Raw genomic sequence first — 57,671 nt, forward strand, 5'->3', positions numbered from 1 at the left:
CGCTTACGATCTCTCGTTAGCGGGAGGCGAATTCTACAGCGTTACACGCTGCTGTCAACACCTCTTTTTCAACTTCCTTTTGGCTTCGATGAACTGAAGCAACTTGCTGCCGAAAACTTCGTAACTCGTTGTTTACCAAGGAGTTTTCCGTTTCGACTGCGCCGGAAGTGGGGCGAATTATAGACAGATATAAAACGCCGTCAATCCCTCATTTCAGTTTTATTCGGCTTTGAGCGTAATACGCGCAAATGCCTTCTTTCCAGCCTGACAAACGTGGGTAGCGCCCAGCTCGTAGATAAAGGTGCGATCGACAACCTCACCATCTATACGCACACCACCGGAACCCAACAGGTCGCGCGCGACCGCGGAGTTCTTAACCAGGCCCGCCTTATTAAGTACAGCAGCAATCGGCATCGCCTCAGACGCAGCCAATTCGATCTCTGGCAGATCATCCGGCAGCTCGCCATCCTTCATGCGGTTACCGGCCGCGCGGTGAGCACTGGCCGCAGCCTCTTCACCATGGAAGCGCGCGACGATTTCTTCCGCCAACTTGATCTTCACGTCACGAGGGTTCGCACCCGCCTCGACTTCAGCGCGCAACGCATTGATCTCATCCATCGAGCGGAAGCTCAACAGCTCGAAATAACGCCACATCAGCGCATCAGGAATCGACACAAGCTTGCCGTACATCACACCCGGCGCCTCCTGGATACCGACGTAGTTACCCAGGGACTTGGACATCTTCTTGACGCCATCCAACCCTTCCAGCAACGGCATGGTCAGAATGCACTGAGCTTCTTGCCCATACGCACGCTGCAGCTCGCGCCCCATCAGCAGGTTGAACTTCTGGTCAGTGCCGCCCAGCTCGACGTCCGCGCGCAATGCCACCGAGTCATAGCCCTGCACCAGCGGGTAGAGGAACTCGTGAATCGCGATCGGCTGATTGGTGGAATAACGCTTATCGAAGTCATCACGCTCAAGCATGCGTGCCACTGTGTATTGGGAAGTCAGGCGAATGAAGTCGGCCGGCCCCATCTGATCCATCCAGGTGGAGTTGAACGCCACCTCGGTCTTGGCCGGATCAAGAATCTTGAACACTTGAGTCTTGTAGGTCTCGGCATTATCGAGAACCTGCTCACGGGTCAGCGGCGGACGCGTTGCGCTTTTGCCGCTCGGATCACCGATCATCCCGGTGAAGTCACCTATAAGGAAGATGACTTGATGCCCCAGCTCCTGGAACTGGCGCAGCTTATTAATAAGCACGGTATGACCCAGGTGCAGATCCGGCGCGGTCGGATCGAAGCCAGCCTTAATACGCAGGGGTTGGCCACGCTTGAGCTTTTCGATCAGCTCGGCCTCGACCAACAGTTCTTCCGCACCACGTTTTATCAGCGCTAGCTGCTCTTCAACCGACTTCATAACAGACCCGCAAGGCTCAGATTCAAAAGGGAACCAACCATACAAGATCAGGGACTAATTACAAGTTTTGTCCCGCGCACGGACACCGTTCAGCAAGCCCAGCGTTCGCGAGCTTGCGCCACAGATGATTTGGTTATATTTTATACAGTTATTTCATCTTCATCATGTCATTCATCTTTTCCATTTCATCTTCAAAGTCAAAATTACCTATGACCACAGAACCGTCTAAAGCGCCGCCGCTTTACCCGAAGACCCACCTGCTCGCCGCAAGTGGTATCGCCGCCCTTCTCAGCCTGGCACTCCTGGTATTCCCTTCCAGTGACGTAGAAGCCAAACGAACATCCCTGAGCCTTGACCTGGAAAGTCCAGTTGAACAACTGACACAAGATCAAGACGCTTCCGACGCACAACAAGCCACAAACGCACCGACACAATCTCCATTTGCACAGATAGAAACCACCCCGGAAGACACCCGGCAGGCGACTCAGGAGCCGCCTGCGCCAGTCACTCCAAAAAATCCGCTGCACCGCGAAGTGACCGTCGCCAAAGGCGACACCCTTTCAACGCTGTTTGAAAAGGTTGGTCTGCCCGCTGCTACGGTTAATGAGGTGTTGGCCAGCGATAAACAAGCCAAACAATTCACCCAGCTCAAACATGGCCAGAAGCTTGAATTCGAATTGGCTGCCGACGGTCAGCTCAAAAGCCTGCATAGCACTGTCAGCGACCTAGAAAGCATTGCCCTGACTAAAGGCACCAAAGGCTTTGCGTTCAACCGCATCACCACCAAGCCGGTGACGCGCTCCGCCTACGTGCATGGCGTCATCAACAGTTCGCTGTCACAGTCGGCTGCGCGTGCCGGCTTGTCCCACAGCATGACCATGGACATGGCCAGCGTGTTTGGCTACGACATCGACTTCGCCCAGGACATCCGTCAGGGTGACGAATTTGACGTGATTTACGAGCAGAAAGTCGCCAACGGCAAAGTCGTCGGGACCGGTGCGATTCTATCTGCGCGGTTTACCAACCGTGGCAAGACCTACACCGCAGTGCGCTACACCAACAAACAAGGCAACACCAGCTACTACACCGCCGATGGCAACAGCATGCGCAAAGCCTTCATCCGCACGCCGGTGGACTTTGCCCGCATCAGTTCGCGCTTCTCCATGGGCCGCAAGCACCCGATCCTCAACAAGATCCGCGCCCACAAAGGCGTCGACTATGCCGCCCCTCGTGGTACGCCGATCAAGGCCGCCGGTGATGGCAAAGTGTTGCTCGCCGGCCGCCGCGGTGGCTACGGCAATACCGTGATCATCCAGCACGGCAATACCTACCGTACCCTCTATGGCCACATGCAGGGGTTCGCCAAAGGCGTTTCGACCGGCAGCAACGTGAAGCAGGGCCAGGTTATCGGCTATATCGGCACCACCGGCCTGTCCACCGGCCCGCATTTGCACTATGAGTTCCAGGTGAACGGCGTCCACGTCGACCCACTGGGCCAAAAGCTGCCAATGGCCGACCCGATAGCCAAAGCCGAGCGCGCGCGCTTCCTGCAACAAAGCCAGCCATTGATGGCACGCATGGACCAGGAGCGCTCCACCCTGCTGGCCTCGGCGAAGCGCTAAGGTATGCCGCTCTATATAGGTGTGATGTCCGGGACCAGTCTTGATGGCCTGGATATCGCCCTGATCGAACAGAACCCGGCGATCAACTTGATCGGCACGCACTACATCCCCATGCCGGACGATCTGCGCACTGAGCTGTTAAGCCTGTGCGCCAGCGGCCCGGATGAGATCGCCCGTTCGGCGCTCGCCCAGCAACACTGGGTGACACTGGCGGCCAAAGGCATCCATGCCTTACTGGAACAACACGCCCTCAAGCCTCAGGACATACGCGCGATCGGCAGCCACGGCCAGACGATCCGCCATGAACCCGCTCGAGGCTTTACCGTTCAAATCGGCAACCCTGCCCTGCTCACAGAGCTGACGAGCATTACCGTCGTCAGTGATTTCCGCAGCCGCGATGTGGCCGCCGGCGGTCAAGGCGCCCCCTTGGTGCCCGCCTTTCATGAAGCCTTGTTCGGCGAACGTGCCGGCAACCGCGCCGTGCTGAATGTCGGCGGCTTCAGCAATCTCAGCCTGATCGAGACCGACAAGCCCGTAGCTGGCTTCGATTGCGGCCCGGGCAACGTGCTGCTGGATGCGTGGATCCACAATCAACGTGGCGAGCACTTTGATCGCGATGGCCAATGGGCGGCCGGTGGCCAGGTCGAGCCTGCACTACTCAACGCACTGCTCAGCGACCCGTTCTTCCTGACCAAAGGCCCGAAAAGCACTGGCCGCGAAGTATTCAACCTGGGATGGCTGCAACACCACCTGGCCAGATTGCCAGCGTTTCAGGCAGAGAATGTGCAAGCGACCCTGCTTGAACTGACCGCGCTGACCATCGTCGAGTCCCTGCAATCCGCACAAACCGACACCGAAACCCTGCTGGTCTGTGGCGGCGGCGCGCATAACGCCACGCTGATGAAGCGCTTGGCAGCGTTGTTGCCGTCCACTCAGGTCAGCAGCACCGCCACTTACGGCGTGGACCCCGATTGGGTTGAAGCCATGGCCTTCGCCTGGCTGGCCCATTGCTGCCTTGAGGGCATCGCCGCCAACCGCCCAAGTGTCACTGGCGCGCGCGGGCTTCGGGTATTAGGCGCGATCTACCCAGCCTAAACCTGCAGGCAGCAAAACGCCGCTTGGCCTATCAAAGCCAAGCGGCGTTTTTTTATTTGCTGAAGATCAGGCTGCTGATCAGATCGAGAAAGAAGACCCGCAACCACAGGTCGTGGTGGCATTAGGGTTCTTGATCACGAAACGCGACCCTTCCAGACCTTCCTGATAATCCACCTCGGCACCCGCCAGGTATTGGAAGCTCATCGGGTCCACGACCAGGCTGACGCCCTCGCGCTCGACGATGGTGTCATCGTCGGCCACATCTTCATCGAAGGTAAAACCGTACTGAAACCCTGAACAACCGCCGCCCGTAACGAATACGCGCAGCTTCAAGCGATCATTACCCTCTTCATCGACCAGGCTCTTCACCTTGTGCGCAGCACCGTGGGTGAATTGCAAAGCCGTGGGGGTGAAGGATTCAACGCTCATGCTGATAATCTCCCGGCGTAGCGCCGCCATATGCGTAATGGCGAGCATTATCCGCTTCTCCTAGAAAAGCGGTCAACTATTGTTACGGTATATCAATCTGCGCTGCCGCCATTAAAAACACAAAAGGCCCGATCAACGGGCCTTTTGCTTAACCGCTAAACCGCCTTAAGGCAGCATGCCCGCGTGGGACAGGCCCAGCTTCTCGTCCAGGCCGAAGAGGATGTTCAGGTTCTGCACCGCCTGGCCCGACGCGCCCTTGACCAGGTTATCGATTACCGACAACACCACCACCAAATCGCCATCCTGTGGACGGTGCACGGCAATGCGACATACGTTCGCACCGCGCACGCTACGGGTTTCCGGGTGGCTGCCGGCCGGCATCACATCGACGAACGGTTCATTGGCATAACGCTTTTCGAACAGCGCCTGCAGGTCTACCGAACGGTCGACAACCGTGGCGTAGAGCGTGGAGTGAATGCCACGAATCATCGGCGTCAGGTGCGGCACGAAGGTCAGGCCCACGTCTTTACCGGCCGCGCGGCGCAGCCCCTGGCGAATTTCCGGCAAGTGACGATGCCCTTTAACCGCGTAGGCCTTCATGCTTTCCGACGTCTCGGAGTACAGCGAACCTACAGCTGCACCACGGCCGGCGCCACTCACACCCGACTTGCAGTCGGCGATCAAGCGCGAAGTGTCGGCCAGACCCGCTTCCAGCAACGGCAGGAACCCCAGCTGCGTTGCGGTCGGATAGCAACCTGGCACGGCAATCAGGCGTGCTTGCTTGATTTGCTCACGATTGACTTCCGGCAGACCGTACACCGCCTCTTCCAGCAACTCAGGCGCGCCGTGTGGCTGGCCGTACCACTTGGCCCACTCATCGGCGTCCTGCAAGCGGAAGTCGGCTGACAGGTCGATGACCTTGGTACCCGCCGCCAGCAATTCGCCGGCCAGTGCATGCGCAACCCCGTGAGGCGTGGCGAAGAACACCACATCGCACGCGCCCAGGGTCTTGATGTCCGGCACGCTGAACGCCAGGCCGTCATAGTGGCCTCGCAGGTTCGGGTACATATCGGCCACGGCCAACCCGGCCTCGGATCGGGAAGTGATGACCACCACCTCAGCTTGCGGATGCTGAGCCAACAGACGCAGCAATTCGACACCGGTGTAACCCGTGCCGCCGACGATACCGACCTTGACCATAAACCTGCCCTCAACGAACCCACTGGAAAGCCGTCGATAATAGGGGCCGTATCGTCCTGCGACAACCGTCAACGTGACGTACAGGCGCATGAGCCACTACTATCTTCAGTTACCGTGAACCTGGGAATAACTAGAAATGCTCTATCTATGGATCAAAGCCTTCCATATCGTCAGTATCGTCTGCTGGTTTGCCGGGCTGTTTTACCTGCCACGCCTGTTCGTCTACCACGCGCAAAGTGAGGACACCGTCAGCAAAGAACGCTTCAGCGTCATGGAGCGCAAGCTGTACCGCGGCATCATGGGGCCGGCAATGATCGCTACCCTGATATTCGGCGGCTGGCTGATCTACCTGAACCCGGCCATTTTTCAATCCGGTGCCTGGATCCACGCCAAACTTACCCTGGTGGTGCTGCTGATCGGCTACCACCATATGTGCGGCGCCCAAGTAAAACGTTTCGCCCGTGGCGAAAATACCCGCAGCCATGTCTTTTATCGCTGGTTCAATGAAGTGCCGGTTCTGATATTGCTGGCTATCGTAATTTTGGTCGTGGTCAAACCGTTCTAATTTCAATTACTCGGGGAACCTCCAATGTCACTGCCCGCTTCGCTCGAACAACGTCTGCGCCTACCCGTGGTGGCTGCGCCGATGTTTCTGATTTCCAACCCGCAACTCGTGCTGGCGTGCTGTCGCAATGGCGTGGTTGGGAGTTTCCCGGCACTTAACCAGCGCGAAAGCAGCGGTTTCAAGGCCTGGCTGGAGGAAATCGAAGCGGGCCTGGCACAGCTGGACAACCCCGCGCCCTATGCCGTCAACCTGATCGTGCATAACAGCAACCCAAGGCTTGAGGCCGACCTGGCGATCTGCGTCGAGCACAAGGTGCCGATCGTCATCACCAGCCTGGGCGCGGTCAAGGAGCTGGTGGATGCGGTCCACAGCTACGGTGGCCTGGTGTTTCACGACGTCACCACCCGCCGACATGCCGAGAAAGCCGCAGAAGCCGGTGTTGACGGCCTGATCGCCGTGGCAGCGGGCGCCGGTGGCCATGCCGGTACCTGGAGCCCGTTCGCGCTGATCGCCGAGATTCGCCAGTTCTTTGATAAAACCCTGCTGTTGGCCGGCTGCCTCAACCATGGTCATGAGATACTCGCAGCCCAACTGCTGGGCGCAGACCTGGCGTATTTCGGCACGCGCTTTATCGGCACCACCGAAAGCCACGCCCCGGACGCTTATAAAGAGATGCTGCTCACATCGCGCGCCGCCGACATCGTGCACACTCCTGCGGTGTCCGGCGTACCCGCAAGCTTCATGCGCCAGAGTTTGGAAAACGCCGGTTTCGACCTCGCCGCCCTGCAGGGCAAAGGCGAAGTCAACTTCGGCTCCAAGCTCAAGCCGTTAAGCGATGAGGCCAAGGCCTGGAAAACCGTATGGTCAGCCGGCCAAGGTGTCGGCCAGATTGATGATTTGCCCAGCGTCGATGAACTGATTGCCCGCCTGGATGCCGAATACCGCAAGGCACGCGAGAAGGCAGCGCAGTTGCGCTGGCCCCGTTAAACTCAATAGCAGGCCTGCCCATGTGTGCAGGCCTGCAAACCCCCTCCCTGAACAAGTGACAAGGATGCCCGCATGAGCGACAGCCGTTTCAAGATTGTGTTTGACGGAGCCCTGCTCCCGGGTGTCGAAAGCACCACCGCCAAGCTGAACCTCGCCGAGCTGTTCAAAAGTGATGTGGCAGCCATCGAAAAGCTTTTCACCGGCCGCCCGGTCGCACTCAAGCGCGACCTTTCCCGTGCTGATGCCGAAACCTACCTTACAACGCTGAAAAACGCCGGCGTCGATGCCCGTATCGAAGCCGAGCAGCCGGTAACCTTCAACCTGGCCGAAACCCACGAAACCGACGCCAGCACTGCAGACTTCTCGCGCCCTGCGGCTTCGCCCTATGCACCACCGCGTGCTGCCGTGGGTGAGTACACCGAGGAATACTCAACCCTTAAAGTGTTCACCATCCACGGTCGCATCGGCCGCTTGCGTTATCTGGCCTGGACACTGGTATTGACCCTGGCGCTGTTGGTGGCCGGTGGCATCATCAGTACCGCGAGCTTCGCCGTCGCAACCGCCTCGCCGACTGCCGGCACCATCCTCGGGGTGCTGCTGGGCTTGGCCTTGTTTGTTGCACTGGTGTGGGTGAGCGTGCAAATCGGTGTGCAACGCCTGCACGACCTGGGCTGGTCCGGCTGGCTGTACTTCCTCAACCTTGTGCCAGTGGTCAACAGCATCTTCCCAATCTTGCTGCTGGTATTGCCGGGCAATGCAGGCGCCAACCAATATGGCCCACCGCCGCCGCGCAACTCCACGGCAGTCAAAGTGTTGGCGACCCTGTGGCTGGCGTTTATTCCGGTGATGCTCGCCATTGTGGTGACGCTGGGCATGAACGGCTACCTGAACCAACTCGAAGCCAATATGGACAGCAGCTACGAAAGCAGCTCCATCACCGCCGATGACGCCACCGATCAAAGCGTCACCGTAGATGAAGAAGAAAGCGTGCAAAGTGCTGAGGACGCAGCCGAACCTGTAGACTCTCCAGAACAGTGAAGAAACGCCCCGCCGCCTGTGATGCCTCTGTCACAGGCTCGGCGGCGTTGCGATGGAGAAAGGCATGACCCGTTACGCTCTGATCACCGGCGCCTCCAGTGGCATCGGCCTGGCTTTGGCCGAAGCACTGGCCCGTCGCGGCCGTAGCTTGATTCTGGTGGCCCGCCAGCGTGATCAGTTGGAAAGCATTGCAATTGAATTGACTCAGCGCTTCGGCGTCGAGGTGCTGTTTCGTGCCTGCGACCTGGGCGAACCCCTGCGTTTGTCCGGGTTCCTGCTGGAACTTGAAGAAGGCGAGCGGCAGATCGACCTGCTGGTCAACTGCGCCGGCATGGGCACCAGCGGGCCGTTCCTCGCCCAGGACTGGATGACCGAGCAGGACCTGATCGAAGTCAACATCCTGGCCCTCACCCGCATGTGCCACGCCCTTGGCAACGCCATGGCGCTGCATGGCGGCGGGCAGATTCTCAACGTGGCCTCGGTCGCAGCCTTCCAGCCCGGCCCCTGGATGAGCAGCTATTACGCCAGCAAGGCGTATGTGCTGCACTTCTCCGAAGGCTTGCGCGAAGAGTTGAAGACCTGCGGTATCAAGGTCTCGGTGCTGTGCCCCGGCCCCACGCGCACGCCATTCTTCGGTACTGCACACATGGACACCGCCAAGCTCGACCGCAGCGGTCAACTGATGAGCCCGGAAGAAGTGGCGCTCTACACCGTGCGCGCGCTGGAAAAGAACAAAGCCATCATTATTCCCGGGCGACGCAACCGCTGGCTGGCCTTCAGCCCGCGCTTGAGCCCACGCTGGCTGACCCGCAAGATTGCCGGCGCCATCAACAAGGCCTATTGCCCGCGCTGACGGCCTCGGTACACTCGTTCTGCACTTTCATAATGGAGAAACAGCTGTGGATACTCTGTTCACCAAGATCATCAACAGAGAAATACCTGCGAAGATCATCTATGAGGATGACCAAGTCCTCGCCTTCCACGATATTGCCCCAATGGCACCCGTGCATTTTCTGGTCATTCCGAAAAAGCCGATCCGTACCCTCAACGACCTCACCGAAGAAGACAAAGCCCTCGCTGGCCATATTCTGTTCACCGCTCAACGGCTGGCCGTAGAGCAAGGCTGCGAGAAGGGCTTTCGCGTGGTGATGAACTGCAACGAGGATGGCGGGCAGACTGTTTATCACATCCATATGCACGTGCTGGGTCAGCGCCAGATGAACTGGCCGCCGGGCTGATTGTTGCGGGGAGTTTGCGACGGCTACGCCGTCGGGCGGGAGCAAGCTCCCTCGCCACAGGGGCAAATTGACACAGCGCAAACGCATCGCCTTCTCTTGCGGTAAACTGGCCGCCGAGATTCTTCCCGGAGGTCAGCATGACTACCCAACGTCACTACTCGCCGATTGACCGTCTGTTGCTGCAAGCCGACATGGCCATGCGCACACTGCTGCCCTTCAGCGGCCAACCGTACCGGCCTTCGCCCGCCATCGTGCAGCCCGACGCGCAGATGAGCGAGACCGACACCCGCCACGTCGCCGGCCTGATGCGCATCAACCACACCGGTGAAGTCTGTGCCCAGGCGCTGTATCAAGGCCAGGCGCTGACCGCCAAGCTGCCGCAAGTACGCGCAGCGATGGAACATGCGGCCGAAGAAGAAATCGACCACCTGGCCTGGTGCGAGCAGCGCATTCGCCAGCTCGGTAGCCATCCCAGCGTGCTCAACCCACTGTTTTATGGTTTGTCGTTCGGTATCGGCGCCGCTGCCGGCCTGATCAGCGACAAGGTCAGCCTCGGTTTTGTGGCTGCGACCGAGCATCAGGTGTGCAAACACCTGGATGAACACCTGGAACAACTGCCGGCCGAAGACGAAAAGTCGCGGGCGATTCTTGAACAGATGCGCATTGATGAAGAACACCACGCAGAAAGCGCACTGGATGCAGGCGGCTTCCGCTTCCCGGCGCCCGTGAGGTTTGGCATGAGCGTACTGGCCAAGGTCATGACCAAAAGCACCTATCGAATTTAAACAATGCCGCACAAAAAAGGGCGCCCTCAACAGGCGCCCTTTTCTATTGTCGACTGGCAATCAACCCAGCTCGATAATCTCGTAATCATGGGTGATGGCCACGCCGGCCGCGCCAAGCATGATCGATGCAGAGCAATACTTCTCGGCCGACAGCTCGATGGCACGCTTGACCTGAGCTTCCTTCAACGCCCGGCCCTTGACCACGAAATGCATGTGGATCTTGGTAAACACCTTGGGGTCTTCAGTGGCCCGCTCCGCTTCCAGGAAGGCTTCGCAGCTTTCGACGGCCTGGCGGGACTTCTTCAAGATGCTGACCACGTCGAAATTGCTGCAACCGCCAACACCGAGCAGGAGCATTTCCATCGGGCGTACACCCAGGTTACGGCCACCGGCGTCCGGCGGGCCGTCCATAACTACCACATGGCCACTGCCCGACTCACCGAGGAACATGGCCTCGCCCGCCCATTGGATGCGTGCCTTCATCGCCCAGACTCCACTGCTAAAAAAGGGTCGCCAGCTTAGCACAGGGTCTTGAACCCGCAGCGCCCGGTATGAAAACGATCAATGACAACGTTTGCCCGCTAAATTCCTTAATCGAGGCAGAATGTGTCTGTTAAGCTGGCGCCAATTCAATGGCGCATTGCCATCCTTTGTACAGCGTGTATCAATGCCATTACCGCTGGATAAAAATAATTCCAACCACACCGTGCAGTCTTTTCGGGATACAACCATGGTTGCTCTTGCTCCCACACCCAAGATCAAGAACCTCGACAAATTGTTGATGCATTGCCAGCGCCGGCGTTACCCGGCCAAGCACAACATCATTTGCGCTGGCGAACGCTCCGAGACGCTGTTCTTCATTATCAAGGGCTCGGTCACCATCCTGATTGAAGATGAAGACGGCCGCGAGATGATCATCGCGTACCTCAATACCGGGGATTTCTTCGGTGAGCTGGGGCTGTTTGAACAAGCGGGCAAAGAGCAGGAGCGCAGTGCCTGGGTGAGGGCCAAGGTTGAGTGTGAAGTCGCCGAGATCAGCTATGCCAAGTTTCGCGAACTGGCCCAACATGATCCCGACATTCTCTACGCCTTAAGCGGTCAGATTGCCCAGCGCTTGCGCGACACCACGCGCAAAGTGGGTGACCTGGCGTTCTTTGATGTCACCGGCCGCGTAGCCCGTTGCCTGCTGGAACTGTGCAAACAGCCCGACGCCATGACCCACCCTGACGGCATGCAGATCAAAGTCACGCGCCAGGAGATCGGACGCATTGTCGGGTGTTCACGGGAAATGGTCGGTCGTGTGCTCAAGGACTTGGAAGAGCGCAACCTGGTACACGTCAAAGGCAAGACGATGGTGGTGTTCGGTACGCGTTAAGCCGGCAGGAATCCGGCCAGCATCTGACGGTACAACACGTCCAGTCGGGTGATGGCATCCGGTGCGGGAAAGGCTTCGTGCAACGCGATATGGCTGTCGGCACGCACCCGCTGGTCGAGGCCGCAGGCCTCATTGAAACGATTGACCGCCGCAATCAGCTCATCGCGGTCGTTATCCAGCAACAATGCACCGTGCACCAAACCTACTGGGCGGCCGCCACTTTGTCGCCAGCGCTGGGCAGTGCCGACCATCTTGCGGCCGTTGAGGTTGACGTTATAGCGACCGTCGCAGAAGGCGCCGTCGATTTCGCCAACAGAAGCGTCACCGCCCAACTCAATCAGCAAATCACAGATCGGCTGGCACAAACGCTGATAACCGGTTTCGATGCGGCCTTGATCACCTTCGCTGCGTGGCGGCGCGTAAACCAGCGCGATATTGACCGTGGCGGCCGACTGCGGCACCGGCTCTCCGCCGGTCTCGCGCAGTAGCACCGGCCAACCGGCAGCAGCCGAAACCTGGCTGGCCGCGTCAAAAGCCGGCAAGCGGCTCAAACGGCGCGGCATCACCAAAGCCTGGTCATTTGGCTGCCAGAACAGTAGCCCGAATGCCTGTTCACCGGCGCAAACGGCCGCGAGCAAGTCTTGCTCGGCGGCAAGTCCTGCTTCAACTGTCATCGACACCGGCTCGATCATCGGACACCTACTTCTCTAAATAGACACAAATCAAATGTGGGAGCTGGCTTGCCTGCGATAAAGGCACCGCGGTCTTCCAGAAACACCGAGGTGATGCTATCGCAGGCAAGCCAGCTCCCACACAAGCCAGCTCCCACATTTTTGACCGTATTTCAAATCAGTCGAGGGTCGAACCGCTCACCGCCACGCCACGCTCCGGGAAGAACAGACGCTGCAATTCCGCACCTGGGTTCTCGGCGCGCATAAATGTCTCACCCACCAGGAACGAAAACACACCGCTGATTTCCATCAGCTCTACGTCGGCGCGGTTGACGATGCCGCTCTCGGTAATCACCAACCGATCACGCGGAATACGCGGCAACAGGTCGAGGGTATTTTCCAGGCTGACTTCAAAGGTGTGCAGGTTACGGTTATTAACCCCCACCAACGGCGTGTCGAGGGTTTTCAGCGCGCGCTCCAGCTCATCGCCATCGTGCACTTCTACCAGTACGTCCAGGCCTACGCTTTTGGCCACGGCCGCCAGCTCGGCCATCTTCACGTCGTCCAGCGCGGAGACGATCAGCAGCACGCAATCGGCGCCCAAGGCGCGGGCTTCGACGATCTGGTACGGGTCAACCATGAAGTCCTTGCGGATCACCGGCAACTTGCACGCGGCGCGGGCCTGTTGCAGGAACAGGTCGGAACCCTGGAAGAAGTCGATATCGGTCAACACGGACAGGCAGGTTGCGCCGCCCTTCTCATAGCTCTTGGCAATGTCTTCAGGAATGAAAACTTCGCGAATCACGCCTTTGCTGGGCGAAGCTTTTTTGATCTCGGCAATCACGGCAGGCTGCTTTTCCTTCGCCTGCTTGATCAGCGCAGCGGCAAAACCACGCGGCGCGTCGGCGCTTTTTGCCAAGCCCTCCAGCTCAGCCAGGCTCACACGGGCACGGCGCTCGGCCACCTCTTCAGCCTTGCGCGCGAGGATTTTTTCCAGAACGGTCGGGACACTCATCCTTCATTCTCCATTTTGAACACAGCGGTAAAGGCTCCCAGTTCTTCGAGCTTTTCGCGAGCCAGACCGGTGTGCAACGCATCGTGGGCCAAGGCGACACCTTCCTTAAGACTATAGGCGTGGTCCGCCGCGTAAAGTGCCGCGCCAGCATTCAGAACAATCATTTCTGCGGCTTTCTGGCCGTTTTCTGTCTTGCGGCGCCCCAAGGCATCACGGATCAACTCCAGCGAGGCCGCCGGGCTTTCCACCGACAGGCCATGCAAGCTTTGGCTTCTCATGCCGAGGTCTTCGGGCTCGACCCAATATTCGCTGACCTGGTCATTCTTCAGCTCCGCCACGAAGGTCGGTGCCGCCAGGCTGAATTCGTCCAGGCCATCCTTGGAATGCACCACCAGCACGTGCTTGCTGCCCAGACGCTGCAACACTTCGGCCAACGGCCGGCACAGCGCCTGGCTGAACACACCGACCACCTGATGTTTCACGCCAGCCGGATTCGTAAGCGGGCCGAGCATGTTGAACAGGGTGCGCAGGCCAAGGTCCTTGCGCGGGCCGGCGGCGTGTTTCATGGCGCCGTGGTGGGACTGGGCAAACATGAAGCCAATGCCCACGCTGTCGATGCAGCGCGCCACTTGCACCGGCGTCAGGTTCAGATAAATACCAGCCGCCTCCAGCAAGTCGGCGCTGCCGCTTTTGCCCGACACCGCACGGTTACCGTGTTTGGCCACGGTGCAACCGGCTGCCGCCACCACAAAGGAGGAAGCCGTCGACACGTTGAAAATATTCGCACCGTCGCCGCCGGTGCCGACCACATCGACCACGCCGTCGAGGGTCTTGAGCTCAACCTTGTCGGCCAGCTCACGCATCACTGACACGGCGCCGACGATTTCGTCGATGCTCTCGCTCTTCATGCGCATCGCCATCATGAACGCGCCGATCTGCGCGTCAGTGCATTGGCCAGTCATGATCTCGCGCATCACATCGCTCATTTCAGCGGTGCTCAGGTCCAGATGGCCGACGATACGGCTCAGGGCAGTCTTGATATCCATGGAAAGTCCTTAGCGCGTGCCGCCGCTCTGCTTGAGAAAGTTGGCGAACAGCTCGTAGCCCTGCTCGGTCAGGATTGATTCGGGGTGAAATTGCACCCCTTCGATATTCAGTGTCTTGTGACGCAGGCCCATGATCTCGTCGACCGAGCCGTCTTCCAACTGAGTCCAGGCGGTCAGCTCCAGGCACTCGGGCAGGGTTTCACGCTTGACCACCAGCGAGTGGTAGCGAGTGACTGTCACCGGTAGGTTGAGACCGTGGAATACGCCGAGGTCTTTATGGAACACCGGGCTGGTTTTGCCATGCATCACTTGGCGCGCACGCACCACGTCACCACCAAACGCCTGGCCGATGGACTGGTGACCCAGGCACACGCCCAGGATCGGCAATTTACCGGCGAAATACTGGATGGCTTCGAGGGAGATGCCCGCTTCGGTCGGCGTGCACGGGCCAGGCGAAACCACGATGCGCTCCGGGTTCAGGGCGGCGATTTCGGCGACCGTCAGTTCGTCGTTGCGCACCACCTTAACCTCGGCACCCAGCTCGCCCAGGTACTGCACAACGTTGTAGGTAAAGGAATCGTAGTTATCAATCATCAGCAACATGTGGGTTCAAACCTCTTGAATTCACTGATTTCGAATGACCGCCTTCCAAGAGAGTGTCCCGCTGCCAGACGCACGTTCCGGTTGCCGGGGTGAGCCGGCAAGGGGCGTCAAACAAAGGGTGAAGAAGGCAAATCGGTACAGGTCCGGCCGAGCCGGCAGAGAAAAATGTCAGGCGCGCCAACGCCAACGGGCGTGTGCCTTGACTACTCGCATCAAGAGTTTGCTGATGATCAACACGGGGAGGGTCTCATTCATACGTTCAGGCACAGTAACGTAGCCTCGCCAGCGGTGCAATATGGAGCAGCGATTCCGGGGGTCACCACCGAGTATTTGTAAGAAAAAACTGTTTTCTTCGAATAAAACCCTCACTACATTGCTAGTGTTTCGCTTCCGACACAAAAACAACTAAATGGAATTTCGCATGCTCAGACCACCGTTTTTTGCGCCCCTTGCCGGCTGCCTCCTGTCACTGGCCTGCGCGCAGGCGTTTGCAGCACCTTCACCTTACTCAACCATGGTCGTGTTCGGCGACAGCCTGGCCGACGCCGGCCAGTTCCCCGATGGCTCGGCCGGCGCCACCTTGCGCTTTACCAACCGCACCGGGCCGACATTCCAGGGCGATTATGGCCTGGTGTCATCTACGCTTTTGGGCGGCAAGCTGGGCGTGGCACCCAACGACCTGAACGCCTCAACCTCGCCGGTACGTGCCGCCCAAGGTTTGCCGGATGGTAATAACTGGGCGGTCGGCGGCTACCGTACCGACAATATCCTGGACTCCATCACCTCGGTCTCCAATGCGGCGATCCCGCCCGGCAACGCCGGTGGTGGCACCGTACTGCGCAGCCGTCAGGGTTATCTGCCGGCCAACGGCGGGCGGGCTGACCCGAACGCGTTGTATTTCCTATCCGGTGGCGGCAATGACTTTCTGCAAGGACGCGTCCTCAGCCCGGGCCAGGCCGTGGCCGCCGGCGGGCGCCTGGCCGACAGCGCCCAAGCCCTGCAACAGGCCGGCGCGCGCTACATCATGGTGTGGATGCTGCCCGACCTGGGCTTGACACCCGCCATCAACGGCACGCCCGCGCAAGGCGCCAGCTCGGCCCTGAGCAGCATTTTCAACCAGGCGCTGGTGCAGCGCCTGTCGCAGATCGACGCCCAGGTCATCCCGCTGAACATCCCGTTACTGCTCAATGAAACCTTCGCCAACCCTGCGCGCTTTGGCCTGGCCACCGGGCAAAACCTCACAGGCACCTGCTTCAGCGGCAACGGCTGCACCGCCAACCCGGTGTATGGCATTGGCGGCGCCACCCCGGACCCGACCAAGCTGATCTATAACGACTCGGTGCACCCCACCATCGCCGGGCAACAGTTGATCGCCGACTACGCCTACTCGCTGCTCGCCGCGCCGTGGGAAGTGACTTTGCTGCCAGAGATGGCCCAGGGCACCTTGCGCGCCCACCAGGATGAACTGCGCAACCAGTGGCAAGCCGACAATGGCAACTGGCAGGCCGTGGGCCAATGGCGCGCGATTGTCGCCGGTGGTGGCCAGCATTTGGACTTTGATGATCAACGCAGTTCGGCCAGCGGCGACGGCAGTGGCTACAACGTGAACGTCGGCGGCAGCTATCGCCTCGACGAAAACTGGCGCGTCGGCGTGGCCGCCGGCTTGTATCGCCAGACACTCGAAGCCGGCGCCCGCGATTCGGACTACAAGCTCAACAGCTACATGGGCACCGCCTTCGCGCAATATCAGCAAAACCACTGGTGGGCCGATGCGGCGCTGACCGGCGGCAAGCTGGACTTCGACAGCCTCAAGCGCAAGTTCGCCCTGGGCGTCAGCGAAGGCGCCGAAAAAGGCGACACCGACGGCTGGCTCTGGGCCTTGAGCGGCCGCTTGGGCTATGACATTGCCGGCGCCGGCAGCGATTGGCATTTGTCACCGTTCATCAGCGCGGACTATTCGCGGGTCGAAGTCGATGGTTATTCGGAAAAGGGCAACCGCTCCACCGCGCTGACCTTCGATGACCAGCAACGCGATTCCAAACGCCTGGGCGTCGGCCTGCAGGGCAGCTACCGGATTACGCCGCAAACCCAAGTGTTTGGCGAAGTGGCCCACGAGCATGAGTTCGAAAACGACACCCAGAAGGTAAAGATGTCGCTCAACAGCGTGCCAGGCATCGACTTCAAGCTGGACGGCTACACGCCGCGCAGCAATTCGGACCGATTGAGTCTGGGGGTCAGCCACAAGCTGACTCAGGAGCTGGCGTTACGGGCGGCGTATAACGTGAGGAAGGATGACAGTTTTACCCAGCAAGGCGTCAGTGTGGGGGTGAGTCTGGATTTCTAAGCGGATCTTAAACGCCCCACAAAACAACTGTGGGAGCGGGCTTGCCTGCTCCCACAGGTTGTCCAATGTCTGACTTTAGCTTTGCGGCGTTTGCTCTGCCAACGCCACAGCCCGGAACATCGCGCGGCGTTTGTTCAGGGTTTCTTCCCATTCCAGGGCCGGCACCGAGTCAGCCACAATCCCGCCACCCGCCTGCACATGCAGCTCGCCGTCCTTGATCACGGCGGTGCGGATCGCAATCGCAGTGTCCATATTGCCGTTCCAGGCGAAATATCCCACGGCGCCGCCATACACACCACGCTTGACCGGCTCCAGTTCGTCGATGATCTCCATCGCGCGAATTTTCGGCGCGCCCGACAAAGTGCCCGCCGGCAGAATCGCCCGCAGTGCGTCCATCGCGGTCAACCCGGCTTTCAGCTCGCCGGTGACGTTGGACACAATGTGCATCACGTTGGAATACCGCTCGATGACCATCTTCTCGGTGAGCTTCACCGAACCGATTTCCGAAACCCGCCCGGTGTCGTTGCGGCCCAGGTCGATCAGCATCAAGTGTTCGGCAATTTCCTTGTCGTCACTCAGCAGGTCTTCTTCCAGCGCCAGGTCGGCCTCTTCGGTCGCGCCACGCGGGCGTGTGCCGGCTATCGGGCGCACGGTGATCAGGTTGTCTTCGACCCGCACCAGCACTTCCGGCGAACTGCCCACCACGTGGAAGTCGCCGAAGTTGAAGAAGTACATGTACGGCGTCGGGTTGAAGCACCGCAGCGCGCGGTACAGATCAATTGGCGCCGCCTTGAAGTCGATGGACATGCGTTGCGACGGCACTACCTGCATGCAGTCACCGGCAAGGATGTATTCCTTGATGGTGTCGACCGCGCGCTCGTAGTCATCCTGGGTAAAGCTTGAACGAAAGATCGGGTCGGCGGCCGGCGGACGGCTGAGGTCCAGGCCACGGCGTGGGGTGATCGGCTGACGCAGTTTCTCCAGCAATGCCTCAAGGCTAGCCTGGCCTTGCTCGAAGGCATCGGCCTGGGACGGGTCGGCGAGGACAATCGCGTGCATCTTGCCGGCGAGGTTGTCGAACACCACCACCGCGTCGGAGACCATCAGCAGAATGTCCGGCACGCCCAGCGGGTCCGGGTTCGGGCATTTGCCCAGGCGTTTTTCTACGTAGCGCACGCAGTCGTAGCCGAAATACCCCACCAGGCCACCGTTGAAACGCGGCAGACCGGGAATGGTCGGCACGTTGTAGCGCGCCTTGAAGGTTTCGACGAACGCCAGCGGGTCTTCCACGTCATGGCTTTCGATCTCGACGCCATCATGGGTGATGCTCACATGGTGGTCATGCACACGCAGCACGGTGCGGCACGGCAGGCCGATGATCGAGTAACGGCCCCACTTCTCGCCGCCCTGCACCGATTCAAGCAGGTAGGAATTGGGCTTGTCGGCCAGTTTGAGGTAGATCGACAGCGGCGTATCGAAGTCAGCCAGGGTTTCGCAGGCCATGGGGATACGGTTATAGCCGGCAGTGGCCAAACGCAGGAATTCTTCGCGGATCATGAGGTGCCTCGTGGCTTGAGGGTCAAACGGTCAGGTGTGCAAACGTGCCGCAACGCGGCCAGGATCAGTCAGGCGCGCCAACGCCAGCGGGCCAGGGCCTTGATGACTTTCATCCAGAGTTTGCGAGTGACCACCACGATGGAATTTCCAGAAGGGGTTGATTCGATGTCGGGCAACGTTATCTCAGCGCCCGCTCCCAAGCAACCGGGGATTAGCAGTCGCAGATCATCAATGACCAGCGCCGGCGATTCTTCGGCGATCGGCCGGCCATGGTTGTAGCCGTAGCTCAGCGCCACACACTGCACGCCAGCGGCTTTGGCGGCCAGCACATCACTGCGCGAATCGCCGACAAACAACGATTGCGAGGCCGGGATATTGGCCATTTTCATTACGAAGAACAGCGCCGCCGGGTCAGGCTTTTTCTGCGGCAAGGTGTCGCCGCCGATGATCCAGCGGAAATACCGGCCGATTTTCATCTGGTCCAACAACGGCGCGACAAAGCGCTCCGGCTTGTTGGTGATCAGCGCCATCTCCACGCCTTGCTTGTGCAGCCACTTGAGCGTGTCGCGCACGCCGGGGTAAACCACGGTGAGCTCATGGCTACTTTCATAGGCAACATTGAAGAGTTCCAGGGCGTGCTCGGCCTCAACCTCATCCACACCTTCGGCATCAATATGGTTGGCCAAGGCCCGACGCACCAGCATCTGCGCGCCGTTGCCGACCCACTCACGCACCGCCTCGATGCCCGCTGGCTTTCGCCCCAGCTTGAGCAGCATCTCGTCCACCGCCGCCGCCAGGTCTGGCACCGAATCGATCAATGTACCGTCCAGATCGAACATCACCAGTCGTGGCAGTTTGCCGGGGAACAACTGCTCAAAACCGCTCATGGACGCGCCAGCGCCAGTTCGGCCCGCATCTTGTCGATGACTTCCTGGTAGTTGGGGGCGTTGAAGATCGCCGAGCCAGCCACAAAGGTGTCAGCGCCAGCGGCGGCGATTTCGCGAATATTGTTGACGTTGACCCCACCGTCGATTTCCAGGCGGATATCACGGCCCGACGCATCGATCAGCGCACGGGCTTCGCGCAGCTTGTTCAGCGTGCCGGGGATGAACTTCTGCCCGCCGAAGCCTGGGTTGACGCTCATCAGCAAGACCATGTCGACCTTGTCCATCACGTACTCCAGCACGCTCAACGGCGTGGCCGGGTTGAACACCAGGCCGGCCTTGCAACCGCCTTCACGGATCAGTTGCAGGGTGCGGTCGACGTGCAGCGTGGCTTCCGGATGGAAGGTAATGTAGGTGGCGCCGGCCTCGATGAAGTCACCGACGATGCGATCCACCGGGCTGACCATCAGGTGCGCATCGATCGGCGCAGTAATGCCGTACTTGCGCAGTGCCGCGCAGACCATCGGGCCGATAGTCAGGTTGGGCACATAGTGGTTGTCCATGACATCGAAGTGCACGAAGTCGGCACCGGCGGCCAATACCTTGTCCACTTCCTCACCCAGGCGGGCGAAGTCGGCGGAGAGAATCGATGGAGCGATAACGAAGGGCTGCATGACGCACCTTTTTGAGCTAAATCACGATGGCGCGCATTGTATACCTCATGCTTTACCCAGCACACCGTGACCTAACTCAATGGTCAGTAAGCCGCCCGGTAGATTTTCTCGATATCCGCTGCGCTGAGCTTGCGCGGGTTGTTGCGCATCAGGCGCTCAATGCCCGCGGCTTCCGTCGCCATGGCGGGGATCGCGTCTTCCGGCACACCAAAGCTGCGCAGCCCTGCCGGGATTTCCACGGCGGCACATAGCCGCGTCATCGCCTCGACCGCCTGATCGGCGGCGTCGTTGACGCTGAGCCCGGCGGTATTCACGCCCATGGCTTGGGCAATGTCCTGCATGCGCTCCACGCAGGCCAGTTTGTTCCAGTGCATCACGTAGGGCAGCAACAGCGCATTGCTCACGCCGTGAGCAATATTGAATCGCCCGCCCAGCGGGTACGCCAAGGCATGCACTGCACCGACGCCAGCATTGCCGAACGCCATGCCGGCCATCAGGCTGGCGGTGGCCATATCATCGCGGGCCTGCAGGTTGGCAGGGTTGGCGTAGGCCTTGGGCAGCGCATTGGCAATCAGTTTGATCGCGCCGATGGCCAGCGCGTCAGTGATCGGCGAGGCATTCAGCGACAGGTAGGACTCGATGGCATGCACCAGCGCATCCACGCCACTGGCGGCAGTGACACTGCGCGGGCACGTGAGGGTCATTTGCGGGCTGATCAGCGCAACATCCGGCAATAAGTAATCGCTGACGATGCCTTTTTTCAGTTGTGCGGCCTTGTCGGAGAGAATCGCCACATTGGTCACCTCCGAACCGGTGCCGGCCGTGGTCGGGATGGCGATCAGCGGCGGGCCTTTGCGCGGCACCTGGTCGACGCCGAACAAGTCCGCCAGCGCGCCGTGGTAACCGGCATAGGCCGCGACACTCTTGGCGATGTCGATGGCACTGCCACCGCCCACGCCGATCAGGCCGTCATGCCCGCCCTCGCGGTACACGCGCATGCAGTCCTCGACGATGGCGATTTCCGGGTCGGGCAGCACACGGTCGAAAATCTCATAAGTGCGCTCGCCCAGGTGCTCGAGCGCCAGCGCCACGGTGCCGGACTTGACCAGCGCGGCATCGGTAACGATCAACGGGTTATCCACATCAAGACGCGTGAGCTCGGCGGCCAGTTGTTCGATGGCGCCAGCACCGGTCAGCAGTTTGTGGGCGATCTTGAATGAGGAAGTACTCATGTGCGCGGCCTCTTATTAATGATGGGCTGGCACAAGAATAGCCGGGTATTTCAGGTTGCCCAGCATTCACGCACTGAATGGCTCGGTCGGTGTGGGAGCTGGCTTGCCTGCGATGCGACCGCCTCGGTTTTCCTGACATACCGAGTTGATGCTATCGCAGGCAAGCCAGCTCCCACATTTGATCCGGTTTCGGCCTTTAGACTTGCGCGGTGCGCAGTTTCTCGCTGCGGCCTCGCAGCCACTCAAGGGTCAGCAACAGCAGCACCGAGAACGCAATCAGCAAGGTTGCCGCTGCAGCGATTGTCGGGCTTAAATTTTCGCGGATGCCGCTGAACATCTGGCGCGGCAAAGTCGCTTGCTCGGGGCCGGCGAGAAACAGCGTCACTACCACTTCATCAAAGGACGTCGAGAAGGCAAACAATGCCCCGGAAATCACCCCAGGCGCGATCAACGGCAAGGTCACACGGCGAAACGCGGTCAGCGGCGAGGCGCCCAGGCTGGCCGCTGCCCGCACCAGGTTGTGGTTGAAGCCCTGCAACGTCGCCGACACGGTGATGATCACAAACGGCACACCCAGCACGGCATGTACCACGATCAGCGAGAGGAAGCTGTTGCCCAGCCCCAGTGGCGCAAAGAACAGATAGCTGGCCACGCCAATGATCACCACAGGCACCACCATCGGCGAAATCACCAAGGCCATGACCAACGCCTTGCCGGGGAAGTTGCCGCGCGTCAGGCCAATCGCCGCCAGCGTACCGAACACCATCGCCAGCACCGTGGCCGCCGGGGCCACAATGATGCTGTTCTTCAATGCACGCATCCACTCGGCGGAGGCGAAGAAGTCCTGATACCAGTGCAACGAGAAGCCTTGCAGCGGGTACACCAGGAAACTGCCGCTGTTGAACGACAGCGGGATAATCACCAGCACCGGCAAGATCAGGAACAGCAGGATCAAGCCACACAGGATCCGCAAGCTGTAGAACCACACCCGCTCCACGGGTGACATATAAGGGCTCAGCATCGCCAACTCTCCTCCTCAGCTCAGGCGCAGGCGACTGGCGCCGACCAGACGGTTGTAGATCAGGTACAGCACGACGGTCGCCAGCAGCAGCAAGCCGCCCAGCGCCGTGGCCATACCCCAATTGATGCTGGTGTTGGTGTAGAACGCGACGAAATAGCTGACCATCTGGTCGTTCGGGCTGCCGAGCAGCGCCGGGGTGATGTAGTAACCAATCGCCAGGATAAACACCAGCAGGCAACCGGCGCCGACACCGGCATAAGTCTGCGGGAAGTACACACGCCAGAAACTGGCAAACGGGTGGCAACCCAGGGAAATCGCTGCACGCATATACGTGGGCGAGATGCCTTTCATCACGCTGTAAATCGGCAAAATCATGAAGGGCAACAGGATGTGCACCATCGAGATGTAAACCCCGGTGCGGTTAAACACCAGCTCCATGGGTTTATCGATCAGCCCCATGCCCATCAATGCGCTGTTGATCAGCCCACCGGACTGCAGCAATACAATCCACGCCGCCACCCTTACCAGGATTGAGGTCCAGAACGGCAGCAATACCAGAATCATCAGCAGGTTACTTTTGCGTGCCGGCAGGTTGGCCAGCAAATAGGCCAACGGGTAGGCCAGCAGCAGGCAGATGAAGGTAATCACCAAGCCCATCCAGAACGTGCGGGCGAAGATGTCCAGGTAGATGGCCTGGTCAGGCGTGGCCGGGGCCACTTCGCCAAGGTCATTGATACGGTGATCGACAGCCGCCAGCAGGTAGTACGGCGTGAGGCTGCTGGTATTACGCCGGATCGCCTGCCAGTACGCCGGGTCGCCCCAGCGTTCGTCGAGGTTTTCCAACGCTTCCTTATAAGAGGCGGGCGCTTCGGTAAACGGCAGCGCCCGCGCGGTTTTGGTCAACAGGCTGCGGTAGCCGGCCAGTTCCATGTTCAAGCGTTTGGACAAGTCGCCCAGCGTCTGGTTTTTACGCGCTTCACCCAGGTCTTCGCTGAGCGCCTGATATACCGGCTCACCCGGCAGGCCGCGACCGTCCCAGGTCTTGACCGCCACCACGGTACGCGGCAAACCGCCCACCACTTCCGGGTTGCCGACGCTTTTGTAAAGCAGCGCAACAATCGGCACCAGGAACACCAGCAGCAAAAACAGCACCAGCGGCGCAATCAAGGCCTGGGCCTTCCAGCGGTTGAGCCGCTCGGCACGCGCCAGGCGCTGCTTGAGGGTGGGGCTGGGAATGGCGATAACCATGGCAAACTCCGGAAATCTTCTAAGAGTTCCCTGTGAGCGGTGCTTTTTTGTGGGAGCTGGCTTGCCTGCGATGGCATCGCCTCGGTGTCACTCAAAGACCGAGTCGATCCCATCGCAGGCAAGCCAGCTCCCACACCAGCCTGCTTTCACAGAGGAATATGCGGTGTTACTTGGCCGCCCAGGAATTGAAGCGCTGCTCGAGCTGCTCGCCGTTATCCGCCCAGAAGCTCACATCGATCTGCACCTGGTTGGCGATGTTTTCCGGGGTGGTCGGCATGTCTTTCAGCACATCCTTGGCCAGCAACGGTACAGCCTGGGTATTGGCCGGGCCGTAGGCGATGTTTTCCGAGTAGGTCTTCTGCTGTTGCGGCTGCACCGAGAAGGCGATGAATTTCTTCGCCGCTTCGGCACGGTCCTTGGCCAGGCCTTTAGGGATGGCCCAGGCGTCAAAGTCGTAGATGCCGCCGTTCCACACCACTTTCAGGTTGCTTTCTTTTTGCACGGCAGCGATGCGGCCGTTGTAGGCCGAGCTCATGACCACATCACCCGAGGCCAGGTACTGCGGCGGTTGTGCGCCGGCTTCCCACCACTGGATCGACGGTTTGAGTTCGTCGAGTTTCTTGAACGCGCGATCCTGACCGTCTTTGCCAGCCAGTACTTTGTACACGTCTTTGGGGGCCACGCCGTCCGCCATCAAGGCGAATTCCAGGGTGTACTTGGCGCCTTTGCGCAGGCCGCGCTTGCCTGGGAATTTCTTGGTATCCCAGAAATCCGCCCAACTGGTCGGTGCAGTGGCAAGCTTGTCGGCGTTGTACGCCAGCACGGTGGACCACACAAAGAAGCCCACGCCGCAGGGCTGAATCGCGCCTTTCACGTAATCGGCGCTATTGCCGAACAGTTTCGGGTCGAGCGGTTCGAACATGTCTTCGTCACAGCCACGGGACAGTTCCGGCGACTCCACTTCCACCAAGTCCCACGACACGCTCTTGGTATCGACCATGGCTTTGACCTTGGCCATTTCACCGTTGTACTCACCGGCGACGATCTTGCCATTGCCCGCGCTTTCCCACGGTGCGTAAAAGGCTTTGACCTGAGCCGCCTTGTTCGCACCACCGAAGGATACGACCGTCAGGTCCGGGCCTGCCATGGCCTGTGTCGCGCCCATCAAGCCAATGGCCAGGGCGGAATATTTAAGGGATCTCAACATTGTTGTTCTCTCCACGTGCAGGGTTGGTGAAGCCATGGGGCGATTAATTCGCCTCTAGAAGTGGGTCGAGTGCGCGAACGTGCTCGACTTGCCAGCCAATCGGTACCACGTCGCCGACCGCAAGCGCTGTGTCCAGCTCAGCGATCGGTTGTTTCACAAAAAAATCGGCCTTGCCGCAGACTTCCAGGCGCACACGCACGTGGTCGCCCAGGTAGATAAATTCCGCCACCCGCCCAGAGAAGCGGTTGACGCAGGATTCACTGGAGCCATTGAGGCTGACGCGCTCCGGGCGTACTGACAGGGTCACCGGGCCGCCGAGCTGGCCGACATTCACTGCCAGCGCCTCAACCTTTTCACCGCGCGCCAACTCCACCACACAGCGTTCGCCGGTGTGGCTGTGCAAGCGGCCATTGAGTCGGTTGTTCTCACCGATGAAGTTGGCGACGAACGTGTTTTTTGGCTCTTCGTACAACGTGCGCGGCGCGGCGATCTGCTGGATCTCGCCCTGGTGGAACACCGCCACGCGGTCGGACATGGTCAAGGCTTCGCCCTGGTCGTGGGTCACGTACACCACGGTCACGCCGAGGCGCTGGTGCAGGTGCTTGATCTCCATCTGCATGTGTTCGCGCAGTTGTTTATCGAGGGCGCCGAGGGGTTCGTCCATCAACACCAGCTGCGGTTCGAACACCAGCGCGCGGGCCAAGGCCACGCGCTGTTGCTGACCGCCGGAGAGTTGCGCCGGGTAACGCTGGGCGAAGGCATCCAGCTGGACCATGCTCAGCACGCGTTTGACCCGCTCGCTGATATCGGTCTTGCTCAAGCCGCGCACCGACAAGGGGAAGGCCAGGTTCTCTGCCACCGTCATGTGCGGGAACAGCGCGTAGTTCTGGAACACCATGCCGATGTCGCGCTTGTGCGGCGGCACGTTGTTGATAGCGCGCCCGGCGAGCAAAATTTCCCCGGCGGTCGGCGTCTCGAAACCGGCGAGCATCATCAGGCTGGTGGTCTTGCCCGAACCGGACGGCCCGAGCAGGGTGAGGAACTCGCCCTTGCGAATCTCCAGGTTGAGGTCTTTGACGATCAGGTTCTCGCCGTCGTAGCTCTTCTGCACGCCACGAAAGCTGACCAGCACATCATTTGAATCCACCTCGCTCATACCCGCACCTTTTGTTTTGGACTGCTGTGGCACAAAGCGTAGTCCAGGCGCGAGCCCCCGGAAATCGGGGGCGAGGAGAGAATCACATCAGCAGGATGGAAGGTTGGGGGTAGGGATTGCCCTACACGGATGGCGGGCAGAGAACAGTGCGGCGGCAATCGTCAGCGTCTGCCGGCAAAGCCTATGTCGTAAACAGATACGCGCACCTGGAGGAGCCCGGCTTGATCGTTCCCTCGCTCCGCGTGGGAATGCAGCCCAGGACGCTCTGCGTCCTAAAGCGTGACGCAGAGCGTCACAAGAGGCGTTACCACGCGAAGCGTGGGAACGATCGAGGGGGTTACAAGAGTTTGTGTTCCATGGCGTACTTCACCAGTTCGGCCAGGGAGGTGATATGGAGCTTTTGCATCAACCGCGCCTTGTGGGTGCTGATGGTCTTGCTGCTCAGCGCCAGTTGCTGGGCGATGTCATTGACGTTGGCGCCCTGGGCCAGGCGCTCGAACACTGAGAACTCGCGCTCCGACAGTAACGAGTGCAACGGCCGCGTATCGGTGAGGCCGACCTCAAAGACCATGCGGTCCGCCAGGTCCGGGTCGATGTAACGCCCGCCCGCCGCCACCTTGCGAATCGCCGTCAGCAACAGCGCCGGGTCACTGTCCTTGGTGGCATACCCCGCCGCCCCGACTTTCAGGGCGCGGGCAGCCATTTGCGCTTCATCGTGCATCGACAGCACCAGAATCGCGGGCGGGTTACTCAATGCACGGATGCGCGCAATCGCTTCCAGGCCATTCACGCCCGGCATCGAGATATCCAGCAACACCACCTCACAGGCGATATGGCGCAAGGTCTCCAGCAACTGCTCGCCATTGCTGGCCTCGCCGACCACCAGCAGGTCTTTGGCCAGGCCAATCAATTGCTTGATGCCTTCACGAACAATGGTGTGGTCTTCGGCTACCAATACGCGAATCACAGGGGCTTGCTCCTATCGTTATGCATCCAACGGCACCGTGACACTCAAGGTGGTGCCCTCCCCCAGTTCGCTGTGCAGGCTCAATTGCCCGCCCATCATCAGCACCCGCTCACGCATGCCGACTACGCCAAAGGATACCGGGCGGCCGGGGTTCTCGACGAAACCGACGCCGTCATCGCTGATGGTCAGCCGCAAGTCGGCGCTTTCCACTGTCAGGGTCAGTTCGACAGTATGCGCCTGGGCATGACGCATCACATTGGTCAGCGCCTCCTGCAGGATGCGGAACAGGCCAATTGCCTTGGCATCGCTGAGGGCCGGCAGGTTATCCGGGACTTGTACCAGACAGGGAATGTGCGTGCGCGCTTCGAAGCGGCGGGCTTGCCATTCAATCGCCGAGGCGATGCCAGCGTCGAGAATCGGCGGGCGTAGCGCGGTCGCCACATCCCGGACAAGCTGGAACAGCTGGGCGATCAGGCGTTTCATGCTGTTCAGGCGCTCGGTCAAGCCCGGGTCCAATTGCGCATAGGCCAGCTCACACATCGAGGTCTCCAGCTTGAGCACCGTGAGCATCTGACCCAACTCGTCATGCACTTCACGGGCGATACGCGCCTTTTCCTCTTCGCGCACGGTTTCAAGGTGGGCAGAGAGCTCGCGCAGCTGTGTTTCGCTTTGCTGCAAGGCGGCCACGTAACGACGGCGCTCGGTGACGTCGTTGAGATAAACCACCAGGTACTCGCCCTCGGCAAAGCGCAGGAAGCTCAACGACACATCCGCCGGCAGGATGCTGCCGTCAGCGCGCACGCAATCGGCGGCGAAGGTCTGCGGGCCTTCTTCGCTGGCACGCGCACGCTTCCATACGTCGAGCCAGCGGTCCATGTTCAAGGTCGGGTCAAAATCGATCAGCGGTCGCTCGATCAGCGCGCCCGCGGCGTAGCCCAGCATGGTTTCGGCGGCGCGGTTGGCGTAACGCACGTGGCTGTCCCAATTGACCCAAAGAATGCCGACCGTACTTTGATCGATGGAGAACTGCGTCAGCCGCAACGCTTCGGCACCGGCCGCACGCGCGGCGCTTTCTTCTCGGGCGGCCAGTAAGCTGTGTTCCAGCACTCGCTGGTGACGGCGCTGCCAAACCACCACGGCGAGGCTGGCGAGCAGGAACATCGCCAAGAGCAGGCTGAGGTTTTGCCACAGGCCCGGCGATTCCGTCAGCCGTGGGTATTTGGGTTGCAGCCAGCGGCTGTGCAATTGGTCGAGGTCGCGGGCGGGTATCGCGCGCAAGGCACTTTGCATGATGCTCGCCAGCTCCGGCCACTCACGGCGCGTGGCCACACGCAGCAATTGCGGCAGGCCGATATCGCCGACCACCGCCAGCCCGGCAAACTCCGCCTCGCCGGACAATCGGCTCAATTGCGCCTCATCCACCACGGCATAACGCGCCTGCTGGCTCACCAACAACTGCAAGGCCTGACGCTCCAAAGGGACGCCTTGCAGGTTGAGGTTGGGATAATTGCTGCGCAGGTAATCGGCGACAGCGCTGGGCATGCGCACGGCGACGCGGGACAGCTCGTCAAGCTTTTCCAGCTCCACCGCGCCGCCGCCCTCGCGAATACCGACGATATGCTGAGGCACGCGCATATAAGGGTCGCTGAATAACCATAGACGCAAGCCCGCCGGGGTTTGCTGCAGGCCCGGGGCGATATCCACCTCGCCATCGCGCACGGCGGCTTCCAATTGCTCCTGGCTGGGGAAATTGCGCCAGGTCAGGTCGATATTCAGCGCTTTGGCCAGCCATTGCATCAACTCGACATTCGCCCCGGACAAGCGCTGCAGGCGCCGATCGTATTGGGCGTACGGTGCCTGCAATACCAGGCCCACGCGCAACTGCGGGTGCTGCGCCAGCCATTCACGCTGCTGAGCATTGAGCTGCGCCTGCGGCGCGATAGGCGCAGGCGCGGCATTCGCCATCAAGGCAAAGCACACACAGCCGATAACCAGCAGACAGCGAAAACCCATGATCCACGTCTCACATCACTGACAAACACTGACCAACCCATTAGGCTGCTGGAATCACTTCTGGCCGGGAATTAACGATGCCCTTTACCCACCGTTCGGCACTGCCAGCATTGTGCCTATCGCTGCTATTTACCAGCGCCTTTTCTGTTCAAGCCGCCGACGCGCCTGCGCCCACCGCCGAAAAACCGGCTGAACGCCAAGCCCTGCCCGAGCGCAGCCAGGAAGAAGCCAACGCCCTTGAGCGACAACTTCCACGCCAGGAACAACAACAGTTGCAGGCCGGCACCGACTCATTTCTGGCGCTGTGGAAACCTGCCAACAGCGCCGAGCCCGAAGGGGTGGTGATTATCGTACCGGGCGCAGGGGAAAGTGCTGACTGGCCGCAAGCAATCGCGCCCTTACGGCGCAAGCTGCCCGATGCCAATTGGGGCACCCTCAGTTTGTCGCTGCCGGATGTGAACCTCGACACCTTGCCGCCACGGGTCATGGAGCCACCTAAAGCCGCCGTCGACACCAGCAGCAAAGACGGCAGCACGGCCGCCAAACCGATCGAACAAGCCGCCAGCGCCGAAGCCGAAGGCACTGACCCGGCGGTGGTGCCTGGTGCTGATGAACAAGACAAGACCGACGCCAAGCGCATCTTTGATCGCATTGACGCCGCCGTTGCCTTTGCCCAAACCCAGAGCGCCCGCAGTGTGGTACTGCTCGGCCACGGCACCGGCGCCTGGTGGGCTGCGCGCTACCTGAGCGAGAAACAGCCGTCCCAAGTGCAGAAGTTGGTGATGGTGGATGGCAAGACGCCAGCGGCCAGGCAGCCGGACCTGCAAAAACTGGCACCGGCGCTGAAGGTGCCGACGGCGGATGTGTATTACCAGGACGGCGCTCAAGAGCGCAAAAACGCCCTGGAACGCATGCAGGCCGCCAAGCGGGCGAAGAATGACAGCTATAAACAGGTGTCACTCAAGACCTTGCCGGGCAACAGTGCGGCTGAGCAAGAGCAGCTGTATCGGCGGGTTCGCGGGTGGTTGAGCCCGGAGCCGACCTCCAACTAATCCAGCCTGGCAAGCCAGCTCCCACACTGATTGGGTTGTCACTTCCAAATGGTGGTGGCTACCTGAAATCCCGCCGTTCGCGAATCAACGCATAAGCATTGTGCAGCTCGCGGGTGCGCTCGGTGGCCTCACGCACTTGCGCCAGGCTCGCGCCACTGCCGGCGATCTTGTCCGGGTGATGGCGGCTGAGCAGGCGGCGATAGGCACGTTTGATCGCCGCCGGTTCGCTGGTGGACGTCACCCCCAGAATCCGCAACGCCTCCTGATACGCCCCGCCACGACTGGCTAATGGCTTGCGTTCGGGGGCGTAATCAGACGCCAGCGCCTGCAGCTGTTGCGGCGTCCACCCCAGCCACTTGCCCCATAGGTCAATCAGGTCGCGCTCGGCGTCATCGGCCCTGCCGTCCGCCCAGGCCATGCGCCAGCATGCACGCAATACACCTTCTGCCGCATGGGGTTGGGCTTTGAGTACGCGCAGGTAATTGCGCACTCGGTCGGATCCCGACTTGCCACGATTGAACGCGGTAATCGCCCGACGCTGGGCCGGCTCGCTCATGTCCAGCGAGCGCATCTCCTGGCGCGCCTGCTGAATATGCCCCTCCACCACCCGGCCATTACTCTTGGCCAGGCGCCCCAACAAAACAAACAGCAATTCGTCGTTGCGCAACGCCGGGCGCCCGCCCAGGCGCTCGCGCAATTGCGCCCAGCTGTGCAACTGCAGGCGGCGATCCAGTGCCTGCCCCAGCAATGCGCCCAACAAGGCCCCCGGAATACTGGCAATGGCAAAGCCAGCCCCGGCACCGATCAGTGTCCCTGGCCACAACATCTTATTGCCCCGCAGTCAGCAGGGTTTCAACCTGCGCCAGACGCTCCAGCGTGCCGACATCAATCCAGCGTCCTGTCATGTGCTCTCCCGTTACCAGACCTTTGGCCATGGCCTCCCGCAACAGCGGCGCCAGTTTGAAGGCACCGGCGCTGCAACCCGCGAACAACTTCGGGTCGAGAACTGAAATGCCACTGAAGGTCAGGTTATCGGCACCGGGCGCGGCATCATGAAGCAGACCTTCGTCCAGGTAGAAATCGCCGCCAGAAGGGTGATGCGCCGGGTTATCGACCATCACCAGGTGAGCCAGGCCCTTGAGCGGTTGCTTGAGGAGATTGAAGTCGTAGTCGGTCCAGATATCACCATTGACCACCAGAAAAGGCTCCTCGCCCAACAACGGCAGCGCCTGGAAAATTCCGCCACCGGTTTCCAGCGGCTCGCCCTCGGGCGAGTACTGAATGCGCAAGCCAAACTGCGCACCATCACCCAGATAGCTTTCAATCTGCTGGCCGAGCCAGGCATGGTTGATCACGATATCGGTGAAGCCGGCCTTGGCCAGCGCTTCAAGGTGATACTCGATCAAACGCTTGCCGCCCGCCTGCACCAGTGGTTTGGGCGTGTGCAACGTGAGCGGGCGCATCCGCTCACCTTTGCCTGCTGCCAGGATCATCGCCTTCATACGCCCGCCTCGGTTGGTTCACGCAGGCTGGCGAGCAGCTCGCCCAACTCGTCCAGCTCCGGCCGGTCGGCCAGTACCGCTTCTATATAAGCAAAGAAACGCGGCACATCGGCCAGGTAGCGTGGCTTGCCATCGCGATGGCAGATGCGTGCAAAAATGCCGATGACCTTGAGGTGACGCTGCACGCCCATCAGGTCACTGGCCCGCAGGAACTCGTTGAAATCCGCCTGCACCGGGATGCCCAACGCGGTGGCACGCTCCCAGTAGCCGCGTTGCCACGCCTGCACACGCGCCTTGGGCCAGCTGAGAAACGCATCCTTGAACAGGCAAGTGATGTCATAGGTGACCGGGCCGTAGACCGCGTCCTGGAAGTCCAGCACGCCGGGGTTCGGCGCGCTGATCATCAGGTTGCGCGGCATATAGTCGCGATGCACCAGCACTTTGGGCTGGGCCAGGGCGCTGTCGATCAGGTGATCGCTGACTCGTTGCCATAAGGCCTGCTGCCGGGTGTCGAATTCGATACCCAAATGCCGGCGCACGTACCACTCCGGAAACAATTCCAGCTCACGGCGCAACAAGGCCACGTCATAGCTGGGCAGCGGCGCGTCCATCGGCAATTGCTGAAAAGCCAGCAACGCGTCGATGGCATCGGCAAACAATTGATCGGCGTTTTGCGCGTCAATCACGTCCAGATAGGTTTTTCTGCCCAGGTCATTGAGCAAAAGAAAGCCGCGCGGCAAATCTTCTGCATAAATTTTTGGCACATTTATTCCCGATTTCGCGAGTAAATCAGCGATATCGACGAAAGGTTTGCAGTTTTCCTGGGGCGGTGGAGCGTCCATGACGACGAACGTGCGACCGCCGCCCTCCCACCGGAAATAACGCCTGAAACTCGCGTCGCTGCTGGCCGCGGTCAATGTGGCCGGAGGTACGACACCCCAGTCCTGAGCGTTGAAAAGGATCGGCAACTGCTCATCCAGCCAAACTTTCAGCTGTTGTAAACGTAGATCTTGCTCGGGCATTACAAGGGTCTCCGACGGCGCTAGCCGTCAAGCGGGTCATGCTTTATTATCACGCATCTTTTTCAGACCATCGAGAGGCGTGCGGCCCAAACCGCGGGCAGATGGCACGCAGGAAGCCCGGACTAATAAGATGGCATTGAAATCCCCCGCGTTTCGTAGAAAATTTCCGTTGCTGGTAACCGGCAGTCTGCTGGCCATGCAACCTTTCGCCACCTCATTCGTGGTCGCCGCGGAACAGTATGACTGCTCAGTCTCTGCTTCGGGTGCCTGGGATTGCGCGCCAAAAACCGCCGCAGCCCCGTTACCACCGCGCCCGGTGCACGACGGTGCAGCCGTCAGCGCCGCTGGCAGCACGGCGCAAGCCGATGCTGGCGGCACCGCTGCGGCCGAGCCCAAGACCACCCTGGTCACCGAGTCCAAGGGCCGTGGCCTGCGTTCGCGCAGTGCCGACTACAGCCACCTGGACTGGGTGCCTCGCGACAAGCTGACCGCAGCCCAACTGGCTGAGACCGGCCCGTATTGCTCCGGCGCGTACATCGAGCCGACCCGTCCTGGCATGAACGACAAGACGGACAAAAGCGATTCGCCGACCTTCATCGGTGCCAAGGTGTCTCGTTACGAGCAGGAACAGCAGGTTGCGACCCTGGCCGGTGACGTCGTCATGCGCCAGGGCAGCATGCAGATGGAGGCTCAGGAAGCCAGCCTGTACCAGGCCGAGAACCGTGGCGAGCTGAACGGCGATGTGCGTCTGCGCGACAACGGCGCCCTGATCGTCGGCGACCACGCCGAGGTCCAGCTCGATACCGGCGCGGCCCAGATCGACAATGCCGAATACGTGCTGCACAAGTCGCGCATTCGCGGTAACGCCCTGTACGCCAAGCGTGCCGAAAACGCGATCATCCGTCTCAAGGACGGTACGTACACCACCTGCGAGCCGGACAGCAACGCCTGGCAGCTCAAGGGCAACAACATCACGTTGAACCCGGCCACCGGTTTCGGTACGGCCACCAACGCGACGTTGCGGATCAAGAACATCCCGATCCTCTACACCCCGTACATCTACTTCCCGATCGACGACCGTCGTCAATCCGGCTTCCTGCCGCCAAGCTTCAGCACCGGCAGCGAAACCGGCTTCACACTGGTTACGCCGTACTACTTCAACCTGGCGCCAAACTACGACGCCACGTTGTACCCGCAATACATGACCAAGCGCGGTTTGTTGATGGAAGGCGAATTCCGCTACCTCACCAAATCCAGCGAGGGCCAGTTCGGTGGCGCGTACTTGAATGACGACAGCGACGAGCGGAAAAAGCAGACCGATTACGAAAAAACTCGGTATATGCTCAATTGGCAGCATAAGGGCGGGCTGGACTCACGCCTGTCGACCCAGGTTGACTACACCAAGATCAGCGATCCGTTCTACTACCAAGACCTGAAATCCTATCAGGAAGGTATCCAGACTCAGGACTACGTTAACCAGCAAGGCTCCGTAACCTATCGCGGTGACAGCTATCAGGCTCGCCTGAACCTGCAGGCCTACCAGTTGGCAACGATTTCACAAATCACCCCGTATAACCGGCTGCCGCAGATCACCTTCAACGGCACGCTGCCGTTCCATCCAGGCGGTGTGAACTTTACTTATGAGACTGAGGCTGTTCGGTTTGACCGGGATCTCCGGAGCGGCAACGTTCTTGATGAGAATGGCGGCCCAATTAATGCAGACGGCACTTTAGGTGAGAAACGCCTTGACGAATACGTAACCGGCTTAACCCGCGCCAACGGCACTCGCCTGAACGTCGCTCCGGCCGTCGAATACCCGATGAACTGGACCTACGGCTTCATTACACCGAAGCTCAAGTACGTATACACCAAGTACGATCTTGATCTTGATGCCAAGGGCAAGAACGACATCGTCGCGCAACAGGCGGCAGCGGCAGCAGCGGGCACTCAATACGCCGGTGGCAATTTCAAAAGTTCCCAGGACCGCGCGATTCCAATCGCCAGCATCGACAGCGGCCTGTACTTCGACCGCAATACCAACTGGTTCGGCAAAGACTATCGCCAAACCCTGGAACCGCGCGCCTATTACCTTTATGTCCCGAATAAGGACCAGAGCGATATTCCGGTATTCGACACCAGCGAATACTCGTTCAGCTATGCCTCTCTATTCCGCGACAACCGCTTCAGCGGCACCGACAGGATCGGCGACGAGAACAAACTGTCCCTGGGCTTGACCAGTCGCTGGATCGAGGAGAATGGCTTCGAACGTCAGCGCGCGTCCATCGGCCAGGCGGTGTACTTCAAGGATCGTGAAGTTCAGTTGCCGGGCATCCTGGCTGCCGACCGTGCCGACGCACAGTCTGACGTGTCGCCTGTTGCCTTGGAATACGAGTTCCGCTTCAACCGCGACTGGCGAGCCACCGCTGACTACAACTGGGACACCGAGGAGCACACCCCTCGCTCCGGCAGCGCGATGCTCCACTACCAGCCGGAAGACAACCCAAACAAAATCATCAACGTTGGCTATCGCTATCGTAACGACCAGGTGGTCTACAACCAACTGACTGGCAAATGGCAGTTTGGTGGTGACTACGGTACCGAAGGCCAACCTAACTTCATCAAGGATTACTACAAAATCCAGCAACACGACTTCTCGATGATGTGGCCGATCATTCCGCAGTGGAACCTGATCACCCGCTGGCAGTATGACTATGCCCGCAACCGTACCCTGGAAGCCTTCGGTGGTTTCGAGTACGACAACTGCTGCTGGAAACTGCGCGTCATCAACCGTTACTGGGTTTCCAACGACGAATACAGCCAGATCGCCCCGCTTAACGAAAAGGGTGACCACGGGCTCTTCTTCCAGATCGTCCTCAAAGGACTCGGCGGCCTGACCGGCGCCAAGGTAGAGAGCTTCCTCGACAAAGGCATTGAAGGTTATCGTGAACGTGAAGACCAAGCTTTCTGATTGCTTGCGCCCGCTAGTGCTGGGCGCGCTGTTCCTGGGGGCCGCATCGGCACACGCTGCGGTTCAACAGCTGGACAAGGTAGTGGCCATCGTCGATAACGACGTGATCATGCAGAGCCAACTCGACCAACGGGTCAAGGAAGTTCAGCAAACCATCGCCAAGCGTGGCGGCGGCGTACCGCCTACCAGCGTGCTGGACCCACAGGTACTTGAGCGCCTGATCGTCGAAAACCTGCAACTGCAGATCGGCGAGCGCTCCGGCATCCGTATTTCGGACGAAGAACTGAACCAGGCCGTCGGCACCATCGCTCAGCGCAATAACATGAGCATTGACCAGTTCAAGGCTGCCCTGGCCCACGATGGTTTGTCTTATGAAGACGCCCGTGACCAGATCAAGCGTGAAATGATCATCAGCCGTGTGCGTCAGCGCCGTGTAGCGGAGCGCGTTCAGGTGTCTGAGCAGGAAGTGAAGAACTTCCTGGCCTCGGACCTCGGCAAGATGCAGCTCTCCGAAGAACTGCACCTGGCCAATATCCTGGTTCCAACCCCAGACAGCGCCAGCTCCGAGCAGCTCAATGCCGCTGCGGCGAAAACCCAGGCTATCTATGATCGCCTGAAAGCCGGTGCTGACTTTGCCCAGACGGCCATCGCCATGTCCGGCAGCGACAACGCCCTGGACGGCGGTGACATGGGCTGGCGTAAAGCCGCGCAATTGCCACCTCCGTTCGACCGTGAGCTGAGCGCCATGAGCGTCGGTGAAATCACCCAGCCAGCGCGTACGCCAGGCGGTTTCATCATCCTCAAGTTGCTCGGCAAACGCGGCGGCGAGACCTCGCTGAAAGACGAAGTGCATGTTCGTCATATCCTGGTCAAACCAAGCGAAATCCGCACCGAGGCGCAAACCAAGGAGCTGGCCCAGAAGATCTATGACCGCATCGAAGGCGGTGAAGACTTCGCCACCCTGGCCAAGAGCTTCTCGGAAGACCCGGGTTCCGCCCTCAACGGTGGCGACCTGAACTGGATCGACCCGAAAGCGCTGGTGCCGGAGTTCCAGGACGTCATGGCCAAGACCCCGCAAGGCGTTCTGTCCAAGCCGTTCAAGACCCAATATGGCTGGCACGTCCTGGAAGTCCTTGGCCGCCGCGCCACCGACAACACCACCCAGGCCCGCGAGCAACAAGCCCTGACCGTGCTGCGTAACCGCAAGTACGACGAAGAGCTGCAAACCTGGTTGCGTCAGATCCGTGACGAAGCCTACGTAGAGAACAAGCTGCCAGGCGCCGAGCAAACAGGCACCGACCAGGCAGCACAGTGAAACCCCAGCGTTTCGCGGTAACACCCGGCGAGCCGGCCGGCATTGGTCCAGACCTGTGCCTGCTGCTCGCCTCGCACCCTCAGCCACACCCCCTGATTGCCATTACCAGTCGCGACCTGCTCCTTGAGCGGGCCGCGCAGCTGGGTGTGGCTGTCACCTTGCTGGACGTGGCGCCGGGCAACTGGCCCGACCTGCCCGCCCCGGCCGGTAGCCTGTATGTGTGGGACACCCCGCTGGCAGCCAAGGTGGTTGCCGGGCGACTGAACAAGGCCAATGCCGCGTTTGTGCTGGAAACCCTGACACGCGCAGGCCAAGGCTGCATCGACGGCGACTTCGCCGGTATGATCACCGCCCCGGTGCACAAGGGCGTGATCAACGAGTCCGGCATTGCCTTTTCCGGCCATACCGAATTCCTCGCCGAACTAACCCATACCGAACAAGTGGTGATGATGCTGGCCACTCGCGGCCTTCGGGTAGCGCTGGTGACCACGCACTTGCCGTTGCGCGATATCGCCGACGCCATCACTGCCGAGCGTGTGGAGCGCGTTACACGCATCCTGCACACCGACCTGCAACAGAAATTCGGCATTGCCCAACCACGCATCCTGGTTTGTGGGCTCAACCCGCATGCCGGTGAAGGCGGTCATTTGGGCCATGAAGAAATCGACATCATTGAACCGACATTAGAGCGTCTGCGCCAAGAAGGCATGGACCTGCGCGGCCCATTGCCTGCAGACACTCTGTTTACCCCCAAATATCTGGAGCACTGCGACGCAGTGCTGGCGATGTACCACGACCAAGGGCTGCCCGTGCTGAAGTACAAAGGCTTCGGCGCCGCAGTCAACGTGACACTGGGCCTGCCGATCATCCGCACCTCCGTCGACCATGGCACTGCCCTGGACCTGGCGGGCAGCGGCAAGATCGATACCGGCAGCCTGCACGTGGCCCTGGAAACCGCCTATCAGATGGCCGAGACCCGTATATGACTGAGCATTACCAACACCGGGCGCGCAAGCGCTTCGGGCAAAACTTCCTGCACGACGCTGGCGTGATCGACCGTATTCTGCGTTCCATCCATGCCAAGCCAGAAGACCGCTTGCTGGAAATCGGCCCGGGCCAGGGCGCATTGACCCAAGGCCTGCTCAACAGTGGCGGCCAGTTGGACGTGGTGGAGTTGGACAAGGACCTGATCCCGATCCTCAACCAGCAGTTCGCCGGTATGCCCAACTTCAACCTGCACCAGGGCGATGCGCTGAAGTTTGACTTCAACAGCCTCAACGCCGCGCCCAACAGCCTGCGGGTGGTCGGCAACCTGCCGTACAACATCTCTACGCCGCTGATTTTTCACCTGCTGAACAATGCCGGGATCATCCGCGACATGCACTTCATGCTGCAAAAAGAAGTGGTTGAGCGTTTGGCCGCAGGCCCAGGCGGTGGTGATTGGGGCCGTCTGTCGATCATGGTTCAGTACCATTGCCGCGTAGAGCACCTGTTCAACGTCGGCCCTGGCGCCTTCAACCCGCCGCCGAAGGTCGACTCGGCCATCGTGCGCCTGGTGCCGCACGCGGTGCTGCCGCATCCGGCCAAGGACCACAAGTTGCTGGAGCGCGTGGTACGCGAAGCGTTCAACCAACGCCGCAAGACCCTGCGCAACACGCTCAAGGCGCTGCTGAGCAACGCCGAGATCGAAGCCGCCGGTGTCGACGGTGGCCTGCGCCCCGAGCAACTGGACCTGGCCGCGTTTGTGCGTCTGGCTGATCAGCTTGCGATCCAGCCTGCGCCGACCGTGGAATAAGCTGTAACTCGATACAACTGTGGGAGCGGGCTTGCCCGCGATGGCGGTGCATCAGTGACACATTCAGTGACTGACACACTGCATTCGCGAGTAAGCCCGCCCCCACAGTTGCTCCGCGTTATACCGATAGCGCTTGCCGCCTGCCCGACACATGTCTGGCCTAGTGCCCCGCTCATGGCCTAGACTGATCCGCATCTGCTGTCCTCCGCTTTTGCTCTTAAGGCCTCTTGCATGTCCGATCCTCGCTACCAGATCGACGTCAGCGTCGTCACCCGCTTCCTCGCGGACCAATCGCAACCTGAACACGACCGTTATGCCTTCGCCTACACCATCACGGTGAAGAACAACGGGCAGGTGCCGGCCAAACTGCTGTCGCGCCACTGGGTAATTACCGATGGCGACGGCCAGGTCGAGGAAGTGCGTGGTGCCGGCGTGGTTGGTCAGCAGCCGTTGATCGACATCGGCGCCAGCCATACTTACAGCAGCGGCACGGTGATGACCTCCAAAGTCGGCACCATGCAGGGCTCGTATCAGATGAAAGCCACCGACGGAAAACTGTTCGACGCCATCATCGCGCCGTTTCGCCTCGCAGTGCCCGGAGCCCTGCACTGATGACGACGTACGCAGTCGGTGACCTGCAAGGCTGCCTGGAACCCCTCAAATGCCTGCTGGAGCGCGTAGCCTTCAACCCGGCGAGCGACCGCTTGTGGCTGGTCGGCGACCTGGTCAATCGCGGCCCCGAGTCCCTGGAGACCCTGCGCTTTCTTTATAAGATGCGCGATTCATTGGTGTGCGTGCTGGGCAACCATGACCTGCACCTGCTGGCGGCCGGCAATAACATCGAACGCCTGAAAAAAGGCGACACCCTGCGCGAGATCCTGGAAGCGCCGGACAGGACTGAATTACTGGACTGGCTGCGCCGCCAAAAGCTCATGCATTACGACGAAGGCCGCAACATGGCCTTGGTGCATGCCGGCATCCCGCCCCAATGGACGCTGAAGAAAGCCCTCAAGGGCGCCGCCGAAGTCGAAAGCGCCCTGGCCGATGACAACCTGTACACCGCCTACCTCGACGGCATGTACGGCAACGAGCCGGTCAAGTGGGACAATGACCTCACCGGCGTGGCCCGCCTGCGCGTGATCACCAACTACTTCACACGCATGCGCTTCTGCACCGCCGAAGGCAAGCTGGACCTCAAGAGCAAGGAAGGCGCCGACACTGCGCTGCCCGGTTATAAGCCATGGTTTGCCCACAAGGAACGCAAGACCCGTGACATGAAGATCATCTTCGGTCACTGGGCGGCCCTGGAAGGCAAATGCGAAGAACCTGGCGTGTTCGCCCTCGACACCGGTTGCGTGTGGGGCGGCGCCATGACCCTGATGAACATCGACACCGGCGAGCGCCTGAGCTGCCAGTGTGAACCTCCCCCTTCTGTAACACTGCCGGGCGCCAAGCCCTAGGAGCCCGCCATGAGCGAATTCAAACGTATCCCTCCCGAACAAGCCCAGGCCCTGCGCGAGCAAGGCGCCGTGGTGGTCGACATCCGCGACCAGCCGACCTATGCAGCAGGCCACATCAGCGGCGCGCAGCATCTGGACAACCACAACATCCAAGACTTCATCCGTGCCGCCGACCTCGATGCACCGGTGATCGTGGCCTGCTACCACGGCAATTCCAGCCAGAGCGCAGCGGCCTATCTGATCAGCCAGGGCTTCTCCGACGTCTATAGCCTGGACGGTGGCTTCGAGCTGTGGCGTACGACCTATCCTGCAGAAATTGCCTCCGACAATTCGCAATAATTTTTTTCACACCCCGCCACCCCGCATGACGCTTGGGCTTGCGCCGTTTCTGACGAACGGCGCAGCCAAACTAATTGCGCATCGCGCCTTGACCTCCCGGATTCCGAACTATCCTTAAGCGCAGGCCATCCGAATCAGGGGAGAGCCGGTACACCGGCGTGCGGGTCATCGGTAGCGTTTCAGGGTGTTCTGGGGGGAAAACAGCCAGTGGCGATCGCCAATGGCTGCCAGCATCGACTGATTGATCCGGCGTCGGCTCCACGTATCGAGCGAGGTGACGACGTCATGAGTATCTTTAGCCACTTCCAACAACGCTTCGAGTCCACCCAGCAGGAAGAACTCACCCTGCAGGAGTATCTCGAGCTGTGCAAAAAGGACCGCAGCACCTACGCATCTGCCGCCGAACGCCTGCTGCTGGCGATTGGTGAGCCGGAGCTGGTAGACACCTCGAACAATTCGCGCCTGTCGCGAATATTCTCCAACAAGGTGATCCGGCGCTACCCGGCCTTTGAAGACTTCCACGGCATGGAAGAATGCATCGACCAGATCGTCTCCTACTTCCGCCACGCCGCCCAAGGCCTGGAAGAGAAGAAACAGATCCTCTACCTGCTCGGCCCGGTCGGCGGCGGTAAGTCGTCCCTGGCGGAAAAGCTCAAACAACTGATCGAGAAGGTGCCCTTCTACGCCATCAAGGGCTCGCCGGTGTTCGAGTCGCCTTTGGGGTTGTTCAACGCCACGGAAGATGGCGCGATCCTCGAAGAAGACTTCGGCATCCCACGCCGCTACCTCAATACCATCATGTCGCCGTGGGCCACCAAACGGCTGTCGGAGTTTGGCGGCGACATCAGCCAGTTCCGCGTGGTGAAACTCTACCCGTCGATCCTCAACCAGATCGGCGTGGCCAAGACCGAGCCAGGTGACGAGAACAACCAGGACATCTCGGCGCTGGTGGGCAAGGTCGATATCCGCAAACTCGAGGAGTTCCCACAGAACGACGCCGACGCCTACAGCTACTCGGGCGCACTGTGCCGGGCCAACCAGGGCCTGATGGAGTTCGTGGAAATGTTCAAGGCGCCGATCAAGGTGCTGCACCCACTGCTTACCGCCACCCAGGAAGGCAACTACAACAGTACCGAAGGTCTGGGCGCGATTCCGTTCACCGGGATCCTGCTGGCTCACTCCAACGAATCGGAATGGCATACCTTCCGCAACAACAAGAACAACGAAGCCTTCATCGACCGGATCTACATCGTCAAGGTGCCGTACTGCCTGCGGGTCAGTGATGAAATCAAGATTTACGACAAGCTGCTGTTCAACAGCTCCCTGGCCAAGGCCCATTGCGCGCCTGACACCCTGAAGATGCTTGCGCAATTCACCGTGCTCTCGCGCCTCAAGGAGCCGGAAAACTCGAACATCTACTCGAAAATGCGCGTGTACGACGGCGAAAACCTCAAGGACACCGACCCCAAAGCCAAGTCGATCCAGGAATATCGCGACACGGCGGGCGTGGATGAGGGCATGAACGGCCTTTCCACCCGTTTCGCGTTCAAGATCCTCTCCAAGGTCTTTAACTTCGACCCGCACGAGATCGCCGCCAACCCGGTGCATCTGCTCTATGTGCTGGAACAGCAGATCGAACAGGAGCAATTCCAGGCCGAAACCCGCGAACGTTACCTGCGCTTCCTCAAGGAATACCTGGCGCCGCGCTACATCGAGTTCATCGGCAAGGAAATCCAGACTGCATACCTGGAGTCCTACAGCGAGTACGGCCAGAACATCTTTGACCGCTACGTGCTGTACGCCGACTTCTGGATTCAGGACCAGGAATACCGCGACCCGGAAACCGGCGAGATCCTCAACCGCGTGGCCCTCAACGAGGAACTGGAGAAGATCGAAAAACCGGCCGGCATCAGCAATCCGAAGGATTTCCGCAACGAAATCGTCAACTTCGTGCTGCGCGCCCGTGCCAACAACAACGGCAAGAACCCTACCTGGCTCAGCTACGAGAAGCTGCGGGTGGTCATCGAGAAAAAAATGTTCTCCAACACCGAGGACCTGCTGCCGGTTATCAGCTTCAACGCCAAGGCCAGCAAGGAGGACCAGCAAAAACACAACGACTTTGTTACGCGCATGGTCGAACGCGGCTACACCGACAAACAGGTACGCCTGCTTTCCGAGTGGTACCTGCGGGTGCGTAAATCACAGTAAGGCAGCGACAGGCGCGTGCTGCCGGGCTTCTGGCCCGGCAGCCGACCGCTTGTCTCTAAGCTTCCAGCTCGCGGCTTGAAGCTTGTAACGTGAAGCTGCCCGGAGGGCTCCCCATGAGCTATGTGATCGACCGACGCCTCAATGGCAAGAACAAGAGCACGGTAAACCGTCAGCGTTTCCTGCGGCGTTACCGTGACCACATCAAAAAGGCCGTTGAAGAGGCCGTCAGCCGCCGCTCCATTACTGACATGGAGCATGGCGAGCAAATCAGCATTCCTGGACGCGACATCGACGAACCGGTGCTGCACCACGGCCGGGGCGGCAAACAGACCGTCGTGCACCCCGGCAACAAGGAGTTCACCACCGGCGAGCATATCCAGCGCCCCCAAGGCGGTGGTGGCGGTAAAGGCCCCGGCAAAGCCGGCAATTCCGGCGAGGGCATGGACGAGTTCGTGTTCCAGATCACCCAGGAAGAATTCCTGGAATTCATGTTTGAAGACCTGGAATTGCCTAACCTAGTCAAACGCAACCTGACCGGCACCGACACCTTCAAGACCGTGCGCGCAGGGATCAGTAACGAGGGCAACCCGTCCCGCATCAATATCATTCGCACGCTGCGCTCGGCCCATGCACGCCGTATCGCACTGTCCGGTAGCAGCCGCGCCAAACTGAAGGAAGCCAAGGAAGAACTGGCGCGCTTAAAGCGCGAAGAGCCGGATAACTTCGGCGATATCCAGCAAATCGAGGCGGAAATCGAGAAACTCAGCGCGCGTATTCACCGCGTGCCGTTCCTCGACACCTTCGACCTCAAATACAACTTGCTGGTGAAACAACCCAACCCCAGCTCCAAGGCGGTGATGTTCTGCCTGATGGACGTGTCCGGCTCCATGACCCAGGCCACCAAGGACATTGCCAAGCGCTTTTTCATCCTGCTGTACCTGTTCCTGAAGCGTAACTACGACAAGATCGACGTGGTGTTCATCCGCCATCACACCAGCGCCCGGGAAGTGGACGAAGAAGAGTTCTTCTACTCGCGGGAAACCGGCGGCACCATTGTGTCCAGCGCCTTGAAGCTGATGCAGGAGATCATGGCCGAGCGCTACCCTGCCAATGAGTGGAACATCTACGCCGCGCAAGCCTCCGACGGCGATAACTGGAACGATGACTCGCCGATCTGCCGCGATATCCTGATCAACCAGATCATGCCGTTCGTGCAGTACTACACCTACGTTGAAATTACCCCTCGTGAGCACCAGGCACTGTGGTTCGAATACGAGCGCATCGGCGAAGCCTTTGCCGATACGTTCGCCCAGCAGCAACTGGTCTCGGCCGGCGATATCTACCCGGTCTTCCGTGAACTCTTCCAGCGCAGGTTAGTGACATGACCGCCAAAAAAGAGCATAAGCGCCAACCCATTTCCACCGGCTCCGAGTGGACCTTTGAACTGATCCAGGCCTATGACCGGGAAATCAGCCGCATCGCGGCGGGTTATGCCCTGGACACTTACCCCAACCAGATCGAAGTGATCACCGCCGAGCAGATGATGGATGCCTACGCCTCGGTCGGCATGCCCTTGGGCTACCACCATTGGTCCTATGGCAAACACTTCCTCAGCACCGAGAAGTCCTACACCCGTGGGCAGATGGGCCTGGCCTACGAGATCGTGATCAACTCCGACCCGTGCATCGCCTACCTGATGGAAGAAAACACCATCTGCATGCAGGCGCTGGTGGTGGCCCACGCGTGCTACGGGCATAACAGTTTTTTCAAGGGCAACTACCTGTTCCGCACCTGGACCGATGCCAGCTCGATCATCGATTACCTGGTGTTCGCCAAGCAGTACATCATGCAATGCGAGGAACGCCATGGCATCGATGCGGTAGAGGACTTGCTCGACTCTTGCCACGCGCTGATGAACTACGGCGTCGACCGTTACAAACGCCCGTATCCGATTTCCGCCGAGGAAGAACGCCTGCGCCAGAAGGAGCGTGAGGAGCACCTGCAAAAGCAGATCAACGACCTGTGGCGCACGATTCCTAAAAAGGCCGGCAAAAACAGCGACAAGGACAATGCTCGCTTCCCCGCCGAACCTCAGGAAAACATCCTGTATTTCCTGGAAAAACACGCGCCGTTGCTGGAGCCGTGGCAGCGAGAAATCGTGCGCATTGTGCGCAAGATCGCCCAGTATTTTTATCCACAGCGCCAAACCCAGGTGATGAACGAAGGCTGGGCAACGTTCTGGCACTACACCTTGATGAATGACCTGTACGACGAAGGCCTGGTCACCGACGGTTTCATGATGGAGTTCCTCACCTCCCATACCAGCGTGGTGTTCCAGCCCGGTTTTGACAGCCCGTATTACAGCGGCATCAACCCCTACGCGCTGGGCTTTGCCATGTACCGGGACATCCGGCGCATGTGTGAACACCCCACCGAAGAAGACCGCCGCTGGTTCCCGGAAATCGCCGGCAGCGACTGGTTGTCGACCATCAAGTTCGCCATGAGCAGCTTCAAGGATGAGAGTTTCATCCTGCAGTACCTGTCACCTCAGGTGATTCGCGACCTGAAGCTGTTCAGCATTCTCGATGACGACCTCAAGGATGATCTGGTGGTGCCTGCCATCCACGATGAGCCCGGCTACCGCACCATCCGTGAAACCCTGGCAGCGCAGTACAACCTGGGCAACCGTGAGCCAAACGTGCAGATCTACAGCATTGATGTGCGCGGCGACCGTTCGCTGACCTTGCGTCACCAGCAGCACGACCGCAAACCTTTGGGCGAGTCCACCGAGGAAGTGCTCAAACACCTGCACCGGCTGTGGGGCTTCGACATTCACCTGGAAACCCTGCAGGGCGATCAGGTGATGAAAACCCACCACGTGCCGCCACGCACCGACCACAACGATAACGACTACGGCCGCCTGGACCTGGCCGTCGTACATCTCTGAAACAGCAAAGCCTCCATTGGTCCGGCTCAGGCGGTATCCTGTGCCGCTAATGGAGGCTTTTTCATGAAAATCTACACAGTCGGCGGTGCGGTGCGTGATCGCCTGCTCGGCCTCAAGGTCACCGACATCGACCGCGTCGTGGTCGGTGCGACCACTGAAGAAATGCTCGCTAAAGGCTACAAGCCAGTCGGTGCTGACTTCCCGGTATTCCTGGACCCAAAGAACGGCGACGAATACGCCCTCGCCCGCACCGAACGCAAGAGTGGCCGGGGTTATGGCGGCTTTGTGTTTCACGCAAGCCCCGAGGTCACGCTGGAAGAAGACCTGATTCGCCGTGACCTGACCATCAACGCCATGGCCGAGGATGATGACGGCAACCTGACCGATCCCTATGGTGGCCAGAGCGACCTTGAAGCACGGATTCTGCGTCACGTTTCTCCCGCGTTCGCCGAAGATCCCCTGCGAGTGCTGCGTGTTGCACGCTTTGCTGCGCGTTACGCTCACTTGAATTTTACCGTCGCCCCGCAAACCCTGGAACTGATGCGCCAACTCAGCGAGTCTGGCGAACTGCAAGCCTTGACCCCGGAGCGCAGTTGGAAAGAAATTTCCAGGGCGCTGATGGAGGATCAGCCGCAGGTGTTTATTCAGGTACTGCGCGACTGCAACGCGCTGAAAACCCTGATGCCCGAAGTGAATGCACTGTTTGGCGTGCCACAACCCGAGGCTCATCACCCGGAAATCGACACCGGCATCCATACCCTTAGCGTGCTCGAGCAAGCCGCCTTGCATCAGCAGCCGCTGACCGTGCGCTGGGCCTGCCTGCTGCACGACCTGGGCAAAGGCCTGACGCCTGTGGATAAGTTGCCGCAGCATATTGCCCACGAACACACGGGCTTGAAGCTGATCAAGGCGGTCAATGAACGCTTCAAGGTGCCGAAGGATTGCCAGGAACTGGCCCTGCTGGTCGGCCAATACCACACCCACGGCCACCGTGCGCTGGAGCTGAAAGCCTCGACGCTGCTGGAGTTGCTGCAAAGTTTTGACGTGTATCGCCGGCCGCAGCGCTTTGAAGAGTTTGTGGTGAGTTGCGAAATGGACGCCCGGGGCCGCAAGGGCCTGGAGCAGAGAAGTTATCCACAGGCGGATTATTTACGCGGCGCAGCCAAGGCCGCTCGCGAAGTACCGGTGGCGCCCTTGCTGGAGAAAGGTTTCAAAGGCCCGGAGCTGGGCGAGGCGCTCAAGCGTGAGCGACTCAAGGTGCTCAAAGCCTACAAAGAGCAATACAACCTGTAGTCGTTACTCTTTGTGGCAGACGGGTTTGCATCAATGCCGTTCAGTTAAACGCAAAACGTGTGGGAGCGGGCTCGCCCGCGAAGACATCGGCACAGTAAACATTGATGCTGACTGACCCACCGCTTTCGCGGGCAAGCCCGCTCCCATAGTTGAATCCGGTCAAGCCAGGCGCATCGGCGGCTACAGTAGATCCGCCGGGGTCAACTGCTGGCCCCGCCATTCAAACGCAACTGGCGCCAGCACCTGGTCGATCTGGGCATCGCGCCATAACTCGGCCATGGTCTTATCGACTTCAGGGTGCACGCGATCCGGCGCCATCAACGACAACGGCCACAGCACAAAAGCATTCTTCAGGATCTCTGCGCGGGGCAGGATCAAACCATCGAAATTCCCCACCAGGTCACCGTACAGCAGCACGTCGATATCCAACGGCAGCCCTTTGCGGTCCGGGGCATAACGACCATTGTCAGCCTCGATGAATTTCAACCGACGATCCAGCTCCATCAACGGCAGGTCGGTATACGCCGACACAACAAGGTTGAAGAATGGCCCGCTCTTGATGCCCACCGGCTGGCTTTCAAACACCGCGGAGCAGCGTACATCGGTCAAGAAACTCGCCAACGCGTCCAAGCCGGCACACAGGTGCGGCTCGCGCTCGATATTGCTGCCAAGGCCAAGGTAAACCTGAGTTAGCGACATCCGCGCTCGATCTCCACGCCCACGCCTTTGGCAGCCGGTACGGCGCCGGGCTTGGTCAATTTGAGGTGCAGCCAGGGAATCTGGAATTCGTTCATCAGCACTTCGGCCAACCGCTCGGCAAAGGTTTCCACCAACTGGTATTGGGATTGCTCGGCAAAGGCCTGGATACGCGTGGACACACTGGCGTAATCCAGCGCCAGGGTCAGGTCGTCACCGGCGGCCGCCGGGCGATTGTCCCAGGCGAAGCTAAGGTCCAGGCGCAGGCATTGCTTGATGCCGCGCTCCCAGTCGTAGGCCCCGATTACGGTGTCGACTTCCAGGCCTTCGATAAACACTCTGTCCAAGCTCTTCTCCGCAGCACGACAAGGGCGCATTGCCCCGGTTAGAATCAGGGCGTCCTCGCCCGGAATAGTTAGCATGTTTTGGTTACTGGCGATTCTCGCCTACCTGCTCGGCTCGCTGTCCTTCGCCATTTTGCTCAGCCGCCTGACGGGAAATCCCGACCCGCGAATGAGTGGCTCAGGCAATGCCGGCGCCACCAATATGTTGCGCCTGGCCGGCAAGAAACTCGCCGTACTGACGCTGCTGGGTGACGTCTGCAAGGGCTTGTTGCCCGTACTGATCGCCAGCTTCGCCGGTCTTACCTTGCAACAGCAGGCCTGGGTGGGCGTGTGCGCCGTCCTGGGCCATCTGTTTCCGCTGTACTTCCGTTTTCGCGGCGGCAAAGGCGTCGCGACCGCGGCCGGCATGCTGCTGGGGGTTTACCCTCCGGCAGCGCTGCTGGCCGTGCTGGCCTGGCTGCTGACGTTCTACCTGACCCGCACCAGCTCGCTGGCCGCACTGATCGCCACGCCACTCACCCTGCCGCTGCTCGCCTGGCAGGCACCGGCGGCGTTGCTGCCGATGAGCGTACTGACACTGCTGATCGTGTGGCGCCACCGCGGCAATTTACGCGACCTGTTTGCCGGGCGCGAACGGCATTTTTAAATACCGTTGATGAGCCCCGCGCAAGCCAAGCCACTTAAAGCGGTGAAAGCTGCTCCATCGGCCAGCGTGCCTGCACGCTGATCGCCAGGCTTTCGTGCTGCCCGGCCTGCAAGCGCTGGCAACCGGCGTAGGCAATCATTGCGCCGTTGTCGGTGCAAAACTCAGGGCGCGCGTAGAACACGTCACCCTTCATGTCGCCGAGCATTTTTTCCAGCGAGGTACGCAGCGCCTTGTTGGCGCTGACGCCGCCTGCGATCACCAGACGCTGCATGCCTGCCTGTTTGAGGGCGCGCTTGCACTTGATGGTCAAAGTCTCCACCACGGCCTGCTGGAACGCCAGCGCGATGTCGCAACGGGCTTGTTCACTGTCGTCCCCGGCGCTGACGCTTTGCTGCCAGGTGTTCAGTGCGGAGGTTTTCAAGCCGCTGAAACTGAACATCAGGCCTGGGCGGTCGCACATCGGGCGCGGGAAGGTGTAGCGGCCCGGCACACCTTTTTCGGCCAGCCGCGCGATTTCCGGGCCACCGGGATAATTGAGGCCCATCATCTTCGCGGTTTTGTCGAAAGCTTCGCCGGCGGCGTCGTCCAGCGACTCACCCAAAAGCGTGTATTGGCCGATTCCATCCACCTGAACCAACTGCGTGTGGCCACCGGAAACCAACAAAGCGACGAACGGGAACTGCGGCGGTGTTTTTTCCAGCATCGGTGCCAGTAAATGGCCTTCCATATGGTGCACGCCGAGGGCTGGAATACCCCAGGCAAATGCCAGCGCCTGGGCGCAAGAGGCCCCAACCAGAAGGGCTCCAACCAATCCGGGGCCTGCGGTATAGGCGATCGCGTCGATCTCGGTCGGCACGCAGCCGGCCTCGTCCAACACCTGGCGAATCAAGGGCAGCATGCGCTTGACGTGATCTCGGCTGGCCAGCTCCGGCACCACCCCGCCATAGGCGCGGTGCAGGTCGATCTGACTGAACAGTGCATCGGCCAAAAGCCCGCGTTCACTGTCGTAAAGTGCGACACCGGTTTCGTCGCAGGAGGTTTCAAGTCCCAGTACTAGCATGGGTTTGCGCCTTGTAGAGGCTGAATTCGAAGGCGCGCATAATAGTCGCCACTCCCCCTCCCGACTAGCGGTTTTCGATCAGAGGCTTTGCATTCCGGTCAATGAGGGGTTAACATCCGCAACCCTTAAAAACCGACGACCTCAGCCGCGAATTTTTTGCGACGAGAACGTTGATTCCCGGTAATGAAAGAAGGTAGCTCTGGATGCCAGCCGTCAAAGTAAAAGAGAACGAACCCTTCGACGTAGCTCTGCGTCGTTTCAAGCGCTCCTGCGAAAAAGCCGGTGTTCTGGCTGAAGTTCGTAGCCGCGAATTTTATGAGAAGCCAACTTCTGAGCGTAAGCGTAAAGCAGCAGCCGCTGTTAAGCGTCACGCCAAGAAAGTTCAGCGCGAACAGCGCCGCGCCGTTCGTCTGTACTAATACACAGACTTACGTAGCAAGCTTCTGCCAAGCCCGGCCCTCAGCCGGGCTGTTGGCATTTGCGGATATCGCTTGATGCTTCACCGTCGACGCCGCACACGCGACCGAGACACTGCTTCACACGTCAGGACTGGCTCTTCTGCCAGCGGTGCGCGTCTCTTCTGACGAGCCTAACAAGGCTACTGACGAGCACACCCCTTTTTCTTGCAACACAGATTCTACAAACAGACGATCGACTGTGTCGGCTGTGCCCATCAAGGCTTTTCCGAGGCTGCTATTGGCCAACACCGGACGTCAGGGCAACATTTCCAAGCCGAAGACTGATACAAACTAACGTCAGTGAATGCTCGGCAGATACACTCCCCATGCAAACGATAGATGTTCGAGCACTCGATACGTGCGCTTGATCACTTCACGGGCCCTCATTTACACGCAGTGATGACGAGAACGCCATGGCCGGGCTGATTCCCCAGAGTTTTATTGACGACCTTCTTAACCGCACCGACATCGTCGATGTTGTCAGCTCGCGCGTGCAAATGAAGAAGGCCGGCAAGAACTACACCGCCTGCTGCCCGTTCCACAAAGAAAAAACCCCGTCATTCAGCGTCAGCCCCGACAAGCAGTTCTACTACTGCTTCGGTTGCGGCGCGGGCGGCAATGCCCTCGGCTTTATCATGGACCACGACAACCTGGACTTCCCCCAGGCTGTCGAGGAACTGGCCAAAGCCGCCGGCATGGAAATCCCCCGCGAAGAAAGTGGCCGCTCGCACAAACCGCGTCAACCCACTGATTCGCCGCTGTACCCGCTGCTGACGGCCGCTGCCGACTTCTACCGTCAGGCGCTTAAAAGCCATCCGCAGCGCAAGGCCGCCGTCGAGTACCTCAAGGGTCGCGGCCTCACCGGTGAGATCGCCCGGGATTTTGGCCTGGGCTTCGCCCCGCCGGGCTGGGACAACCTGTACAAGCATCTGAGCAGCGATACGCTGCAGCAGAAGGCCATGATCGATGCCGGTCTACTCGTGGAAAACGCCGAGACCGGCAAGCGCTATGACCGCTTCCGCGACCGCGTGATGTTTCCGATCCGCGACAGCCGTGGCCGCATCATCGCTTTTGGTGGCCGCGTGCTCGGGGACGACAAGCCTAAATACCTGAACTCCCCGGAAACGCCGGTATTTCACAAGGGCCAGGAACTCTACGGCCTGTTTGAAGCGCGCAAAAACAATCGCAACCTCGATGAAATCATCGTGGTGGAAGGCTACATGGACGTCATTGCCCTGGCGCAGCAAGGCCTGCGCAATGCCGTCGCTACCCTGGGCACCGCCACCAGCGAAGAGCACATGAAGCGCCTCTTTCGCGTGGTGCCCAGCGTGCTGTTCTGTTTTGACGGCGACCAGGCCGGCCGTAACGCCGCCTGGCGTGCGCTCGAAGCCACGCTGTCGAGCCTGCAGGACGGGCGCCGCGCGCGCTTTCTGTTCCTGCCCGAAGGCGAAGACCCGGACACCCTGGTGCGCTCCGAAGGCACCGACGCCTTCCGCGCCCGCATCAATCAACACGCACAGCCGCTGGCGGACTATTTCTTCCAGCAGTTAACCGAAGAAGCCGACCCGCGCTCCCTCGAAGGCAAGGCCCACATGGCCACCCTCGCAGCGCCGCTGATCGACAAAGTGCCAGGCGCCAACCTGAAGTCACTGATGCGCATGCGCCTGCTGGAAATCACCGGCCTGAGTGGCGAGGCCGTCAGCCAACTGGTGCATAGCGCACCGCAGGAAGCCCCACCGGCCTACGACCCAGGCATGGATTACGACGCCATGCCGGACTATTCCGACTTCCACCAACCGCAGGAGGCCTATGCGCCCCAGCAGGAGTGGACACCGAAGAAACCCGGCGCCGGCGGTAAAAAATGGGACAAGAAACCCTGGAACAAGAACGGCAAACGCGGTGACCGCGACGAGGCATACGCGCCGCGAACTCCTGTCGCCGTCGAAGCTCCAACGCTCATTGCGCTGCGAACACTTATTCACCACCCGCAATTGGCAAAAAAAGTTGAGAGCGCCGATCACTTTGCCAACGAGAGCAACACGTATGCTCAGGTACTGATCGCCTTGATTGAGGCGGTACAGAAAAATCCTAAGCTAAACTCAATTCAATTGATGGCTCGTTGGCACGGCACCGAACAAGGACGCTTGCTTAAAGCACTGGCGGAAAAGGAGTGGCTAATTGACGGCGACAACCTTGAACAACAGTTTTTAGACACCATTACTAGGTTATCCGCAGGTCAGCACACGCAGACCCTGGATGAGCTGATCAAGCGTGCAAGGCAGCCGGGATTGTCGGCTGAAGAGCAAATTCAGATAGCAAAACAGATGCGCGACCTCTTAAAACAGAATGTTTGTACATCTAACCCGACCTCAGCTGGCGTGTGAGGTCATAGCTCGGGTATAATCCTCGGCTTGTTTTTTGCCCGCCAAGACCTTCAGTGGATAGGGTGTTATGTCCGGAAAAGCGCAACAACAGTCTCGTATTAAAGAGTTGATCACCCTTGGTCGTGAGCAGAAATATCTGACTTACGCAGAGGTCAACGATCACCTGCCTGAGGATATTTCAGATCCTGAGCAGGTGGAAGACATCATCCGCATGATTAATGACATGGGGATCCCCGTACACGAGAGTGCTCCGGATGCGGACGCCCTTATGTTGGCCGACTCCGATACCGACGAGGCAGCTGCTGAAGAAGCGGCTGCTGCGCTGGCAGCGGTGGAGACCGACATCGGTCGTACGACTGACCCTGTGCGCATGTATATGCGTGAAATGGGTACCGTCGAGCTGCTGACACGTGAAGGCGAAATCGAAATCGCCAAACGTATTGAAGAGGGTATCCGTGAAGTGATGGGCGCAATCGCGCACTTCCCTGGCACGGTTGACCACATTCTCTCCGAGTACACTCGCGTCACCACCGAAGGTGGCCGCCTGTCTGACGTTCTGAGCGGCTACATCGACCCGGACGACGGCATTGCGCCGCCTGCCGCCGAAGTACCGCCGCCCGTCGATGCGAAAGCCGCGAAGGCTGACGACGACACCGAAGACGACGATGCTGAAGCCAGCAGCGACGACGAAGATGAAGTTGAAAGCGGCCCGGACCCGATCATCGCAGCCCAGCGTTTCGGTGCGGTTTCCGATCAAATGGAAATCACCCGCAAGGCCCTGAAAAAGCACGGTCGCTCCAACAAGCTGGCGATTGCCGAGCTGGTGGCCCTGGCTGAGCTGTTCATGCCGATCAAGCTGGTACCGAAGCAATTCGAAGGCTTGGTTGAGCGTGTTCGCAGTGCCCTTGAACGTCTGCGTGCGCAAGAACGCGCAATCATGCAGCTGTGTGTACGTGATGCACGTATGCCGCGGGCTGACTTCCTGCGCCAGTTCCCGGGCAACGAAGTAGACGAAAGCTGGACCGACGCACTGGCCAAAGGCAAGGCGAAATACGCCGAAGCCATTGGTCGCCTGCAGCCGGACATCATCCGTTGCCAGCAGAAGCTGACCGCGCTTGAGACCGAAACCGGTCTGACGATTGCTGAAATCAAAGACATCAACCGTCGCATGTCGATCGGTGAGGCCAAGGCCCGCCGCGCGAAGAAAGAGATGGTTGAAGCGAACTTGCGTCTGGTGATCTCGATCGCCAAGAAGTACACCAACCGTGGTCTGCAATTCCTCGATCTGATCCAGGAAGGCAACATCGGCTTGATGAAGGCGGTGGACAAGTTCGAATACCGTCGCGGCTACAAGTTCTCGACTTATGCCACCTGGTGGATCCGTCAGGCGATCACTCGCTCGATCGCCGACCAGGCTCGCACCATCCGTATTCCGGTGCACATGATCGAGACGATCAACAAGCTCAACCGTATTTCCCGGCAGATGTTGCAGGAAATGGGTCGCGAACCGACCCCGGAAGAGCTGGGCGAACGCATGGAAATGCCTGAGGATAAAATCCGCAAGGTATTGAAGATCGCTAAAGAGCCGATCTCCATGGAAACGCCGATTGGTGATGACGAAGACTCCCACCTGGGTGACTTCATCGAAGACTCGACCATGCAGTCGCCAATCGATGTCGCCACTGTTGAGAGCCTTAAAGAAGCGACTCGCGACGTACTGTCCGGCCTCACTGCCCGTGAAGCCAAGGTACTGCGCATGCGTTTCGGCATCGACATGAATACCGACCACACCCTTGAGGAAGTCGGTAAGCAGTTTGACGTGACCCGCGAGCGGATCCGTCAGATCGAAGCCAAGGCACTGCGCAAGTTGCGCCACCCGACGCGAAGCGAGCATCTGCGCTCCTTCCTCGACGAGTGATACCAGAACCCCCGGCCCAGGCCGGGGGTTTTGTTTTCCATAGATTACTTTCTATGGATTAACTTCCCCCGCAACACCCCCTCCCCCGCAATGCCCGTCTACACTCGAAACATTCCCCGTGCCATAACGAGACCGTTATGCCCAGACTGCCGACCGTGATACTGCTGTCGCTGCTCGCCTGGACCGCAACGGCTGGCGCGTTGACTCTTACTGATGATGAGCGTGGCTGGCTGGCGGACCATCAGGAGCTGCGCCTGGGGGTGGACGCTTCTTGGCCGCCCTTCGAATACCGTGATGAAAATGGCCGTTATCAAGGCCTCGCAGCCGACTATGTACGCCTGATCCAGGACCGCCTGGGCATGCGGATCAAGCTGATCGAGCCGGCAAACTGGACCGCTGTGCTCGAACAGGCGAAAAACAACCAGCTCGACCTGTTGCCCGGCATCATGTCGACGCCCGAACGCCAGAATTACCTGGCCTTTACACGTCCGTACCTGGATTTCCCGATCGTCATCCTCGCCCATGAGGGCGGCGCGAAACCTCGCAACCTTAAAGACCTGTACGGCCTGAAGATCGCCGTGGTGGAAAACTACGCGCCGCACGAATTACTGCGCACCCACCATCCCGACCTAAACCTGGTGGCCATGCCGAACGTCAGCTCGACGCTGCAAGCCCTGGCCACCGATGAAGTGGATGCGGTTGTCGGCGACCTCGCCTCCAGCGTCTGGAGCCTGCGCCAGCTCAAGCTGGATGGTTTATACGTCAGCGGCGAAACGCCCTATCGATACCAGTTGGCGATGGGCGTACCGCGCGACCAGAAAACACTGGTGGGCATCCTGGACAAAGTCCTCGCTGACCTCAGCTCCGACGAAACCGACGCGATCCAGCAACACTGGGTCGGCAGCTTCACCGATCACCGCACCTTCTGGGCCGACTTGCTGATGTACGGCCTGCCGGCGGTGCTGCTGCTGAGCACCGTGTTGGCCATCGTGATTCGCATCAACCGCCGGCTCAGCTCGGAAATTGCCCGGCGAGTCGCCCTTGAGCAAGAGTTGCGCAGCAGCGAATACCACTATCGCGGCCTGGTCGAGAGCCTGTCCGCGATTGCCTGGGAAGCCAGCATCACCGACTTCACCTACAGCTACGTTTCGCCCCACGCCGAAGACCTGCTGGGCTATCCCCGCGCCCATTGGCTGATTCCAGGCTTCTGGCGCAACATCATCCACCCTGCCGACCTGACCCGAGCGGAGGCATTCTGCTTCCAGGAAACCCGCGCCAACCGCGATCACAGCCTCGATTATCGAGTGATTACCGCCGACGGCCGTTGCTTGTGGGTGCGCGATATCGTCAGCCTGATCGAGCACGGCCATGAGCCGGTGTTGCGCGGTTTGATGATCGATATCAGCGAAGCCAAGCGCACAGAGGAGGCTTTGCAGCTTTCCGAAGAGAAGTTTGCCTCGGTGTTTCAGCAATGCCCGGACATCCTGGTCATCGCCCGCCTCTCTGATGGCTGCCTGCTGGAGGTGAACAAGGCATTCGAGGACCAGATTGGGCTAAGCGCCGAACAAGTCGTGGGCAAAACCGCCACCGAGCTGAACATCTGGGGCATTCAAGGCGTCGGCCCCGACCTGCTGCAACGTGTGCAGACCACCAGCATCCGCAACCTGGAAATGCCATTTCTGCGCAGCAATGGCCAGGCGTTTACCGGGCTGATCTCCGCCGAACCGTTCCAACTCGACACCACAGAAGCCTTGGTGGTGGTGGTGCGTGACATCACCCAACTCAAGGAAACCCAGCAACTGCTGCAAACCTCCGAAGAGAAATTCGCCAAGGCCTTCCACGCCTCACCCGACGGTTTGCTGCTCAGCCGCCAACGCGATGGGCTTTTGATTGAAGTGAACGAAGGCTTCACCCGCCTGACGGGCTTTAGCAGTGCGAACTCGCTCGACCAGTCGACCCTGGACCTGGGCATCTGGGTCGACCTCAACGAACGCAAGCACATGCTGGAACTGATGCAACGCGACGGTTTTGTGCGTGACTTCGTCTGCCATATCCGCCGCGCCGACGGCTTGATTCGCCTGTGCGAAGTGTCCAGCCGGCCGCTGCCCATCGGCGAGGATGACTGCATGCTGACCATCGCCCGTGACATCACCGAACGCCAAGTGATGCAGGAAAAACTGCAACAGGCCGCCACGGTGTTCGAGAGCACGGCCGAAGGGGTATTGATCACCGACACCCGGCAGAACATCAGCGCCGTCAACCGTGCTTTCAGCGAAATCACCGGCTACAGCGAAGCCGAAGCCCTTGGTAGCACGCCGCGCCTGCTCGCTTCCGGCCTGCATGACAGCGCGTTCTATGCGGCGATGTGGCATCAATTGACCGCTCACGGCCACTGGCAGGGCGAGATTTCCAACCGCCGCAAAAACGGCGAGCTATACCCCAGCTGGCTGACCATCAGCGCCGTGCGTAACCGCGACCAGTTGATCACACACTTTGTTGCCGTGTTTGCCGACATCTCCAGTCTCAAGCACGCCCAGGCTCGCCTCGATTATCAGGCACACCACGACCCACTGACCGGCCTGCCCAACCGCACCCTGTTTGAAAGCCGACTGCAAGCCGCCCTCACCAGCCAGGAAGAAACCGGTCACCAAGGCGCCGTGCTGTTCCTCGACCTGGACCGGTTCAAGCATATCAACGACAGCCTCGGCCACCCCGTCGGCGACCTGCTGCTCAAGGACATCGCCGTGCGCCTCAAGGAGCAACTGCGCGACATCGACACCGTGGCACGCCTGGGCGGCGACGAATTCATCATCCTGCTGCCCGGCCTGCAACAAGCCAGCGATGCCGAACACCTGGCCAATAAACTGCTCGCC

At 59.9% G+C, this 57,671-nt stretch carries 51 protein-coding genes (1 of these 51 running past the window's edge); 27 read left to right on the plus strand and 24 right to left on the minus strand.

From position 1 onward, the window contains the following. Positions 1-219 precede the first annotated feature (219 nt). Positions 220-1,419 (minus strand): tyrosine--tRNA ligase, encoded by a 1,200-nt coding sequence (gene tyrS / locus GIW48_RS23940; protein ID WP_017138096.1) that lies wholly within the window; start codon positions 1,417-1,419, stop codon positions 220-222. Positions 1,420-1,628: 209 nt separating this feature from the next. Between tyrS and GIW48_RS23945 the strand changes: the two genes are divergently transcribed. Then, the gene (locus GIW48_RS23945) at positions 1,629-3,041 is read left to right on the plus strand and encodes a peptidoglycan DD-metalloendopeptidase family protein (protein ID WP_170040776.1); all 1,413 of its coding nucleotides are present in this window, start codon (positions 1,629-1,631) and stop codon (positions 3,039-3,041) included. A 3-nt stretch (positions 3,042-3,044) separates the two neighbouring features. Then, positions 3,045-4,136, plus strand: a complete 1,092-nt coding sequence (locus GIW48_RS23950; RefSeq protein WP_170040777.1) for an anhydro-N-acetylmuramic acid kinase — start codon at positions 3,045-3,047, stop codon at positions 4,134-4,136. A gap of 78 nt (positions 4,137-4,214) precedes the next feature. On the opposite strand, the gene erpA is transcribed toward GIW48_RS23950, so the two are convergent. After that, entirely contained in the window at positions 4,215-4,565 is a 351-nt protein-coding gene (gene erpA, locus GIW48_RS23955; RefSeq protein ID WP_003176443.1) for an iron-sulfur cluster insertion protein ErpA, read from the minus strand. A 165-nt stretch (positions 4,566-4,730) separates the two neighbouring features. Further along, positions 4,731-5,765 (minus strand): N-acetyl-gamma-glutamyl-phosphate reductase, encoded by a 1,035-nt coding sequence (gene argC, locus GIW48_RS23960; protein WP_017138092.1) that lies wholly within the window; start codon positions 5,763-5,765, stop codon positions 4,731-4,733. A gap of 136 nt (positions 5,766-5,901) precedes the next feature. Here argC and hemJ point away from each other — a divergent pair, with 136 nt between their 5' ends. The 6 genes from hemJ to coq7 all read left to right on the plus strand — a co-directional run bounded on the left by hemJ (position 5,902) and on the right by coq7 (position 10,378). Beyond that, positions 5,902-6,330 (plus strand): protoporphyrinogen oxidase HemJ, encoded by a 429-nt coding sequence (hemJ, locus tag GIW48_RS23965; RefSeq protein WP_017138091.1) that lies wholly within the window; start codon positions 5,902-5,904, stop codon positions 6,328-6,330. A 24-nt stretch (positions 6,331-6,354) separates the two neighbouring features. Then, positions 6,355-7,317: an NAD(P)H-dependent flavin oxidoreductase gene (locus tag GIW48_RS23970; RefSeq protein ID WP_138449319.1), complete on the plus strand. Its 963-nt coding sequence runs from the start codon at positions 6,355-6,357 to the stop codon at positions 7,315-7,317. Between the two features lie 72 nt (positions 7,318-7,389). Next, positions 7,390-8,355 carry a DUF805 domain-containing protein gene (locus GIW48_RS23975; RefSeq protein ID WP_177034657.1) on the plus strand — a complete coding sequence of 322 codons (966 nt, stop codon included), beginning with the start codon at positions 7,390-7,392 and terminating at the stop codon, positions 8,353-8,355. Positions 8,356-8,419: 64 nt separating this feature from the next. After that, positions 8,420-9,208: an SDR family NAD(P)-dependent oxidoreductase gene (locus tag GIW48_RS23980; RefSeq protein WP_177034658.1), complete on the plus strand. Its 789-nt coding sequence runs from the start codon at positions 8,420-8,422 to the stop codon at positions 9,206-9,208. A 46-nt stretch (positions 9,209-9,254) separates the two neighbouring features. After that, positions 9,255-9,593 (plus strand): histidine triad nucleotide-binding protein, encoded by a 339-nt coding sequence (locus GIW48_RS23985; RefSeq protein WP_003210943.1) that lies wholly within the window; start codon positions 9,255-9,257, stop codon positions 9,591-9,593. 137 nt (positions 9,594-9,730) lie between these two features. Then, entirely contained in the window at positions 9,731-10,378 is a 648-nt protein-coding gene (coq7, locus tag GIW48_RS23990; RefSeq protein ID WP_017138087.1) for a 2-polyprenyl-3-methyl-6-methoxy-1,4-benzoquinone monooxygenase, read from the plus strand. Between the two features lie 60 nt (positions 10,379-10,438). Here coq7 and GIW48_RS23995 read toward each other — a convergent pair whose 3' ends face one another. Next, entirely contained in the window at positions 10,439-10,861 is a 423-nt protein-coding gene (locus GIW48_RS23995) for an OsmC family protein (protein ID WP_017138086.1), read from the minus strand. Between the two features lie 247 nt (positions 10,862-11,108). On the opposite strand from GIW48_RS23995, the gene crp reads away from it, so the two are divergent. Beyond that, positions 11,109-11,753: a cAMP-activated global transcriptional regulator CRP gene (crp, locus tag GIW48_RS24000; protein ID WP_017138085.1), complete on the plus strand. Its 645-nt coding sequence runs from the start codon at positions 11,109-11,111 to the stop codon at positions 11,751-11,753. On the opposite strand, the gene GIW48_RS24005 is transcribed toward crp, so the two are convergent. The 4 genes from GIW48_RS24005 to GIW48_RS24020 form a co-directional block, all read right to left on the minus strand. After that, on the minus strand, positions 11,750-12,445 hold the full coding sequence (locus GIW48_RS24005) for a lipoate--protein ligase family protein (RefSeq protein WP_017138084.1): 696 nt from the start codon (positions 12,443-12,445) through the stop codon (positions 11,750-11,752). The two genes, crp and GIW48_RS24005, sit on opposite strands and share 4 nt — an antisense overlap. Positions 12,446-12,602: 157 nt before the next feature. Continuing rightward, positions 12,603-13,439, minus strand: a complete 837-nt coding sequence (gene trpC, locus GIW48_RS24010) for an indole-3-glycerol phosphate synthase TrpC (RefSeq protein WP_017138083.1) — start codon at positions 13,437-13,439, stop codon at positions 12,603-12,605. Beyond that, positions 13,436-14,485, minus strand: coding sequence for an anthranilate phosphoribosyltransferase (gene trpD, locus GIW48_RS24015; RefSeq protein WP_017138082.1), 1,050 nt, complete (start codon positions 14,483-14,485; stop codon positions 13,436-13,438). The genes trpC and trpD overlap by 4 nt, the downstream gene beginning before the upstream one ends. Before the next feature lie 9 nt (positions 14,486-14,494). Further along, on the minus strand, positions 14,495-15,088 hold the full coding sequence (locus GIW48_RS24020) for an aminodeoxychorismate/anthranilate synthase component II (RefSeq protein ID WP_053258301.1): 594 nt from the start codon (positions 15,086-15,088) through the stop codon (positions 14,495-14,497). A 421-nt stretch (positions 15,089-15,509) separates the two neighbouring features. On the opposite strand from GIW48_RS24020, the gene estP reads away from it, so the two are divergent. Further along, positions 15,510-17,432 (plus strand): esterase EstP, encoded by a 1,923-nt coding sequence (gene estP / locus GIW48_RS24025; protein ID WP_169987460.1) that lies wholly within the window; start codon positions 15,510-15,512, stop codon positions 17,430-17,432. A gap of 75 nt (positions 17,433-17,507) precedes the next feature. On the opposite strand, the gene trpE is transcribed toward estP, so the two are convergent. The 10 genes from trpE to GIW48_RS24075 all read right to left on the minus strand — a co-directional run bounded on the left by trpE (position 17,508) and on the right by GIW48_RS24075 (position 29,391). Beyond that, on the minus strand, positions 17,508-18,989 hold the full coding sequence (trpE, locus tag GIW48_RS24030) for an anthranilate synthase component I (RefSeq protein WP_017138079.1): 1,482 nt from the start codon (positions 18,987-18,989) through the stop codon (positions 17,508-17,510). 68 nt (positions 18,990-19,057) lie between these two features. Beyond that, positions 19,058-19,876 (minus strand): phosphoglycolate phosphatase, encoded by an 819-nt coding sequence (locus GIW48_RS24035; RefSeq protein WP_138449307.1) that lies wholly within the window; start codon positions 19,874-19,876, stop codon positions 19,058-19,060. Continuing rightward, positions 19,873-20,547, minus strand: a complete 675-nt coding sequence (gene rpe / locus GIW48_RS24040) for a ribulose-phosphate 3-epimerase (protein ID WP_017138077.1) — start codon at positions 20,545-20,547, stop codon at positions 19,873-19,875. Before rpe ends, GIW48_RS24035 begins: the two co-directional genes overlap by 4 nt. A gap of 83 nt (positions 20,548-20,630) precedes the next feature. Next, complete coding sequence (locus tag GIW48_RS24045; RefSeq protein ID WP_017138076.1) at positions 20,631-21,779, minus strand: iron-containing alcohol dehydrogenase; 1,149 nt, start codon at positions 21,777-21,779, stop codon at positions 20,631-20,633. Positions 21,780-21,975: 196 nt separating this feature from the next. After that, a complete protein-coding gene (locus GIW48_RS24050) occupies positions 21,976-22,800 on the minus strand; it encodes an ABC transporter permease (RefSeq protein WP_017138075.1) in 825 nt (274 codons plus the stop codon). A gap of 15 nt (positions 22,801-22,815) precedes the next feature. Beyond that, the gene (locus GIW48_RS24055) at positions 22,816-24,048 is read right to left on the minus strand and encodes an ABC transporter permease (protein ID WP_017138074.1); all 1,233 of its coding nucleotides are present in this window, start codon (positions 24,046-24,048) and stop codon (positions 22,816-22,818) included. A 166-nt stretch (positions 24,049-24,214) separates the two neighbouring features. Next, positions 24,215-25,255, minus strand: a complete 1,041-nt coding sequence (locus GIW48_RS24060) for an ABC transporter substrate-binding protein (protein ID WP_169987466.1) — start codon at positions 25,253-25,255, stop codon at positions 24,215-24,217. A gap of 43 nt (positions 25,256-25,298) precedes the next feature. After that, entirely contained in the window at positions 25,299-26,411 is a 1,113-nt protein-coding gene (locus GIW48_RS24065; protein ID WP_065929377.1) for an ABC transporter ATP-binding protein, read from the minus strand. A 337-nt stretch (positions 26,412-26,748) separates the two neighbouring features. After that, positions 26,749-27,378 carry a response regulator gene (locus GIW48_RS24070; RefSeq protein ID WP_017138071.1) on the minus strand — a complete coding sequence of 210 codons (630 nt, stop codon included), beginning with the start codon at positions 27,376-27,378 and terminating at the stop codon, positions 26,749-26,751. 18 nt (positions 27,379-27,396) lie between these two features. Beyond that, positions 27,397-29,391 (minus strand): PAS domain-containing sensor histidine kinase, encoded by a 1,995-nt coding sequence (locus tag GIW48_RS24075; RefSeq protein ID WP_017138070.1) that lies wholly within the window; start codon positions 29,389-29,391, stop codon positions 27,397-27,399. Positions 29,392-29,468: 77 nt separating this feature from the next. Between GIW48_RS24075 and GIW48_RS24080 the strand changes: the two genes are divergently transcribed. Next, on the plus strand, positions 29,469-30,443 hold the full coding sequence (locus GIW48_RS24080; RefSeq protein WP_170040780.1) for an alpha/beta hydrolase family protein: 975 nt from the start codon (positions 29,469-29,471) through the stop codon (positions 30,441-30,443). 58 nt (positions 30,444-30,501) lie between these two features. Here GIW48_RS24080 and GIW48_RS24085 read toward each other — a convergent pair whose 3' ends face one another. From GIW48_RS24085 to GIW48_RS24095, 3 genes are read right to left on the minus strand one after another with little or no spacing between them, the layout of a single operon-like run. Then, positions 30,502-31,269, minus strand: coding sequence for a TerB family tellurite resistance protein (locus GIW48_RS24085; protein ID WP_017138068.1), 768 nt, complete (start codon positions 31,267-31,269; stop codon positions 30,502-30,504). A gap of 1 nt (position 31,270) precedes the next feature. Further along, positions 31,271-31,945, minus strand: a complete 675-nt coding sequence (gene murU / locus GIW48_RS24090) for an N-acetylmuramate alpha-1-phosphate uridylyltransferase MurU (protein ID WP_017138067.1) — start codon at positions 31,943-31,945, stop codon at positions 31,271-31,273. After that, entirely contained in the window at positions 31,942-32,967 is a 1,026-nt protein-coding gene (locus tag GIW48_RS24095) for an aminoglycoside phosphotransferase family protein (RefSeq protein WP_170040782.1), read from the minus strand. Before GIW48_RS24095 ends, murU begins: the two co-directional genes overlap by 4 nt. A gap of 130 nt (positions 32,968-33,097) precedes the next feature. Between GIW48_RS24095 and GIW48_RS24100 the strand changes: the two genes are divergently transcribed. The 11 genes from GIW48_RS24100 (at position 33,098) to GIW48_RS24150 (ending at position 47,292) form a co-directional block, all read left to right on the plus strand. After that, on the plus strand, positions 33,098-35,935 hold the full coding sequence (locus GIW48_RS24100; RefSeq protein ID WP_017138065.1) for an LPS-assembly protein LptD: 2,838 nt from the start codon (positions 33,098-33,100) through the stop codon (positions 35,933-35,935). Further along, complete coding sequence (locus GIW48_RS24105; RefSeq protein WP_236460416.1) at positions 35,910-37,250, plus strand: peptidylprolyl isomerase; 1,341 nt, start codon at positions 35,910-35,912, stop codon at positions 37,248-37,250. The genes GIW48_RS24100 and GIW48_RS24105 overlap by 26 nt, the downstream gene beginning before the upstream one ends. Continuing rightward, positions 37,247-38,236: a 4-hydroxythreonine-4-phosphate dehydrogenase PdxA gene (gene pdxA / locus GIW48_RS24110; protein ID WP_169987480.1), complete on the plus strand. Its 990-nt coding sequence runs from the start codon at positions 37,247-37,249 to the stop codon at positions 38,234-38,236. Before GIW48_RS24105 ends, pdxA begins: the two co-directional genes overlap by 4 nt. After that, positions 38,233-39,045, plus strand: a complete 813-nt coding sequence (gene rsmA / locus GIW48_RS24115) for a 16S rRNA (adenine(1518)-N(6)/adenine(1519)-N(6))-dimethyltransferase RsmA (RefSeq protein ID WP_056857851.1) — start codon at positions 38,233-38,235, stop codon at positions 39,043-39,045. Before pdxA ends, rsmA begins: the two co-directional genes overlap by 4 nt. Positions 39,046-39,276: 231 nt before the next feature. Further along, on the plus strand, positions 39,277-39,657 hold the full coding sequence (gene apaG, locus GIW48_RS24120; RefSeq protein ID WP_017138061.1) for a Co2+/Mg2+ efflux protein ApaG: 381 nt from the start codon (positions 39,277-39,279) through the stop codon (positions 39,655-39,657). After that, the gene (locus GIW48_RS24125) at positions 39,657-40,505 is read left to right on the plus strand and encodes a symmetrical bis(5'-nucleosyl)-tetraphosphatase (protein ID WP_099550419.1); all 849 of its coding nucleotides are present in this window, start codon (positions 39,657-39,659) and stop codon (positions 40,503-40,505) included. The genes apaG and GIW48_RS24125 overlap by 1 nt, the downstream gene beginning before the upstream one ends. A 9-nt stretch (positions 40,506-40,514) precedes the next feature. Beyond that, a complete protein-coding gene (gene glpE, locus GIW48_RS24130) occupies positions 40,515-40,844 on the plus strand; it encodes a thiosulfate sulfurtransferase GlpE (RefSeq protein ID WP_017138059.1) in 330 nt (109 codons plus the stop codon). A gap of 285 nt (positions 40,845-41,129) precedes the next feature. After that, positions 41,130-43,052, plus strand: coding sequence for a PrkA family serine protein kinase (locus GIW48_RS24135; protein WP_026013778.1), 1,923 nt, complete (start codon positions 41,130-41,132; stop codon positions 43,050-43,052). Between the two features lie 113 nt (positions 43,053-43,165). Continuing rightward, positions 43,166-44,437, plus strand: coding sequence for a YeaH/YhbH family protein (locus GIW48_RS24140; protein WP_017138057.1), 1,272 nt, complete (start codon positions 43,166-43,168; stop codon positions 44,435-44,437). Then, a complete protein-coding gene (locus GIW48_RS24145) occupies positions 44,434-45,999 on the plus strand; it encodes a SpoVR family protein (protein WP_017138056.1) in 1,566 nt (521 codons plus the stop codon). The genes GIW48_RS24140 and GIW48_RS24145 overlap by 4 nt, the downstream gene beginning before the upstream one ends. 63 nt (positions 46,000-46,062) lie before the next feature. Further along, positions 46,063-47,292 (plus strand): multifunctional CCA addition/repair protein, encoded by a 1,230-nt coding sequence (locus tag GIW48_RS24150; protein ID WP_236460415.1) that lies wholly within the window; start codon positions 46,063-46,065, stop codon positions 47,290-47,292. 180 nt (positions 47,293-47,472) lie between these two features. Here GIW48_RS24150 and folK read toward each other — a convergent pair whose 3' ends face one another. Then, entirely contained in the window at positions 47,473-47,991 is a 519-nt protein-coding gene (gene folK / locus GIW48_RS24155; protein ID WP_138449758.1) for a 2-amino-4-hydroxy-6-hydroxymethyldihydropteridine diphosphokinase, read from the minus strand. Continuing rightward, a complete protein-coding gene (gene folB / locus GIW48_RS24160) occupies positions 47,982-48,335 on the minus strand; it encodes a dihydroneopterin aldolase (protein WP_017138053.1) in 354 nt (117 codons plus the stop codon). The genes folK and folB overlap by 10 nt, the downstream gene beginning before the upstream one ends. A gap of 73 nt (positions 48,336-48,408) precedes the next feature. Between folB and plsY the strand changes: the two genes are divergently transcribed. Beyond that, positions 48,409-48,978, plus strand: a complete 570-nt coding sequence (plsY, locus tag GIW48_RS24165) for a glycerol-3-phosphate 1-O-acyltransferase PlsY (protein ID WP_170040785.1) — start codon at positions 48,409-48,411, stop codon at positions 48,976-48,978. 34 nt (positions 48,979-49,012) lie between these two features. Here the strand turns inward: plsY and tsaD are convergent, their stop codons facing one another. Next, positions 49,013-50,038: a tRNA (adenosine(37)-N6)-threonylcarbamoyltransferase complex transferase subunit TsaD gene (tsaD, locus tag GIW48_RS24170; protein ID WP_017138051.1), complete on the minus strand. Its 1,026-nt coding sequence runs from the start codon at positions 50,036-50,038 to the stop codon at positions 49,013-49,015. Positions 50,039-50,241: 203 nt separating this feature from the next. Here tsaD and rpsU point away from each other — a divergent pair, with 203 nt between their 5' ends. From rpsU to GIW48_RS24190, 4 genes are all read left to right on the plus strand, one after another. After that, positions 50,242-50,457, plus strand: a complete 216-nt coding sequence (gene rpsU, locus GIW48_RS24175; protein WP_002551877.1) for a 30S ribosomal protein S21 — start codon at positions 50,242-50,244, stop codon at positions 50,455-50,457. 452 nt (positions 50,458-50,909) lie between these two features. Then, entirely contained in the window at positions 50,910-52,880 is a 1,971-nt protein-coding gene (dnaG, locus tag GIW48_RS24180) for a DNA primase (protein WP_017138050.1), read from the plus strand. 67 nt (positions 52,881-52,947) lie between these two features. Next, the gene (rpoD, locus tag GIW48_RS24185) at positions 52,948-54,798 is read left to right on the plus strand and encodes an RNA polymerase sigma factor RpoD (protein WP_017138049.1); all 1,851 of its coding nucleotides are present in this window, start codon (positions 52,948-52,950) and stop codon (positions 54,796-54,798) included. A 137-nt stretch (positions 54,799-54,935) separates the two neighbouring features. Continuing rightward, on the plus strand, positions 54,936-57,671 hold the 5' portion of the coding sequence (locus tag GIW48_RS24190; RefSeq protein WP_236460414.1) for an EAL domain-containing protein. Its footprint extends 1,008 nt past the window's final position; 2,736 of the gene's 3,744 nt are visible here — the first part of the coding sequence; the start codon lies at positions 54,936-54,938; its stop codon lies beyond the right edge, outside the window.

It is taken from the genome of Pseudomonas sp. PA-6-3C, from assembly GCF_021605825.1.
In the GTDB taxonomy this organism is placed as follows: domain Bacteria; phylum Pseudomonadota; class Gammaproteobacteria; order Pseudomonadales; family Pseudomonadaceae; genus Aquipseudomonas; species Aquipseudomonas edaphica.

What these genes read in the sequence shown, in the direction of transcription:
- tyrS (WP_017138096.1), bottom strand. Translation starts at nt 1,419, where the DNA reads ATGAAGTCGGTTGAAGAGCAGCTAGCGCTGATAAAACGTGGTGCGGAA.
- GIW48_RS23945 (WP_170040776.1), top strand. Translation starts at nt 1,629, where the DNA reads ATGACCACAGAACCGTCTAAAGCGCCGCCGCTTTACCCGAAGACCCAC.
- GIW48_RS23950 (WP_170040777.1), top strand. Translation starts at nt 3,045, where the DNA reads ATGCCGCTCTATATAGGTGTGATGTCCGGGACCAGTCTTGATGGCCTG.
- erpA (WP_003176443.1), bottom strand. Translation starts at nt 4,565, where the DNA reads ATGAGCGTTGAATCCTTCACCCCCACGGCTTTGCAATTCACCCACGGT.
- argC (WP_017138092.1), bottom strand. Translation starts at nt 5,765, where the DNA reads ATGGTCAAGGTCGGTATCGTCGGCGGCACGGGTTACACCGGTGTCGAA.
- hemJ (WP_017138091.1), top strand. Translation starts at nt 5,902, where the DNA reads ATGCTCTATCTATGGATCAAAGCCTTCCATATCGTCAGTATCGTCTGC.
- GIW48_RS23970 (WP_138449319.1), top strand. Translation starts at nt 6,355, where the DNA reads ATGTCACTGCCCGCTTCGCTCGAACAACGTCTGCGCCTACCCGTGGTG.
- GIW48_RS23975 (WP_177034657.1), top strand. Translation starts at nt 7,390, where the DNA reads ATGAGCGACAGCCGTTTCAAGATTGTGTTTGACGGAGCCCTGCTCCCG.
- GIW48_RS23980 (WP_177034658.1), top strand. Translation starts at nt 8,420, where the DNA reads ATGACCCGTTACGCTCTGATCACCGGCGCCTCCAGTGGCATCGGCCTG.
- coq7 (WP_017138087.1), top strand. Translation starts at nt 9,731, where the DNA reads ATGACTACCCAACGTCACTACTCGCCGATTGACCGTCTGTTGCTGCAA.
- GIW48_RS23995 (WP_017138086.1), bottom strand. Translation starts at nt 10,861, where the DNA reads ATGAAGGCACGCATCCAATGGGCGGGCGAGGCCATGTTCCTCGGTGAG.
- crp (WP_017138085.1), top strand. Translation starts at nt 11,109, where the DNA reads ATGGTTGCTCTTGCTCCCACACCCAAGATCAAGAACCTCGACAAATTG.
- GIW48_RS24005 (WP_017138084.1), bottom strand. Translation starts at nt 12,445, where the DNA reads ATGATCGAGCCGGTGTCGATGACAGTTGAAGCAGGACTTGCCGCCGAG.
- trpC (WP_017138083.1), bottom strand. Translation starts at nt 13,439, where the DNA reads ATGAGTGTCCCGACCGTTCTGGAAAAAATCCTCGCGCGCAAGGCTGAA.
- trpD (WP_017138082.1), bottom strand. Translation starts at nt 14,485, where the DNA reads ATGGATATCAAGACTGCCCTGAGCCGTATCGTCGGCCATCTGGACCTG.
- GIW48_RS24020 (WP_053258301.1), bottom strand. Translation starts at nt 15,088, where the DNA reads ATGTTGCTGATGATTGATAACTACGATTCCTTTACCTACAACGTTGTG.
- estP (WP_169987460.1), top strand. Translation starts at nt 15,510, where the DNA reads ATGCTCAGACCACCGTTTTTTGCGCCCCTTGCCGGCTGCCTCCTGTCA.
- trpE (WP_017138079.1), bottom strand. Translation starts at nt 18,989, where the DNA reads ATGATCCGCGAAGAATTCCTGCGTTTGGCCACTGCCGGCTATAACCGT.
- GIW48_RS24035 (WP_138449307.1), bottom strand. Translation starts at nt 19,876, where the DNA reads ATGAGCGGTTTTGAGCAGTTGTTCCCCGGCAAACTGCCACGACTGGTG.
- rpe (WP_017138077.1), bottom strand. Translation starts at nt 20,547, where the DNA reads ATGCAGCCCTTCGTTATCGCTCCATCGATTCTCTCCGCCGACTTCGCC.
- GIW48_RS24045 (WP_017138076.1), bottom strand. Translation starts at nt 21,779, where the DNA reads ATGAGTACTTCCTCATTCAAGATCGCCCACAAACTGCTGACCGGTGCT.
- GIW48_RS24050 (WP_017138075.1), bottom strand. Translation starts at nt 22,800, where the DNA reads ATGCTGAGCCCTTATATGTCACCCGTGGAGCGGGTGTGGTTCTACAGC.
- GIW48_RS24055 (WP_017138074.1), bottom strand. Translation starts at nt 24,048, where the DNA reads ATGGTTATCGCCATTCCCAGCCCCACCCTCAAGCAGCGCCTGGCGCGT.
- GIW48_RS24060 (WP_169987466.1), bottom strand. Translation starts at nt 25,255, where the DNA reads ATGTTGAGATCCCTTAAATATTCCGCCCTGGCCATTGGCTTGATGGGC.
- GIW48_RS24065 (WP_065929377.1), bottom strand. Translation starts at nt 26,411, where the DNA reads ATGAGCGAGGTGGATTCAAATGATGTGCTGGTCAGCTTTCGTGGCGTG.
- GIW48_RS24075 (WP_017138070.1), bottom strand. Translation starts at nt 29,391, where the DNA reads ATGGGTTTTCGCTGTCTGCTGGTTATCGGCTGTGTGTGCTTTGCCTTG.
- GIW48_RS24080 (WP_170040780.1), top strand. Translation starts at nt 29,469, where the DNA reads ATGCCCTTTACCCACCGTTCGGCACTGCCAGCATTGTGCCTATCGCTG.
- GIW48_RS24085 (WP_017138068.1), bottom strand. Translation starts at nt 31,269, where the DNA reads ATGTTGTGGCCAGGGACACTGATCGGTGCCGGGGCTGGCTTTGCCATT.
- murU (WP_017138067.1), bottom strand. Translation starts at nt 31,945, where the DNA reads ATGAAGGCGATGATCCTGGCAGCAGGCAAAGGTGAGCGGATGCGCCCG.
- GIW48_RS24095 (WP_170040782.1), bottom strand. Translation starts at nt 32,967, where the DNA reads ATGCCCGAGCAAGATCTACGTTTACAACAGCTGAAAGTTTGGCTGGAT.
- GIW48_RS24100 (WP_017138065.1), top strand. Translation starts at nt 33,098, where the DNA reads ATGGCATTGAAATCCCCCGCGTTTCGTAGAAAATTTCCGTTGCTGGTA.
- rsmA (WP_056857851.1), top strand. Translation starts at nt 38,233, where the DNA reads ATGACTGAGCATTACCAACACCGGGCGCGCAAGCGCTTCGGGCAAAAC.
- apaG (WP_017138061.1), top strand. Translation starts at nt 39,277, where the DNA reads ATGTCCGATCCTCGCTACCAGATCGACGTCAGCGTCGTCACCCGCTTC.
- GIW48_RS24125 (WP_099550419.1), top strand. Translation starts at nt 39,657, where the DNA reads ATGACGACGTACGCAGTCGGTGACCTGCAAGGCTGCCTGGAACCCCTC.
- glpE (WP_017138059.1), top strand. Translation starts at nt 40,515, where the DNA reads ATGAGCGAATTCAAACGTATCCCTCCCGAACAAGCCCAGGCCCTGCGC.
- GIW48_RS24135 (WP_026013778.1), top strand. Translation starts at nt 41,130, where the DNA reads ATGAGTATCTTTAGCCACTTCCAACAACGCTTCGAGTCCACCCAGCAG.
- GIW48_RS24140 (WP_017138057.1), top strand. Translation starts at nt 43,166, where the DNA reads ATGAGCTATGTGATCGACCGACGCCTCAATGGCAAGAACAAGAGCACG.
- GIW48_RS24145 (WP_017138056.1), top strand. Translation starts at nt 44,434, where the DNA reads ATGACCGCCAAAAAAGAGCATAAGCGCCAACCCATTTCCACCGGCTCC.
- GIW48_RS24150 (WP_236460415.1), top strand. Translation starts at nt 46,063, where the DNA reads ATGAAAATCTACACAGTCGGCGGTGCGGTGCGTGATCGCCTGCTCGGC.
- folK (WP_138449758.1), bottom strand. Translation starts at nt 47,991, where the DNA reads ATGTCGCTAACTCAGGTTTACCTTGGCCTTGGCAGCAATATCGAGCGC.
- plsY (WP_170040785.1), top strand. Translation starts at nt 48,409, where the DNA reads ATGTTTTGGTTACTGGCGATTCTCGCCTACCTGCTCGGCTCGCTGTCC.
- tsaD (WP_017138051.1), bottom strand. Translation starts at nt 50,038, where the DNA reads ATGCTAGTACTGGGACTTGAAACCTCCTGCGACGAAACCGGTGTCGCA.
- rpsU (WP_002551877.1), top strand. Translation starts at nt 50,242, where the DNA reads ATGCCAGCCGTCAAAGTAAAAGAGAACGAACCCTTCGACGTAGCTCTG.
- dnaG (WP_017138050.1), top strand. Translation starts at nt 50,910, where the DNA reads ATGGCCGGGCTGATTCCCCAGAGTTTTATTGACGACCTTCTTAACCGC.
- rpoD (WP_017138049.1), top strand. Translation starts at nt 52,948, where the DNA reads ATGTCCGGAAAAGCGCAACAACAGTCTCGTATTAAAGAGTTGATCACC.